36 protein-coding genes and 4 pseudogenes (1 of these 40 only partly in view) are annotated in these 49,004 nt (G+C 71.4%); 13 read left to right on the forward strand and 27 right to left on the reverse strand.

The features are described 5' to 3' along the window. The 4 genes from ACIHCM_RS29755 to ACIHCM_RS29770 all read right to left on the reverse strand — a co-directional run. A protein-coding gene (locus ACIHCM_RS29755) for an alpha/beta hydrolase (protein ID WP_399902405.1) crosses the window boundary here: on the reverse strand, positions 1-396 show its start. It extends 399 nt beyond the left edge of the window; 396 of the gene's 795 nt are visible here — the first part of the coding sequence; the start codon lies at positions 394-396; the stop codon falls past the left edge of the window. A gap of 408 nt (positions 397-804) precedes the next feature. Continuing rightward, positions 805-2,376, reverse strand: a complete 1,572-nt coding sequence (locus ACIHCM_RS29760; RefSeq protein ID WP_399902408.1) for an alkaline phosphatase D family protein — start codon at positions 2,374-2,376, stop codon at positions 805-807. Further along, entirely contained in the window at positions 2,373-2,945 is a 573-nt protein-coding gene (locus ACIHCM_RS29765) for a phosphoesterase (RefSeq protein ID WP_399902411.1), read from the reverse strand. The genes ACIHCM_RS29760 and ACIHCM_RS29765 overlap by 4 nt, the downstream gene beginning before the upstream one ends. A gap of 243 nt (positions 2,946-3,188) precedes the next feature. Beyond that, complete coding sequence (locus ACIHCM_RS29770) at positions 3,189-4,004, reverse strand: DUF899 family protein (RefSeq protein ID WP_399902414.1); 816 nt, start codon at positions 4,002-4,004, stop codon at positions 3,189-3,191. 117 nt (positions 4,005-4,121) lie between these two features. Here ACIHCM_RS29770 and ACIHCM_RS29775 point away from each other — a divergent pair. The 4 genes and pseudogenes from ACIHCM_RS29775 to ACIHCM_RS29790 all read left to right on the forward strand — a co-directional run. After that, positions 4,122-4,316 (forward strand): annotated as a pseudogene (locus ACIHCM_RS29775) (TetR/AcrR family transcriptional regulator); the annotation flags it as partial. A gap of 133 nt (positions 4,317-4,449) precedes the next feature. After that, the gene (locus tag ACIHCM_RS29780; protein WP_399902417.1) at positions 4,450-5,274 is read left to right on the forward strand and encodes a class I SAM-dependent methyltransferase; all 825 of its coding nucleotides are present in this window, start codon (positions 4,450-4,452) and stop codon (positions 5,272-5,274) included. A 191-nt stretch (positions 5,275-5,465) separates the two neighbouring features. Beyond that, entirely contained in the window at positions 5,466-5,924 is a 459-nt protein-coding gene (locus ACIHCM_RS29785) for a DinB family protein (RefSeq protein ID WP_399902517.1), read from the forward strand. Between the two features lie 143 nt (positions 5,925-6,067). Next, positions 6,068-6,937, forward strand: coding sequence for a helix-turn-helix domain-containing protein (locus tag ACIHCM_RS29790; RefSeq protein WP_399902420.1), 870 nt, complete (start codon positions 6,068-6,070; stop codon positions 6,935-6,937). Positions 6,938-7,095: 158 nt separating this feature from the next. Here ACIHCM_RS29790 and ACIHCM_RS29795 read toward each other — a convergent pair whose 3' ends face one another. From ACIHCM_RS29795 to ACIHCM_RS29820, 6 genes are all read right to left on the reverse strand, one after another. After that, entirely contained in the window at positions 7,096-8,286 is a 1,191-nt protein-coding gene (locus ACIHCM_RS29795; RefSeq protein WP_399902423.1) for a thiolase family protein, read from the reverse strand. Beyond that, a complete protein-coding gene (locus ACIHCM_RS29800) occupies positions 8,283-8,924 on the reverse strand; it encodes a CoA transferase subunit B (RefSeq protein ID WP_399902426.1) in 642 nt (213 codons plus the stop codon). Before ACIHCM_RS29800 ends, ACIHCM_RS29795 begins: the two co-directional genes overlap by 4 nt. Then, entirely contained in the window at positions 8,921-9,679 is a 759-nt protein-coding gene (locus ACIHCM_RS29805) for a CoA transferase subunit A (protein WP_399902428.1), read from the reverse strand. The genes ACIHCM_RS29800 and ACIHCM_RS29805 overlap by 4 nt, the downstream gene beginning before the upstream one ends. Positions 9,680-9,681: 2 nt before the next feature. After that, on the reverse strand, positions 9,682-11,445 hold the full coding sequence (locus ACIHCM_RS29810) for an FAD-dependent oxidoreductase (RefSeq protein WP_399902431.1): 1,764 nt from the start codon (positions 11,443-11,445) through the stop codon (positions 9,682-9,684). A gap of 19 nt (positions 11,446-11,464) precedes the next feature. Next, positions 11,465-13,393, reverse strand: coding sequence for a maleylacetate reductase and hydroxyquinol 1,2-dioxygenase domain-containing protein (locus ACIHCM_RS29815; protein ID WP_399902434.1), 1,929 nt, complete (start codon positions 13,391-13,393; stop codon positions 11,465-11,467). A 648-nt stretch (positions 13,394-14,041) separates the two neighbouring features. Continuing rightward, positions 14,042-15,148 carry a hypothetical protein gene (locus tag ACIHCM_RS29820; RefSeq protein ID WP_399902437.1) on the reverse strand — a complete coding sequence of 369 codons (1,107 nt, stop codon included), beginning with the start codon at positions 15,146-15,148 and terminating at the stop codon, positions 14,042-14,044. Positions 15,149-15,709: 561 nt separating this feature from the next. Here ACIHCM_RS29820 and sigK point away from each other — a divergent pair. Continuing rightward, positions 15,710-16,333, forward strand: a complete 624-nt coding sequence (gene sigK, locus ACIHCM_RS29825; protein ID WP_399902440.1) for an ECF RNA polymerase sigma factor SigK — start codon at positions 15,710-15,712, stop codon at positions 16,331-16,333. Further along, complete coding sequence (locus ACIHCM_RS29830; RefSeq protein ID WP_399902443.1) at positions 16,317-17,060, forward strand: anti-sigma factor domain-containing protein; 744 nt, start codon at positions 16,317-16,319, stop codon at positions 17,058-17,060. Before sigK ends, ACIHCM_RS29830 begins: the two co-directional genes overlap by 17 nt. 88 nt (positions 17,061-17,148) lie before the next feature. Here the strand turns inward: ACIHCM_RS29830 and sbnA are convergent, their stop codons facing one another. The 6 genes from sbnA to ACIHCM_RS29860 all read right to left on the reverse strand — a co-directional run bounded on the left by sbnA (position 17,149) and on the right by ACIHCM_RS29860 (position 27,629). Beyond that, on the reverse strand, positions 17,149-18,147 hold the full coding sequence (gene sbnA, locus ACIHCM_RS29835; protein ID WP_399902446.1) for a 2,3-diaminopropionate biosynthesis protein SbnA: 999 nt from the start codon (positions 18,145-18,147) through the stop codon (positions 17,149-17,151). Positions 18,148-18,183: 36 nt separating this feature from the next. Next, positions 18,184-19,254, reverse strand: a complete 1,071-nt coding sequence (sbnB, locus tag ACIHCM_RS29840; protein WP_399902449.1) for a 2,3-diaminopropionate biosynthesis protein SbnB — start codon at positions 19,252-19,254, stop codon at positions 18,184-18,186. Next, positions 19,251-20,288 carry a TauD/TfdA family dioxygenase gene (locus ACIHCM_RS29845; RefSeq protein WP_399902452.1) on the reverse strand — a complete coding sequence of 346 codons (1,038 nt, stop codon included), beginning with the start codon at positions 20,286-20,288 and terminating at the stop codon, positions 19,251-19,253. Before ACIHCM_RS29845 ends, sbnB begins: the two co-directional genes overlap by 4 nt. 26 nt (positions 20,289-20,314) lie before the next feature. Next, positions 20,315-23,131, reverse strand: coding sequence for an amino acid adenylation domain-containing protein (locus ACIHCM_RS29850; RefSeq protein WP_399902455.1), 2,817 nt, complete (start codon positions 23,129-23,131; stop codon positions 20,315-20,317). Then, positions 23,131-25,656, reverse strand: coding sequence for a Pls/PosA family non-ribosomal peptide synthetase (locus ACIHCM_RS29855; RefSeq protein WP_399902458.1), 2,526 nt, complete (start codon positions 25,654-25,656; stop codon positions 23,131-23,133). Before ACIHCM_RS29855 ends, ACIHCM_RS29850 begins: the two co-directional genes overlap by 1 nt. Positions 25,657-25,814: 158 nt before the next feature. Continuing rightward, positions 25,815-27,629, reverse strand: coding sequence for an ABC transporter ATP-binding protein (locus tag ACIHCM_RS29860; protein WP_399902460.1), 1,815 nt, complete (start codon positions 27,627-27,629; stop codon positions 25,815-25,817). A 308-nt stretch (positions 27,630-27,937) separates the two neighbouring features. On the opposite strand from ACIHCM_RS29860, the gene ACIHCM_RS29865 reads away from it, so the two are divergent. Next, a complete protein-coding gene (locus ACIHCM_RS29865) occupies positions 27,938-28,111 on the forward strand; it encodes a hypothetical protein (RefSeq protein WP_399902463.1) in 174 nt (57 codons plus the stop codon). 133 nt (positions 28,112-28,244) lie between these two features. Then, the gene (locus tag ACIHCM_RS29870; RefSeq protein WP_399902520.1) at positions 28,245-28,667 is read left to right on the forward strand and encodes a hypothetical protein; all 423 of its coding nucleotides are present in this window, start codon (positions 28,245-28,247) and stop codon (positions 28,665-28,667) included. A 240-nt stretch (positions 28,668-28,907) separates the two neighbouring features. On the opposite strand, the gene ACIHCM_RS29875 is transcribed toward ACIHCM_RS29870, so the two are convergent. The 5 genes from ACIHCM_RS29875 to ACIHCM_RS29895 all read right to left on the reverse strand — a co-directional run bounded on the left by ACIHCM_RS29875 (position 28,908) and on the right by ACIHCM_RS29895 (position 35,970). Beyond that, on the reverse strand, positions 28,908-31,838 hold the full coding sequence (locus ACIHCM_RS29875) for a hypothetical protein (protein ID WP_399902466.1): 2,931 nt from the start codon (positions 31,836-31,838) through the stop codon (positions 28,908-28,910). A 2-nt stretch (positions 31,839-31,840) separates the two neighbouring features. After that, entirely contained in the window at positions 31,841-33,724 is a 1,884-nt protein-coding gene (locus ACIHCM_RS29880; RefSeq protein WP_399902469.1) for an HSP90 family protein, read from the reverse strand. A gap of 309 nt (positions 33,725-34,033) precedes the next feature. Continuing rightward, complete coding sequence (locus ACIHCM_RS29885; RefSeq protein WP_399902472.1) at positions 34,034-35,020, reverse strand: hypothetical protein; 987 nt, start codon at positions 35,018-35,020, stop codon at positions 34,034-34,036. A gap of 486 nt (positions 35,021-35,506) precedes the next feature. Continuing rightward, positions 35,507-35,701 carry a hypothetical protein gene (locus ACIHCM_RS29890; protein ID WP_399902475.1) on the reverse strand — a complete coding sequence of 65 codons (195 nt, stop codon included), beginning with the start codon at positions 35,699-35,701 and terminating at the stop codon, positions 35,507-35,509. Continuing rightward, the gene (locus tag ACIHCM_RS29895; RefSeq protein ID WP_399902478.1) at positions 35,698-35,970 is read right to left on the reverse strand and encodes a hypothetical protein; all 273 of its coding nucleotides are present in this window, start codon (positions 35,968-35,970) and stop codon (positions 35,698-35,700) included. Before ACIHCM_RS29895 ends, ACIHCM_RS29890 begins: the two co-directional genes overlap by 4 nt. Positions 35,971-35,973: 3 nt before the next feature. Here ACIHCM_RS29895 and ACIHCM_RS29900 point away from each other — a divergent pair, with 3 nt between their 5' ends. Continuing rightward, a complete protein-coding gene (locus tag ACIHCM_RS29900) occupies positions 35,974-36,387 on the forward strand; it encodes an FCD domain-containing protein (RefSeq protein WP_399902481.1) in 414 nt (137 codons plus the stop codon). 255 nt (positions 36,388-36,642) lie between these two features. On the opposite strand, the gene ACIHCM_RS29905 is transcribed toward ACIHCM_RS29900, so the two are convergent. Both ACIHCM_RS29905 and ACIHCM_RS29910 read right to left on the reverse strand, forming a co-directional pair. After that, a complete protein-coding gene (locus ACIHCM_RS29905; protein WP_399902484.1) occupies positions 36,643-38,118 on the reverse strand; it encodes a short-chain fatty acid transporter in 1,476 nt (491 codons plus the stop codon). A 577-nt stretch (positions 38,119-38,695) separates the two neighbouring features. After that, positions 38,696-39,717, reverse strand: a pseudogene (locus ACIHCM_RS29910) (ABC transporter ATP-binding protein); the annotation flags it as partial. 71 nt (positions 39,718-39,788) lie between these two features. On the opposite strand from ACIHCM_RS29910, the gene ACIHCM_RS29915 reads away from it, so the two are divergent. The 4 genes and pseudogenes from ACIHCM_RS29915 (at position 39,789) to ACIHCM_RS29930 (ending at position 43,217) form a co-directional block, all read left to right on the forward strand. Next, on the forward strand, positions 39,789-39,896 hold the full coding sequence (locus ACIHCM_RS29915; protein ID WP_399902487.1) for a hypothetical protein: 108 nt from the start codon (positions 39,789-39,791) through the stop codon (positions 39,894-39,896). A gap of 353 nt (positions 39,897-40,249) precedes the next feature. Then, positions 40,250-40,555, forward strand: a complete 306-nt coding sequence (locus ACIHCM_RS29920) for a hypothetical protein (RefSeq protein ID WP_399902491.1) — start codon at positions 40,250-40,252, stop codon at positions 40,553-40,555. A 387-nt stretch (positions 40,556-40,942) separates the two neighbouring features. Then, positions 40,943-42,227, forward strand: a pseudogene (locus tag ACIHCM_RS29925) (DUF5685 family protein). Positions 42,228-42,560: 333 nt separating this feature from the next. Then, the gene (locus tag ACIHCM_RS29930) at positions 42,561-43,217 is read left to right on the forward strand and encodes a hypothetical protein (protein ID WP_399902493.1); all 657 of its coding nucleotides are present in this window, start codon (positions 42,561-42,563) and stop codon (positions 43,215-43,217) included. A 698-nt stretch (positions 43,218-43,915) separates the two neighbouring features. Here ACIHCM_RS29930 and ACIHCM_RS29935 read toward each other — a convergent pair. The 4 genes and pseudogenes from ACIHCM_RS29935 to ACIHCM_RS29950 all read right to left on the reverse strand — a co-directional run. Next, on the reverse strand, positions 43,916-47,290 hold the full coding sequence (locus tag ACIHCM_RS29935) for a pyruvate carboxylase (RefSeq protein ID WP_399902496.1): 3,375 nt from the start codon (positions 47,288-47,290) through the stop codon (positions 43,916-43,918). A 436-nt stretch (positions 47,291-47,726) separates the two neighbouring features. Beyond that, complete coding sequence (locus ACIHCM_RS29940) at positions 47,727-48,044, reverse strand: SCO0607 family lipoprotein (RefSeq protein WP_399902499.1); 318 nt, start codon at positions 48,042-48,044, stop codon at positions 47,727-47,729. Between the two features lie 107 nt (positions 48,045-48,151). Further along, complete coding sequence (locus tag ACIHCM_RS29945; protein WP_399902502.1) at positions 48,152-48,694, reverse strand: GNAT family N-acetyltransferase; 543 nt, start codon at positions 48,692-48,694, stop codon at positions 48,152-48,154. Positions 48,695-48,904: 210 nt separating this feature from the next. Beyond that, a pseudogene (locus tag ACIHCM_RS29950) lies at positions 48,905-49,004 on the reverse strand (ABC transporter permease); the annotation flags it as partial.

The raw sequence follows: 49,004 nt of genomic DNA on the forward strand, positions 1-49,004 counted from the left end.
CGCGGGGTTCTTCAGGACGGGGAAGAGGGAGCGGACCTGGGACATCGGTACGACCGGCACGCCTTCGGTGGGCGCGGAGTTGATCACCACTCCGGCGGCGGCGAGGCCGCGGTCCAGGAGGATCTGGGTGAAAGCGCCGCCGGCGGAGTGACCCATCACTATGGGCGGCCGGTCCAGCCCGGTGATCAGCTTCTCGAGGCTGGAGATGATGGCCGGGACGGTCACCGTCTCGATCGGGGCCGGGTTGCCGCTGAGGGCCTCGACCTCCACCTCGAATCCGGGGTACGGGGGCGCGATGACACGGAAGCCCTTGTCCTCGTAGTGGGCGATCCAGCCCTCCCAGGCCCGCGGCGTCACCCAGAAGCCGTGGACGAGGACGATGGTGTCGGGTTGCATCAGTGTGTGCTCCTAGCAGGGGGCCGAGGGCCGACCATGATCTGTCGAGGGTCGGCCCTCGGCCGGACTCTCTCTGCGGCGTCGGGCGGGGACATCGGCGGGCCCCCGCAGCAGGAAGGGCCGACAGGCACGAATTCGGGCCCTCGCCTGCTGGACGCAGGCGTCGGCTCCCCTGCCGCCACGAGGTCCGCCACCTGTCCGTCCCGGCACGCCGATTCCGTACGCTAAGACCGGGACGTCCCCGTGCATGTGACACCGGCTGGAGGAAATTGCCTCATTGGCAAATCCCGCCGGCCTGCGACGGCGTACCGCCCGCCGCGGCCGAGCCGCCGAACCGCCCGTCGGCACGACGTGTCAGCACCGCGGTCCGCCGGGCATCACACGGTGCCCGGCGGACCGTTCGGCGGCTCAGTCGCGGCGGTACTGCGCCGGGGAGTTCCTCGTCGCGGGATCCTCGTACGAACCGGCCCGGCCGCGGTCCACATGGAAGGTGGTCAGCGTGGTGACCCCGGAGGCCGGGTCGCGGCGGTCGCCGATCACCCGCATGTGGGTACTGAAGCGCTCCGGGGTGACCTCGTGGACGTCGTAGCCGTAGCGGTTGCCCTCGAAGTACTTCAGGTGCGGGTTGGCCGCGCCCATGACGGGGCCGTTCTGCGCGTTCCAGTCGGCCGAGTAGGCACCCGAGGTCACCGAGTGCGCGGTGAACTCCGTACCGATCACCGGCGAGGAGACGTCGTCGAAATCGGGCCGGATGTCGTCGACGAAGGCCGAGTGCCAGTCCCCCGTGAGGACGACGAGGTCCTCCATGCCGGCGCGGTGCACATGCCCGAGGACCTCCTTGCGCTCGGCGAGGAAGCCGTCCCACTGGTCGGTGAACATGTACGAACCGCCGGGACGGCCGCGCAGCTGGCTGAGCATGATCGAGTTGGCCCAGACGTGCCAGGAGTCCGGTGCCCGGTCGACGTTCTGCTTCAGCCACGCCTTCTGCGCGGCACCGAGAATCGTGCCGTCGGCCAGGTTCTGCGCCGAGCGGTACGAGCGCAGGTCGAGCACGGTCAGCTCCAGCAGGTCGCCCCAGCGGCGCACCCGGTGGATCTCGGGGTCGGGAAGCGCAGAGGCGGCACCGGCCCCGTCGCGGTGCGGCATGTTCTCGTACCACGCCTGGTACGCGGCGGCCCGGCGCTGCATGAAGGGCGCTCCCCCGCCGGTGCCGGAGTAGTCGTTGACGACCTCGTGGTCGTCCCAGGTCAGGAACCAGGGGTGGGCGGCGTGCGCCTCGCGCAGGGAGGGATCGCCCTTGTAGAGCGCATGGCGGCGACGGTAGTCGGCGACCGTGAAGACCGACGGCCCCTCGTGGTCGCGGACGTGGTCGGCGGGGACGCCCCCGACCTGCCCGTGCTCGTAGATGTAGTCGCCGAGGTGGATGACGAAGTCGACGTTCTCGCGCGCGATGCCGCGCTGCGCGGCGTAGAAGCCGTCGTGGAACGCCTGGCAGTTGGCGGTGGCGAAGCGGACGGAGGCGACCCGGCCGGCCGGTGCGGTCCGGGTGCGGCCGATCCGGCTGCGTCTGCCCAGCGCCTTGAAGGCGTACCAGTAGCGGGTGCCGGGGCGCAGCCCGTGGACGGGGACGTGGACGCTGTGGCCGAGCGTGGCGGAGGCCGTGGTGGTGCCGCGTGCGACCACGGACCGGAGCCCGGGGTCGGTCGCCACGACCCAGTCGACCTCGACGATCTCGGGCAGCTTCTGCTCGGCGGCCAGCGGCTCTGGCGCCAGCCGGGTCCACAGCAGCACGCCGGAGGCCTGCGGGTCGCCGGAGGCCACGCCCAGGGTGAACGGCGCCGGGTCGTACTCCGCGCCCAGCGCCCGGGCGGCCTCCAGGGCCTGGGCGGGCGACAGACCGGCGGCCAGCGGCCAGGCGACGCCCAGGGCCCCGGCGGCGCCCGCCGCCTTGAGCAGTCCGCGTCGGTCGAGCCGGGTCATGTGCGTCCTCCAGTGGCCAGGGTGAGCGAGACGGCGTCGGCGTAGCCGTCGTTGGAAGTCCCGCCGGTACGGGTGAAGACGAGCAGCACGCGCGCGGAGCGCGCACCGGGCGGAACGGTGGCGGTCGCGGTGCGTTCCACGAGCGCGGTGCGCGACAGCCGCTCGGCCGCCGTCACCGGGCCGAGCACGGAGAGGGCGACCGGCGTCCCCAGGGCGTCCCTGAACTCGACGGACAGCCGGGCGCCGTCCTCCTGCGCGGCGTACCCGCCCAGCCATGCCGCCAGCGTGTACCGCACTCGCCCGGCGTCGACGGCGCGGTGTCCGGCGCGTCCGTGCGCGGGCAGCGCGATGTCCTGGACGAGCGCGGTGCGGGCGCTGTTGCCGCCGGAGAAGAAGCGGCTGCCCCGGTCCGCCGGTCCGGGGTCGTCGGGCCCGGGGTAGCCACCCGCGAGGGTGTAGGGGATGAGCGCGGGCGCCCCTTCCCGCACCTCCCAGCCAGCCACCTCGGCGACGGGCTCGGCGGACCCGCCGGGCCCGCTCTCGGCGTCGCCGTTGACTACGAGATTCACTCAGGTCTCCTCGATCGAGGGTGATGGGGAACCACCTGTGCATCGCAGCAGGCGGGAGTGAACCACGGGAAGCGGGACGGGAAACGAAGGCGGCAAGTTGTTCAGACAAGTTCGGGCGCTGCGGCTCTCGTTTCCCTTTCGTGCGTGGCACCGACCGGCTCCGCGTCCATGGACCTGTCGACTCGGAGCCGCGTCCTGTGGTCCACGCCGGGGACCCGAGAGGCCCGGCACGCGCCAGGCGCGTCAGTGGTGGTCGCCGTGCCGGCCGAGGGTCTCCACCGGGGTCGCGCCGGGGCGGGTCCACTGCGGCACGGGGCGGCTGGTGGGACCCCAGGTGGCCTTTCCGCAGGCGTCCGTGCGCCAGTACCAGCAGGCCTGGCGGCCCTCGGCCGGATACCCCTCGCGGACATCGCCGATCACGGGCCGGCCCTCGGGGTTGTCCTCCCACGCCTCGCCGCGGCCGTAGGGCGTCATGTCGAGCAGGCTCAAGGACCCGTTGACCGGCTCGTTGCCGCGCCCCGTCGTGGAGTAGGTGAGGAACACACGGTCGCCGTGGCGCAGGAAGCAGGTGAGGTGCCCCATGTCGCCGCCGACGGGCGCGTCCACGCCACGCACCGAGTACCAGGGCTGGGTGTAGCCCATGAACTCGACGTAAGCGGCCACCTCGTCCCACCGGCCCGTGGTCAGGACGGCGAACGAGACTCCGCGGGCGTTGAGATAGACGGCGTCCTTCACGTGCCAGGCCGTGGTGGTGCAGCCCTCGCACTGTCCCTGGTGCGGCGCGCCGTCGTACCACATGTGCTTGTAGACCAGGAGTTCGTCGCGGCCCTGGAACAGGTCCAGGAACAGGACCGGGCCGTCGGCTCCGACGACCTCGACCGTCCCGTCGAACTCCACCATCGGCAGCCGCCGGCGGGCCGCGGCGAGGGCGTCGCCCTCGCGGGTGTGGGCCTTCTCGCGGACCAGCAGCTCGTCACGGGCGCTCTGCCAGGTGGCCAGGTCGACGACGGGCGGGCGGCCGGGCAGCGCGGGCGTCGGATCGTCCGGTGTGGTCGTCATGATGTCCTCCGTGGTGTCTCGTACCGCCGCCTGGTACGTCGTCCTGCGACGGTCACCAGGACAGACTCCCGGCCCGGCCGGAACTCATCGCGGCCCACGGGGTCCCGGCGGCCGGCGGAGACCGCGCGACGGGCGGAGGACGACGTGTGGCGGGCGACCTAGGCGCGGCTCCCCGCCGGCACCCGTCCGCACATCGCCGCCACGGCCCGCCACCTCGTCACGGACATGCGGCGCAGTTCCTGCCCGGCGGCCCTGGACCTGCTCCTCACCGCGGCGGCCGAGGGCCTGGCCGAGGCCACATCGCGGCAGTAGTGCCGTGCCCGGGGGCCCACCGCGCCGGAGGGCGTACGGCCTGGGAAACGCATACCATTTCATAGGGTGTCAAGGAGAGCCACAGCACCCGCGTCGCGACGCGGTGCCGCCCCACGACGGGAACAGGCCGGCCATGGAACACCTCGATGAACCGCTGACCCAGCGCGGTGGCCGTTACGGCGAGGCCGTCTTCCGGCCCGAACAGGCGGGCGAGGGCGAGCGCATCGACTTCGGCGCCCTCGCCTACGACGACGTCACCCTGGCACGACTGCGTGCGCTCGGGGCAGGCCCGGGATGGCGCTGCCTCGACGTAGGCGCCGGCACCGGCACGGTCTCCCGGCGGCTGCTGGACGAAGCCGGGGTCACGAGCGTGCTCGCCGTGGACCGCGACGTACGGTTCCTCACCGAGCGGCCCGCACCCGGGCTCGACGTGCTGGAGGCCGACCTCACGGCCCCGGACTTCGCCCCCGGGCATTTCCGGCTCGTCCACGCGCGCTTCGTGCTGATGCACCTGCCCCAACGGGACCGCCTGATCACGGCACTGGCCGAACTCGTCGCGCCCGGCGGCGTGCTGGTGCTCAGCGACGCGGTCGACCTGACGAGCGACCGGGCACCCGGCACGCCGTACACCACGGTGATGCGGGCGATGTGGCAAGGCCTGCGCGCCACCATCGGCACCGATGTCTCCTGGGTGCCGTCGTACCCGCAACTGCTGCGCGGGACGGGGCTCGCACACGTCGCCGCCGAGATCCATGTGCCGCCGCTGTTGCCGGGCAGCCCCATCAGCCGCTTCTGGGCGGACACATGGGAGCGGAGCAGAGCGGCGATGCTCGCCACCGGCCTCGTCGACGACGCGGCAGTCGACGCGGCGGTGCGGTACCTGGACTCCGACGCCTGCGCGGCACTGTCGGCCGGCATGCTCACCGTGTGGGGATGGAAGCCCGGGAAGCCCGCCTGAGCCGCTTCCGGTGGTCACGCGCTCACCTCGACGCGGCCCTCCGGATCAGTTCCCCACGGCGTGGTCGGCCCGCGTCCGGGATCGGTCGGCGGGGCTGGATACTTGGTCCTCGACGTCGGCTCGGACGAGGAGTAGGACCAGTGGTCAGCGACCGCCGTATCGGCCCGCCCCATTTCGCCAGTGAACGCGACATGCTGCGGGCCTTCCTCGACTACCACCGCGCGACCCTCGCCATGAAGTGCGAAGGGCTTACCGACGAGGAGCTACGGCGGCAGTCGATGCCGCCGTCCACGCTTTCGCTGCTCGGTCTGGTACGGCACATGGCGGAGGTCGAACGCGCCTGGTTCCGCCGGGTGTTCGAGGACAACGAGGCACCCATGGTCTGGTCCGACAAGATCGACTTCCAGGCGGCGTACGACGCCGGCACGTCGACCAGGGAGGAGGCGTTCGCGGCGTGGGAGACAGAGGTGGAACACTCGCGTCGCATCGAGCGGGCCGCCGCATCCCTGGACCTTGCCGGGTACCAGCCCCGGTGGGGCGAGGAGGTGTCGCTGCGGATGGTGATGGTGCACGTGCTCCTGGAGTACGGCCGCCACAACGGGCACGCCGACTTCCTGCGGGAGGGCGTCGACGGGACCGTGGGCGCCTGAGGTCTGCGGCGAGAAGGTCGCCCGCTCCATGCCACCCGGCTATCACACAGAGTGACGTACACCCCGGCGCCGCACCCCGCTCCACACCCGAGCGCTATAATTGAGCATTAAACTAGCGTGAGGGTGCCCGAGGAGGTCGCACCGTGGCAGAGCTCGGACTGACCGACACGGTGGGGATGCTGCGCCTGCCCGGTGTGCGGCCCAGGTACACCAGCGCGGGGCTCGGGTGGGAGCACCTCTACCTCTCCGCCCAGCTGGAGCAGTCCTACCGGGCGACGTTCGGCCCCGCCCCCACCCACCTGCTCATCCTGCATCTCAGCGGACCGGTCACCGTGCGCCGTGGTGTGGGTGCCGCGGCGCGGTCGAGGACCGTCCCGGCCGGCGGCCTGTTCCTGCAGCCGGTGGGCCGGGAACTCAGCGTGGAGCTGGGCGCCCCGCTGGACACCGTGCACGCCTACCTCTCCGACCAGGCGCTGCGCGAGGCCAATGAGGGGCGGCCCGTCGAACTGTCCGAGGAACTGGGCGCCACCGATCCGCTCGCCGAACAGCTCATGATCGCGCTGGACGTCGCGGTGCGCCGCTGGGAGCCGTCGGCCCGCACGTACGTGGACCACCTGACCGGCATGCTCGCCGCGCAGCTCGCCCGGCGGCACGCGGCTCGCCCCGGCGGGCCGGCGCCTGTCCGTTCCGGTCTCTCCGACCGGCAGCTCGCCGCCGTGCGGGACCTCATGGGGGATCGTCTGGCCGAGCCGCTGCCGATCGCGGACCTGGCCGCTGCCGCCTCGCTCAGTGTCAGTCAGTTCACGCGCCAGTTCCGCGCCAGCACGGGCCAGTCACCGCACCAGTACCTGCTGGGCCTGCGTCTGGAACACGCCTGCCGGCTGCTGCGGACCGGGGCCGCGCCGATCGGGCAGGTGGCCGTGGAGTGCGGGTTCTCCCATCAGGAGCACCTGACCCGGGTGATGCGGGCCCGTCTGGGCACCACCCCGGCCGTCGTGCGCCGCGAGGGGTGAGGACCGCGGGCCGCCCTCCCGGGCCGGCGGTCCGGGAGGGCGGCCGGCCCGGGAGCCGGCGGTCCGGCACCGTCGCCGTCCGCCGTTCCCGGCTTCTCCCCGCCCGGCGATCCGAACCGCACTCCCCTTCCCGCTCAGCGTTCCGGCCCCTCCCCTGCTCAGCGTTCGAGCACCAGAGCCAGCGCCTGGCCCACTCCGATGCAGAGCGCGGCCAGACCCGTGCCCGAGCCCGCCGCGGCCAGCTGGTGGGCGACGGCGCCCGTGACGCGCGCGCCGGAGGCGCCCAGCGGGTGCCCGATGGCGATGGCGCCGCCGCGCGGATTGACGCGGGACCGGTCGAGTTCCGGGAGCGCCGCCAGACAGGCCAGCACCTGGGCGGCGTAGGCCTCGTTGAGCTCGATCGTGTGCAGGTCGGCCGCGTCGACCCGTGCCTTGGTCAGGACCTTGCGGATGGCGTCCACCGGGCCCAGTCCGAAGTACTGCGGCTCGATGCCCGTGACCGCCGCCGCCCGCACCCGTGCCAGCGGTTCGCGGCCGATCGCGGCGAGCCCCGCCTCGTCGGCGAGGAGGAGCGCGGAGGCTCCGTCGTTCAGCGGGGAGGCGTTGCCGGCCGTGATGGTGCCGTCGGGCAGGAACGCCGGCTTCAGTTTCGCCAGGGCCTCCAGGGAGGTGGAGTCGCGGATGTTCTCGTCGCGCGGCAGGTCCACGCCGTCGACGTCGACGACCTCGCCGCCGTACAGGCCGTCCCGCCAGGCCGCGGCGGCGTTGCGGTGGCTGGACAGGGCGAAGGCGTCCTGCTCCTGCCGCGTGACGCCGTACTTGGCGCCCACCAGCTCCGCGCTCTCGCCGAGGGGGATGGTCCACTCCTGCGGCATCCTCGGGTTGACCATCCGCCAGCCCAGGGTGGTCGAGTGGAGCTGCTGGTCCTTGGCGGGGAAGGCCCGGTCCGGTTTCGGCAGCACCCAGGGGGCGCGGCTCATGGACTCCACGCCGCCGGCGACGGCGACGGAGGCGTCGCCGAGTGCGATGGCGCGGGCCGCCTGAATGACGGCCTCCATGCCGGAACCGCAGAGCCGGTTGACGGTGGCGCCGGGCACGTTCACGGGCAGTCCGGCGAGCAGGACGGCCATGCGTGCCACGTCCCGGTTGTCCTCCCCGGCTCCGTTGGCGTTGCCGAACAGCACGTCGTCGATGCGGGCCGGGTCGAGGCCGGGACTGCGCTGCACCAGGGCGCGCAGCACGCCGGCGGCCAGGTCGTCAGGGCGTACGCCGGACAGCGCCCCGCCGTAGCGGCCGAAGGGGGTGCGCACGGCGTCCACGATGTACACGTCACGCGGTTGTTCGATCATCGGGGGCTCCTGACGATAAGAGATACGGGCGTGTGGGCGACCACCTGCTCCGTCGTCACGCCCGGCGCCGTCTCGACGAGGGCGAGGCCCTCGGGGGTGATGTCCAGCACGCAGAGGTCGGTGATGATCCGATCGACGCAGGCCCGGCCCGTCAGCGGAAGCGTGCACTCCTCGACGATCTTGGAGCTGCCGTCCTTGGCGGTGTGCTCCATCAGGACGACGACCCGTCCCACGCCGTGCACGAGATCCATGGCGCCGCCCATGCCCTTGATCATCTTTCCGGGGACGGCCCAGTTGGCCAGGTCGCCGCGCGCCGAGACCTGCAGCGCACCGAGGACGGCGGTGTCGATGTGGCCACCTCGGATCATGCCGAAGGACAGCGCGGAGTCGAAGAACGACGCTCCCGGCCGTACCGTCACCGTCTCCTTGCCCGCGTTGATGAGGTCGGCGTCGACCTCGTCCGGCTCCGGGTACGGGCCGACGCCGAGCAGGCCGTTCTCGGAGTGCAGCACGACGTCCACGCCCGCCGGCAGGAAGTCCGCCACCAGCGTGGGCAGCCCGATGCCGAGGTTGACGTAGTCGCCGTCGCGCAGTTCGTGGGCGGCGCGTGCCGCCATCTCCTGTCTGCTCCAGCTCATCGCTCGCGTACCGTCCTCTTCTCGATGCCCTTGTCGGCCGCCTGCTCCGGGGTCAGTGCCACGACCCGCTGGACGAACACGCCCGGCAGATGCACCTCGTCCGGGTCGAGGGCGCCCGGCTCGACCAGCTCCTCCACCTCGGCCACGGTGATGCGGCCGGCCATGGCGGCGAGCGGGTTGAAGTTGCGCGCCGCGCGGTGGAAGACGAGGTTGCCGTGCCGGTCGCCGCGGGCGGCCCGGACGAGGGCGTAGTCCGTGGTGACCGCGTGCTCCAGGGCGTACTCCACTCCGTTGAACACGCGGATCTCCTTGGGCGGCGAGGCCACCGCGACGGAGCCGTCGGCGGCGTACCGCCACGGCAGGCCTCCGTCCGCCACCGGGGTGCCGACACCGGCCGGTGTGAAGAACGCGGGGATGCCGCTGCCGCCCGCCCGCAGCCGCTCGGCGAGCGTGCCCTGGGGAATCAGCTCGACCTCCAGTTCACCTGCGAGGTACTGGCGGGCGAACTCCTTGTTGTCCCCGATGTAGGAGCCGGTGACCCGGCTGATGCGGCCCGCCGCCAGCAGCACGCCGAGCCCGCGTCCGTCGACGCCGCAGTTGTTCGACACGACGGTGAGGTCTCCCGCGCCGGACTCGTACAGCGCGCCGATGAGTACCTCAGGCACCCCGCTCAGTCCGAACCCGCCGACGGCGAAGGACCGACCGTCCGTGACGTCCGCCAGTGCCTCCGCGGCCGTGGCCACCTGCTTGTCCATGGTCACCGCCCCAGGACCCGGCGCAGTGCGCCGAGCAGCTCGTCGCGTGCGTCGAGCGCGGTCTCGGGTGCGGAGCCGCGGCGCCAGGACACGTAGCCGTCCGGGCGCACCAGCAGCACGCCGTCCTCGGCGGTCCCGCTCACCCTGCTCCACTCGCCGTAGGCGTCACGGGAGTCGTCGTCGCCGATGCGCACGCAGCGCAGTGATATGCCGAGTTCGTCGCGGCAGGCGGCCGCCGCCGCGTCCCACACCTCGCCCGAGAGCCCGGTCAGCACGGTGAACACACCCTTGCCGACCACGTCGAGCGTGGAGACCCGCTCACCCTCGCGGTCCACGAGCCACGCGTGGGGCAGCTTGGCGCCCGGCCGGGTCGTCGGGCGGGCCACCAGCTCCGGATCGTCCTCCCAGTGCTCGGCGGGAGCGTCGTCGGCGAGCACCGCGCCGGAGACATAACGCTGGTTCATCTCGACGCCGTGCGCGTTGAACTCGTAGTTCTTGAGCTGGATCGCGTCCTCCAGCTGCCGGCGTCGCTTGGCACCCTCGGCGGTACCGGCGCGCAGTGCCGCGATCCCCTCGGCGATGGTCCGCTCGTCGCTGTCGGCACCGACGCCGAGCGTCTCGAAGATCGGCCCGAACTGGTCCCGGCTGAGGTTCGCGCGTTCGACGATCTGCCGCCCCACGGGGGCGCGTTCGGCCGAGTAGCTGTCCAGCAGTGCCGGTCCGGCCTCACCACGGATCACCATGGCGAGTTTCCAGGCGAGGTTGTACGCGTCCTGGACCGAGGTGTTGGAGCCGAGCCCGTTGGACGGCGGGTGGCGGTGCACGGCGTCGCCCATGCAGAACACCCGCCCGGCCGAATAGGCCGACGCGTAGGTGTGGTTGACGGTCCACAGGGAGGTGGACGTGATCTCCACCGGCAGGTCCGGATCGCCGATGAGATCGCGTACGATCCGGCGCGCCTCCTCCTCGTCGACCGAGGGCGGCGGCTGCTCGATGTCGTAGCCCCACACCAGCAGCCACTCGTTCCACGGCCGCACCATGCGGACCAGGCCCATGCCGATGCCGCCGGTCGCCGCGCCGGGCCGCAGCACCCAGTACAGGACGCTGGGACGGTGGGCGCAGTGGGGGGCGAGGTCGGCCTTGAAGACGATGTTCATGCTGCCGGCCTTGCCCATGCGTCCGTCCATGGGCAGGCCGATCTGCTCGGCGACGGTGCTGCGTCCGCCGTCGGCGCCGATCAGATAGCGGGCCCGTACGGTGAACTCGTCGCCGCGGACCCGGTCGCGCAGCACGGCCGTGACGCCGTCCTCGTCCTGTGTGAGGCTCAGGAACTCGGTGTCGAAGCGGACCTTGGCGCCGCGCGCCGCCGCGTTGGTGGTGAGGATCGGCTCCAGGTACGTCTGCGGCAGGTCGATCATCTGGCAGGGGCTGGTCGACGTGTACTCGGTCAGGGAGCCGGGCCCTGTGCCCCAGCTGCGGATCCGGCCGATCTCCTCGCCCATGAGCGCGGTGCACAGCACCGTGTCTCCCATGAGGTGGGACGGGCTGCCCTGCGCCATCGCCTCGGCTTCGACACCGAGGTCGCGCAGCACCTCCATCGTGCGCTGATTGGTGATGTGCGCCCGGGGGGTGTTGGCGAGCCAGCCGTACTTGGTCACGAGGAGGGTGCGGATGCCGTAGGTGGCCAGCAGCAGGGCGGCGGAGCCCCCGGCGGGGCCGCTGCCGACGACGAGGACGTCGGTGTCGTAGCTGTCCGTGCGGGTCATGAGGGGCCTTCTCCTCGGTTCAGTCGGTCAGGGGGGCGATGCGGAAGGAGTGGTCCAGACGGCGCCACGGCCCGTCGACGCTCCGGCCGTCGGGGGTGGGACCGGTCTGCGGGGCGAATTCGACGATGAGCGGGTCCTTCACGCCGAAGACGGTGTCGCTGTCGAGGTATGCGCCGCCGGCCACGAACAGCTGCGTGACGAGCCGGCGGTGGCCGGGCGCGTCGATCATGAAGTGCACGTGCGGCGCCCGGTAGGGATGGCGGCCGACCGCGTCGAGCATCTGTCCCACGGGGCCGTCGTCCGGGATCGGGTACTCCGAGGGCAGGATCGACCAGAACGTGACCCGCCCCTCGGCGTCGCTGCGCAGCCGGGCCCGCAGGACGGGTCCCTCCAGCTCCGGCAGCTGGACGTCGTAGAAGCCGTCCTCGTTGGACTGCCATACGTCCACGACCGCGTCCTTCAGCGGTGCGCCTGCCGTGTCGGTGACGCGTACGTCCACCCACAGCGGGGTGCCGGGCAGGCCGCCGGAGATGTCGCTGCCATGCGCGGTCTCGGGCGGTCCCTCGACGTAGAAGGGGCCGAGGACGGCGGACGGGGTGGTGTCCGGGGTACGGGAGTTGGTCAGCAGGTCCACGACGCTGGAGACGCCCAGCACGTCCGAGAGCAGCACGAACTCCTGCCGGGTCGGGCTGCACACCTGCCCCGTCCGGGTGAGGAAGTCGATCGCGTACTGCCACTCCGCTTCGGTGACGTCCTGCTCCACCACGTAGGAGTGCAGGTGCCGTACGAGGGCGGTCAGGAGGGTCCGGACGCGGGCGTCGGGCGCCTGTGCGAAGCTCGCCACCACCTGCTCGGTGAGCCGGGCCGGCGAGGACTTCGTGACGGCGGTCGTCCGGGGGCGGCGGCCGTGCCAGGCGTCGGCCAGCAGGGCCTCGATGCCCTCGGAGGTCAGCTCCCGGGGGTTCGGGTACGGCGTCGCCACGGCCAGCCCCGCCGCGCGGCCCAGCTCGGACTCGGGCATGCCCAGACCGCTCAGCGAGGTCGGCCCGCCGAGCGTGGCGATCAGGTCGTACACGCCGCTCGGCGCGTCGGGCACGTCCAGCGCCTCGGCGATACGGCGCATGGCGTCGGGGGCGGCGGGCGCGTTGTACGCCATCGCGTGCGGCAGGATCACGGTGTGTGTCTCGGCGTGCGGCAGGGCGAAGCTGCCGCCGAGGGTGTGGCAGAGCTTGTGGTGCAGGCCCATGCCCACCGTGGCCAGGCAGGTACCGGCGAGCCACGCGGCCTGCAGCAGGTCGGCCCGGGCGCCCCGGTCGGCGGGGTCGGCGGCCAGCCGGGGCAGCGCCCGCCCGATGAGGGAGATCGCGTCGAGGGCCCGGCGGTCGGTGACCGGGTCGGCGTCGGCGGAGTACAGCGCCTCCACGGCGTGCGCCATGGCGTTCACCCCGCTGGTGATCGACATGGGCAGGGGCAGGGAGAGGGTGAAGTCGACGTCGTAGACGACTGTCTCGGGCAGGACCGCGGCCGAGGACCGGGTGACCTTCTGGCCGTCCCGCGTCTCTCCCAGCACGGGCGTCACCTCGGATCCCGCGTACGTGGTCGGTACGACCACCTGGGGCAGGTCCGTGCGCACGGCGAGCGCCTTGGACAGCCCCGTGGTGGAGCCACCGCCCACGGACACCAGGCAGTCGGCGCCCGCCTCCTTCAGTACGGCGAGCGCCGCCTCCGTCACCTCGGTCGGGGTGTGCATGGCGGCACCGTCGAACTCCGCCGCCAGCAGTCCGCCCAGGGCGTCCCGGACCCGCGCGGAGGCCTCCGCGAGCGGCGGGCTGGACAGCAGCAGCACCCGGGTACCGCCGAGCCGTCGCACCTCCTCGGCGAGGTCGCCGACGGTGCCGGAGCCGAAGAGCACCCGCGCCGGATGAGAAGTGTGCACGAACGTCCGCATGGTCCATCGCCTCCATGTGTCGGCCTCGTCGCCGTTGTGCCTGGCCACCGAGTGTGCGGGTTACGGGCGGGTTAACTCCTGCACGATCGGGGCGTGCCGCTGCACGAAACACGCGGGGGCGTGGGGGCGTCGGGGCGCTCGGTGGGGCGTTCGGACCTGTGGCGTGCCGGGTGGTGGCCGGTCAGGCGCGGGCCGGCGGCCGAGCCGGAGGGTGGCCGGTCGAGCGCTCAGGTCTGCCGCCGGAGCGGAGAACCTGCCGAAGAGGAAGTTCCCTCAGCCACCTCGTGGCCGCTGTCACCGGCGGGCGGCCCAGCGGGTGGGCATGTCGAGGGAGGCGGCACGGTCTGCGGGGCGAGATCAGGCGTCCGTGGCATCGGCGTCGCGCCGACCGTGCTGCGGCGATCCGCCGAGCCGGGTCGCGAGGCGGTAGGCAACGGTGACGTCGTGGTAGTCCTGACCAGGGACGATCCTGTCGGGAAGGTGGCTACGGTCACAGCGGCTCGTCGACTCCCGCTCACCGGTTCCGGGGAAGCGGACGGTGGTCCGGGGCTCTTCCGTGAAGCGGAGTCGTGCGGCGTGGACCGTCGACCCGAAGGAGATGTCCCACTTCGGGTCCCACGGCGGGCTCTCCTCTCCCGCACCGGTCGTTCAGGGCGGCTCCTCCCGTTCCTCGGTGGTGCGGCGGCGGCTGGGCCGGGGTGGCAGCTTCCCCTCCTCGTCCCGTACTCGGCGCGCGCGAGTGCCGGTCTCGGTGCGGGCGGTCCGGCCCCGGCTCCCGGCCGCGGTTCTGCGGGAGCCGCTCCGTTCGGCCGACGCGGTGCGGCGCGCGGTGCGCGGTGGCGCATCCGGTGAGCCCGGGAGTTCCTCGCCGCCCTCGCCGACGGTCCGGCCCGCCGCTTCGGTGATGTCCGGAGCCTTTTCGGCTACGGCCTCGGCGGTGTCGCCGACCTCCTGTGCCACCTCGCCGACAGCCTGGCCGGCTTCGCCGCCGATGTCCTCCACCGCCCGCCCGGCGCCCCTGCCCACGCCCTGAACGGCCCCTCCGGCTCCCTGCCCGACATCCTTCGCCGCCGCACCGGCGCCGCGGCCCACATCCTGTACGGCACCCCCGGCACCCTGACCGACGTCCTGCACTGCCTGACCTGCGCCTCGACCGACGTCCTGGACAGCCCTTCCCGCACCCTGACCGACGTCCTCGACAGCTCTCCCGGCGCCCGAACCCAGCTCACCTACGGCTTGGCGGGCGCCGCCGCCGACGTCCCGCACCGCGGACCCGACCCCTCGCGCGAGCTCATGCAGGATCTCCGGGTTGCGATCGAGTGTGGTGAGCACCCGGTTGATGATCGTTGCGACGTTGTCGAGACGCACCCTGAGCTGGGCCTGGGCCTCGACGCCGGAGATGCCCAGGTGTACCCGGCCGAGCGTGACGTCGGCGCCCACGTTCAGCTTCAGCAGATCCAGCACCTCGGCCTGCAACGAGACACGCGCTCGCAGGTCCTCGACGTCCAGGTCGATCTCGTCGACCTTCAGCGCGGGAACATCGAGGAAGACGTCGGGGTCCGCATCCGCCCCTGCACCCCTGGGTGCGACGCCGGCCCGCCGGGCGGAGGCCGCGTCCTCCGCCTCGTAGGCGCCGGGCTCTTCGTCGTACGGCCCGGACCCGGCGTACTCGTCGGTGCCCTCACCCTCGAGTTCACCGTCGTACCGGTCACGCTCCTCGACGGATCCCTCGTCGTTCTCGGCGTTGCCCTGCATCGCCACGCCTCCGCAGAATTGCCGTATGTTCCGTCCATTTTGTGCCAGTACGCGGCTCAATGCGCGGTCAGCGCCACCCCGGGGGCGACCCGCCCCAGGGCTGCCCGGCCCCTGGGTGTGCAGGCGTCTTCTTCAGGTCGGCCGGTCCTCGTCCAGTCCGCTCGTGCGCAACGTCCCGTAGGACTCCCCGAAGCGCGCCCTGAACCGCCTCTCCGTCCGGCAACCCGCGTACCCGACGGGGACATTGACGTGGAGCCTGATGTCCACCGCCGACAGCGCCCAGGTGGTGCGGTTCGACGGCGACGGCACCGCCCGCAACCTCTGGCGGCTGCGCTGAGCTGCTTCCGGCAGGACCGCCGTGAGGCCGGCCCCGTCGAGACAGGGCAAATGATCTTCGTCCGTTCGGGGTGGCGGCTACGAACAATGGTCAGGGAACCTCCCCTGCTCCGCCGACGGCCCGTCCGTCAGTCTCTGGGAGGCGCCTGTCAGGCGGACGGCTCTGGATCAAGTGCGCTCTCCGCTCGTACGGGCCAGTCTGGAGCAGAGCTGAGGAGAGGCCCGATGAATCGAGGAACCGGAGAGGAAGCGCAGGGCGACGCTCAGGCGCGCTCGAAGCGGTCCTCGCACGACGCTCGGGTCGACGAACTGCTCATTCGCACAGCCGGCGGCGACAAGGAGGCGTTCACGGGAGTCTACGACGCCCTGGCGAAGCCGGTGATGGGACTGGCGTACCGGGTGCTGAGAGACGAGGCCCAGGCGGAGGAGGTGACCCAGGAAGTGATGGTGGAGGTGTGGCGTACGGCTGACCGCTATCGTCCGGAGCGCGGAGCCGCCCGGAACTGGGTGCTCACTCTCGCGCACCGCCGGGCGGTGGACAGGGTGCGATCCGTCGCCGCGGGCCGGGCTCGCGAGCTGCGCGCCGGAGCCCTGAGGCAGGAACGGCCCTTCGACGCGGTGGTGGAAGAGGTCGAGGAGCGCGAGGAACAGCGAGTGGTCTTCCGCTGCCTAGCCCAGCTGGCCGAGCAGCTGCGGTTGCCTCTGGTACTGGCCTACTACGAAGGGCTGACGTATGCAGAGGTGGCCGATTCCCTCTCCACCCCGAGAGGCACCATCAAGTCGCGGATGCGCCAGGGTCTGCAGCGCCTGCATGAGTGTCTGGAGGCCGCTCATGAACCGCCTCGATGACCCGCATCTCGACGTCGGCGCGTTCGTGCTGCACGCCCTGCCGGCCGATGAGGAAGCAGCGTTCGAGAACCACTTGGCGAGCTGCGACTCCTGCCGCAGTGAGGCCGACCAGTTGTTCTGGACAGTCGGCCACCTGGCCGAGGCCGAGAGCCGCACCCCGTCCGCGGATGTGCGCCGGCGAGTCCTGGACCAGATCGGCACCGTACGGCAGGACCGTCCCGCCGTGGCCGTCGCGCGGCGTCATCGCCGTCGGCAGCGGATTCTCGGAATCGCTGTCGCGGCATCCGTGGCAGCGGCGGCGGCACTTGGCGGCGTCGCCTGGTGGCAGCACTCCGAGGCCGGCACCGCTCGTGGTCAGGTGGCCGAGGCCCGCGCCGGGACCACGGAGCTCGCCAAGATCCTGGCCGCCCCGGACGTCACGATCACCACCGGGGACCTCGCTCGCGGCGGCACGGCGAGCGTGATCGCATCCCGCTCTCAGGACCAGGCCGTGTTCGTCGTGTCGGGCCTGCCGCCGCTCACGGGCGACCAGGTCTACGAACTCTGGTACGCCGAGGGCGAGCGGATCTGGTCCGCCGGAGTGATGTCCGCCGCCGGCGGCAGCCAGACCTGCATCATGGAGGGCGCGCTCGCCGGAGCGACCAGCGTCGGCATCACCGTGGAACCCACCGGCGGCTCCCCCCGGCCCACCACCGATCCTCTGGGCGTCATCCGCGTCCCCGCCTGACAAGCGGGCCTGACAGCGGTCCCCATGGGTGGTCGGTTCAGCAACTCCCGCCCGACGGCGATCCCCCGCGTGGGCGTGACGGCAGGGGTCAGGGCGCCGTGCCCCGCGCGGAGCCCGCCTCGCTGCCGGCCGGTGCGGCGAGGGCGTCGTCGCCGTAGAGCGCCTGCACCCAGTTGGTCTGGTAGATGGTGTCGAGGTAGCGCTCGCCGAGGTCCGGTGCGATCGCGACCGGCGTGAGGCCGTCCGTGTCGTGCCGGGCGAGCCAGCTCATCGCTCCGCTGACGACGGTCCCGGTGGACCCGCCGAACAGGAAGCCGCGCTTGGCCAGGTGGCGGCAGGTGCGGATGGTGTCGGCCTCGACGACACGAACGGCCTCGTCGACGTAGGTCTCGTCGAGCAGGGGTGGCCGCATGCTCATGCCCAGGCCCGGGATCATCCGGCGGCCCGGCGGGTCGCCGAAGATGGCGGAGCCGACGCTGTCCACGGCGACGATCCGCACCGGCCGGTGCCAGCCGCGGAACCAGCGGGCGCAGCCCATCAGGGTTCCGGTGGTGCCGACGCCGATGAACAGGACGTCCAGCTGCGGGAAGGAGTGGGCGATGGCGGGGGCCGTTCTGAAGTAGTGAGCCCGCCAGTTGTCGGCGTTGGTGTACTGGCTCAGCCACACGTAACGGTCGTCGCTGGCGCACAGGCCGCGCAGGTAGTCCAGCCTGGCGCCCAGGAGGCCGCCGGCGCCCTTCTCCTCGGAGACGACGTGAACCTGGCTGCCCAGGGCCTCCATCATCAGCCGGGTGGAAAGGTTGCAGCGGGAGTCGGTCACACAGATGAAGGGGTAGCCCTTGCTCGCCGCGATCATGCTCAGGGCCACACCGAGGTTGCCCGAGGAGGATTCCACCAGGATGGAGTCACGTGTCAGGGTCCCGCTCCGTTCGGCGGACTCCACCATCTCGGTCGCGGCCTTCAACTTGATGGAACCGGCGAAGTTGAAGCCCTCACACTTGAGGAAGAGCCGGTGCCCGAACATCGGCTCCAGGTCGACGTACAGGTCCTCCTCGTTGAACTCCTGGGGAACGGTGATGACTGGCACGATGGTCTCCTCGTGTCCGACCGGGCGCGGCCGACCTCAGCCGTGCCGGCTCAGTTCGTGGAAGAAGTCGTCGATGATCTGTAGTTCGCCGGAGCGGGCCACCTCGTCGTAGACGTACTTGCCGACCGCCAGGTCCAGCACGCCGAGGCCGAAAGGCGAGAACACCACGGGCCGTTCGGCCGGAATCGTCACCCGCCCGGCCATCACGTCGGCGAGCGTGCCGTGCACGAAGTCGCGGTTCCCGGTCAGGCTCTCGGTGAGGTGCGGTGAGGTGGAGGCCCTGAGGCAGTGGTCGACGTCGTCGACGACGTTGGTGGCGCCGAGCAGCACCTCGGGTGCGAGGTCGCGCAGCGACACGTGCAGGACCACCGGGTCGTGGCGGAACCACGACGGGTCGCCGATGTGTGGCTTGTCGGCGACGGTGGCGAAGACGACCAGGTCGCTGCCGCGGATCAGGTCCTGCGCGCTGCGGTGCACGGTGACGCGGTCGACGTCCTGGGATTGCTCCAGGTAGGTCCGGAAGCCGGCCGCGCTCTCGGCGGACACGTCGTGCACTCCGACGGCGTCGAACGTCCAGCCGGTGCCCTCCAGGTAGGTGTGGATGTAGCGGGCGATGAGACCGGCACCGACGAACCCCACGCGGGTGGGGCGCGCTCGCCCTCTGCTGAGCCAGTCCGCGGCGGACGCGGCGGACGCTGCGGTCCTCGCGGCGCTGATGATCGAGCTCTCCATGCAGGCGAAGGGGTAGCCGGTGGCGTAGTCGTTGAGGATGAGCACGGCCGACGCCCGGGGAATGCCCGATGCCACGTTGGTGGGGAAGCTGGAGATCCACTTCAGGCCGTCCACCCGCGTCTCGCCGCCGAGGGAGGCGGGAAGCGCGATGATCCGCGAAGTCGGCCGGTCGGGGAAGCGCAGGAAGGAGGACGGCGGGTTGACCGAGCGCCCGGCGCCGTGCTGACGGTAGGTCTCCTCGACCACCTCCACCACGGACTTCTCGCGGCCTCGGAGTACGTCCTTGACCTGCTTCCCGGAGATGACGGCGAAGGGGGGTACGGGCGGAGGGCCGTTGTGCAGACCCTCCTCGGGGACGCGGCTGGTGTCGGTCACGCGGCTGCCCTCCTGTTCACCGGTGCGAGATGGTCGGCACGCACGGGATCGGCCATCGCCACCACCACCTCCCGCGGCCCCTCGTACGCCTCCCGGCTGTGGGCGGTGCGGATGTTGTCGACGATCATCAGGTCCCCGGCCTGCCAGGGCCGGCGTACCGTGTGTGCCTGGTACACCTGGTTGATCTGTTCGACCACGTCCTGGGAGAGGGGATCGCCGTTGCCGTAGCGGGTGTTGAACGGGAGGCCCTCGGGTCCGTACTCCTCGACCAGGAACTCCCGCACTTCCGGTGCCATGGTCCACTCGTTGAGGAACGCGATCTGGTTGAACCAGCACGGCAGGCCGGAGACGGGGTGGCGTACCACGGCGTTGCGGTGCTGGCGGGTGCGCAGCGACCCGTCGGGTTGCCAGGAACAGTCGATCGCGTGCGCGCGGCAGTACGCCTCGACCGCGTCGCGGTCCTCCGTGCCGAACGACTGGGTCAGCGTGGCACCGATCTCGTCGTTGTAGCTGCGGGTGAGCAGCCAGCCCTCCCGCGCGAAGCGGTCGGCCAGCTCGGTGGGCAGTGCCCGCAGCACGGCGGTCGAGTCGGCCACGGCGGTGGCGCCGCCCTCGTCCGGCGGCTGGAGGCAGGCGAACAGCAGCACGGCGGGGCACTCCGTCGCGTAACTCAGCTCGTGGTGCATGCACATGGGCTGGTTGGGCGGCCAGGCCGAGGAGGAGTAGACGCCCTCCGCGTGGAGCTCGCGTGCGGCGAACGCCTCCCGCTCGGTCGCGGGACGATCCGTCAGCCCGCGCAGGACCGACTCGACGTCGGCCGGTGCGCGCAGTCCCAGGCCGCGGATGGTGACCGCGCCGTGGTCGGTGACGATGTCGCGCAGGGTCTCGCGCTGTTCGGCCGCCCAGGCAGGCGCGTCCGAGACGCCCTGTGCCTCGATGAGCGGCGGAGCTTGGGGAGTCGGTGGCGGGGCGGCCACGGTGTGCGGCGCCGGCGCGGCGGGTGCCGTGTGCTTGCGGAACAGTCCAGAGAGCATGGGGCCTCTCCTCGCGATGCGTTGCCTCAGGGTTCGGGCGGTGGCGCCGTGGCACGGAGCACGGCTTCGGCGACCTCGTCCCAGGACTCGGCGCGCAGCAGGCGGAGCGGTACGCCGCCTGCGGCTGCCCCGTGCTGCCGCAGGGTGCGCGCCGTCTCGTCGGCAGCAGTCGCGCCGGCGCCGTACCCCCACAACAGGAGGCGTGTCACGGCCAGTCGGCCGATCTCGGAGGCGACGCGTGCCGGGTCCTGCTGCGCGGCCACGTGGACCGCGAGGCCGTCGGCGTGCTGCCTCAGGGCTTCGGCCAGGGGCCTGAGGTCCGTCTCCGGCTCTGCGGTGCCGGAGTTTTCGGGGAAGCAGATCAGAGCCGTGTGCGGGGGCCCGTCCGGGACCAGCAGGGGCCGCAGGGTCTCGTCTCCCGCGCCGGTCCGGGTGTCGATCACAGCGGCCAGGTCGGCCAGTACCGGGTGGTGCCTGAGGTCGCGCAGGGAAACCACACGGTCCAGCAGGACGGCGAGCCGTACGGCTGCCAGCGAGGTGCCTCCGAGGTCGAAGAAGCTGTCGCCCCGGCCGATCGTGTCGGGGGTCGTGCCGAGTACCGTCGCCCACGCCGCGGCGAGCCGCCGTTCGGTCGGTGTCCGTGGCGGCCGGCGGACGTCCTCGGTGGTGGCGAGTTCCTCGGCGAGCGAGGCCAGCGCCTTCTTGTCGGTCTTGCCGTTGGCGGTGAGCGGCAGTGTCTCCAATTGGTGGAAGGCCGCCGGGACCATGTACTCGGGCAGTGCGTCACCGAGCCGCTCGCGCAGATACTCCGCGCTCAGCGAGCTCCCGCCGGAGCAGAAGGCGGTCAGTTGACGGCTCTGTTCCGGGCCGGTCACCACGACCGCGCCGTCACGGACGCCGGGCACCCGCAGCAGCGTGTTCTCGATCTCGCCGATCTCGATACGGAACCCGCGCACCTTCACCTGTGCGTCCCGGCGGCCGAGGAACTCCAGCTTTCCGTCGGGCAGCCAGCGGCCGAAGTCGCCGCCGCGGTAGAGGCGTTGGCCCGGGCGGTAGGGGTCGGGCAGGTAGGAGTGCCGGGTGCGCTCGGGGTCGTTGACGTAGCCGCGGCCGACGCAGATCCCGGAGAAGACGATGGCGCCGGGGGCGCCGAGCGGAACCGGCACGAGGTCGTCGTCCACGACGTAGACGCGCACGTTGTTCACGGGGCGGCCGAGCGGCACCCGGTCGGTGGGTGCCTCGTCCATCACCTCGTGGTTGGTGTCGTCGGACGTCTCGGTGAGGCCATAGGCGTTGACCAGGCGGACGCCGGGTCCGGTGGTGAACCACCGCTGGACGAGTTCGCTCTTCAGCGCCTCGCCGGTGACCGAGACGCACCGCAGGTCCGGCAGATCGCGGCGGCCGCGTTCGAGCGTGGTCTGCAGGACGTCGAGGTACGAGGGCACGACCTGCAGGACGCTGACCCGGCCTTCGACGATCGTGTCCAGGAACCGGTCGGCGTCGAGGATCGCCTCCTGTTCGACGAGCAGGGTCCGCCCGCCCGCGAGCAGGGCGGCCAGCAGTTGCCACAGGGAGATGTCGAAGCACTGGGACGCGGTCTGCGCCACTACGGCGTTCTCGTCGATGCCCAGGTCGTCGATCTTGGCGTAGAGGTGGTTGAGCATGCCCGCGTGCTCGCACATGGCGCCCTTGGGCTCGCCGGTGGACCCGGAAGTGAAGAACACGTAGGCGAGCTGGTCGGCCCGCACCGCGACAGCGGGAGCGGTGGCGTCGCCGGCACGGTCGGTGAGGTCCGGCACGAGCAGCTTCCGGGTGCGCGGAAGCGAGGCGAGCGCCCGGTCCAGGTTCGCGGTGCTCTCCGGTTCGGTGAGCACATGGGCGCAGTCGGCGCGGGTGAGCATGGTGGTCATGCGAGCGGGCGGATAGTGCGGGTCGACGGGCAGATACGCGCCGCCCGCCTTGAACACGGCGAGTACGGCGGCCGCCCAGTTCAGGTCGCGTTCGGTCACGACGGCGACGACGTCCTCGGGGCGCAGGCCGTCCGCGAGGAGGGCACGTGCGACTCGGTTGGCCCGGACGTCGAGTTCCCGGTAGGTCCACGCCTGGTCGCGGTGGACGACCGCCACGGCGTCCGGGTGCCTGTGCACGCGTTCCGCGAACAGTTCGTGGAAGCGGCGGTCCGGCAGCGCGCGATGCGGCCCGGCGAGTCCGTCGAGCTGGAGGCGGATCTCGGCCTCGGACAGCAGGCAGCGCCGGTCGTGCGGGGTGTCCGGATCGGCGGCGATCTGTTCGAGCGCGGCGAGGTGGTATCCGCCGATCCGGGCGGCGCAGTCGGCGTCCAGCACGTCGGTGCGGTACCGCAGTCGCAGCAGGGGTGTGCCGTCCTTCGTCCCCGCCGTGACGGCGAGCACGACGCCCTCCGCAGGGACGCCGGTGTCGTTGCCCGTCGCGTCGAACACGACCTCGGCCCCGGAAGGCACGGTGCCGCCGGGTGAGGATGCCCTGGCCTCCGACCGCCTCACCTCCGACACCAGTTGACGCCATGGTCCCGGGCCGACCGTCAGGTCCAGGGTCGATGTCCCGCCGGCGTCCGGGGGCAGGTATCCGGTGCGGACGTGCGGGTCGCCGGAGAGCAGCGCGAGCACCTTGGCATGGGCGGCCAGGAGGAGCGTGGTGAGCGGCACGCCGAGCTCGCCGGCTCGCCTGTGCAGATCAGCCGCCACTGTGCCGGGCACGGGCGTGGTGTGCTCCGCCGTGCCGGGAACCGGGGAGCGCACCCATCGCGGCACGGTGGTGAAGCCGCCCTCGACCGGTGTGTGGGTCTCGGCAGTTGCCGTTGCCATCACACGTCACCTCCGCCCACTTCGGGTGCCGGGCGGGCCGGATTCCCCGCCCAGCGGGCGCCCTCGGGGACCGTCTCGCCCTTCATCAGGAAGGCGTCCGCCGCCAGCGTGGCTCCGTCGCCGATCGTCACGCCGTAGTGCATGAACGCTCCGACGCCGAGGGTGCAGCCGGAGCCGATGACGCAGCGGTCCGACTTGAACGTGCCGTCCTCCTGCGAGTGGCACTGCACCACGCTCCCCGCGTTGAGGGTGCAGCCGTCCCCGATCGTGACCATGGGGCGCTCGGTCAGGCTGCAGCCGTCGTCGAAGACCCGGGCACCGATGCGGACGCCCAGCAGCCGCCAGAGGAGGCTCTTGAACGGCGTGCCGTTGAGGACCTGCACATACGTCTCGGACGGCACCTTCCAGTACCGCTCACGACGCCAGAAGCGGGAGTCGTAGATCGAGCAGAACAGCGGCTCCGGCGGGTGCAGCAGCGTGACGGCTCGCTCGACCAGAACGAAGTACACCATGGTGAACGGCAGCGCCACGATGTTGGCCGCGGCGATCGCCGCCGTGCCCCACTGGGCGTAGAAGCTTGCCGCGCCGGCGTAGAGCACGGTGACACAGAAGAAGTACAGCCACCCGGCGAGCAGGTAGCACAGCATGGTCACGGCGTTGTGCCGGTTCTTGGCAGCGAGGCGGTCGCGCAGGCCGTGCCCTTGCCTGAGTTCGTCGAAGGCGGTGTCGCGCAGCACCGTCCGCGGGATCTCGAAGCACGGTGAGCCGAGAAGGCCCACGTCGTGCCGGACCGGCCCGTCGACGGGGATCATCACCTTGGTCGCCAGCAGGCAGTTGTCGCCGGTCCTGCCGCCCGGCGGGTAGGCGATGCGGTTGCCGAGGAAGTTGTGTGCTCCGATCGCGGTCCGTGACAGGCGGAAGGAGGTGCTGGAGTAGTCCGCGTTCATCAGGGAGAGACCGTCCGCGACCATGGTGCCGGTGCCCACCGTGCTCACGAAGGGGCTCTCGTGCTTCACCTGGGTGCCGAAGTTCGATCCGGTCTGCTCCACCTGGGAGAGGTCGTATCCGATCCAGCGCAGGTAGTGCACGACGGCTGCACTGTCGCCGAACAGTCGGATGAGGAACCTCCGGTTGGTGATCAGAGTGATCGCCCGGTGCAGGCCGTGGTGGAATCCGTACAGCGGGTACGTCCGGCCCACGGTGACGAACCTGCTGAGCAGCCGGGGGACGGTGCCCACGAAGGCGAGGGAGAGCAGCACGGCGCCGAAGAAGAGGACGGCCGTGATCAGCAGCGCGTCTCCGTAGAACACCCAGCCGGACCGAGCCGACTCCTGCCCCAGCAGCGAGGATCCCGCCAGGAGCCGGGAGAGCAGCACGTCCAGACAGCCCACCGCCAGCGGCACGATCACCAGCAGGGCCGTGAGCAGCACGAGCAGTCCGCTTGCCGCTCGCCGTGCGGTGCCGCACCGGGCGGGTGGCACCGTCTGGAAGTCGGCGTCCGTGCGCTGTCCCGGGGAGCCGTGCCAGTGTTCGCCGTCCGGGACCGCCTGGCCGGTGTGCAGGCTGGACGCGTGCCCGAGCTGGGACGCGTCGCCGAGTGAGGTGCCGATGTCCAGCACGGTCGCCTCGCTGACGACCGCGTTGCGGCCCAGGGTGACCGGGCCAGTCTCGATCACTCCGTCGTGGGCGCGATAGCAACTGAGCAGTACGTCCTTGCGGACGACCGTGCCGTCGCCGATCGCCAGCAGGTCGGTGCAGACGGGCACACTGCGGGAGAGGATGGTCACTCCCCGTCCGATGCGCGCGCCGAGCGCCCTGAGATACAGCGGGATGATGGGCGATCCGACGAACATGACCATGGGGCTCGACCGGATGAGCGCCTTGACCAGCCAGAATCGGACGTAGGCGAGGCTCCAGACGCGAAACCTCTGGGGTTTCCACCGGCCGATGAGCAGCCACTTGGCGATCACGGGCAGGGAGCATGTGATCAGCAGGAGCGCGCCGCCGAACACGACGGACCGCAGGTAGGCGCCGAGCAGTCCGGGGGCTGCGGAGATCCAGTCGTAGCCGCGCGCGGTGGCGAAAGCGAGGAGGAAGGCGTAGCCGAGGAAGCTCAGCAGCTGCAGCATGCCGCACAGGACGTAGCGGGGCCGGCCCGTCGGTGCCGCCGGTGGCTGCGCCGGCACTTCGGGCCGGGCGGACGCCTCGCGTGCCTCGGGCGCCGTCGCCGCGGCCTCCGCGAGCGACGCCGCCAGGCCTCTGATGGTCGGATGCCGGTAGATGTCGCGCATCGACACCGACGGCAGGTCCGGCCTCTTACGGACCTGGGCGCAGAAGTGCGCCATGATCAGGGAGTCGGCGCCCAGGTCGTTGAAGAAGTGACAGTCGAGGGGCACCTCGTCCACGTGCGCGACGTCCGCGAGCAACCGGGCTAGCGTCTCGTCGGTGCCGGGAACCAGCCCTTCACGTCGCTGGGTGGCGGCCGCGTGGCCGGTGTCCATCACCTCGATCTGCTCTCCCGTCATAAGAACTCCCCTGGGTTCTTCGGATCGAACGTCCTGCTGTGCTGCCAGGTATTCGTCGCCGGGATGGAGAGGTATGAGACAGTTCTGGAATTTCTTGCATTGTGGGAGCTTGTCTCACCAAATGACACCTTTACGCGCGAAGTCGCGCTCTGTGCGCGTCAGGTCACCTCGGCGCGCGCGGGGCTGTCGTCGAGGAAGCCGCCCGACTGGCGCTGCCAGAGCTTGGCATAGGTGCCGTCCAAGGAGAGCAGTTCGTCGTGGGCGCCCTGTTCGACGACCCGCCCCTGGTCGATGACGACGAGCCTGTCCATCCCGGCGACCGTGCTCAGCCGGTGCGCCACCACGAGCGCGGTGCGGCCCTCCATGAGCCTCCACAGCGCCTCCTGGACCAGCATCTCGCTCTCCGAGTCCAGGGCACTCGTCGCCTCGTCGAGCAGCAGGATCGGCGCGTCACGCAGGATCGCCCTGGCGAGGGCGACCCGCTGACGCTGACCGCCGGACAGCTTGATCCCGCGCTCGCCCACCATGGTGTCGAAGCCGTCGGGCAGGGCGTCGGCGAACTCCGTGACGTGCGCCGCCTCGGCCGCGCGGCGGATCTCGGCGTCACTCGCGCCGGGCCGGGCGAAGGCGATGTTGTCCCGCAGCGTGCGGTGGAACATCGCCGGGTCCTGCGGCACATAGGCGATCAGTCCGCGCAGGTCGGCCTGGCGCAGCCTGCTGATGTCCTGCCCACCGATCAGGATCCGGCCGGCGTCGACGTCGGTCATCCGCAACAGCAGCCGGGTCAGCGTGGTCTTGCCGCCACCGGACCGGCCCACCAGTCCGACCCGTGTCCCGGCGGGCACGTCCAGATCGAGGCCCTCGAACAGCGGCCGGCCCCCGGCGTGGGCGAAGGTGACCTGCTCGAAGCGGATGCCTGCCGCGCCACCCGGCAAGGGTTCCGGCAGCGGTGGATCGAGCACGGTCGGCGGCGTCAGCAGCAGTTCGGTGAACTGCGCGGCCTCTGTCATCGAGCTCTCCAGCCGCCGGTAGATCTGGTTGAACTCGAACATGATCCGCGTCGCGTTGGTGTAGTAGGTGAAGGCGACGACGATCGCCTCCACGCCGTGCGCGCCGCCACCGAGCGTGACCGCGAGCAGCAGGCCGAGCGCACTGGTCAGCACCGACATCGGCGCGACCAGGGTGTCGATGCGCAGATTGCCGTAGTCCCACGACCGCAGCGTGAGGCGCCGCGACGCGGCCACCCGCGAGCGGTGCTCGGCGGCCTCGCGCTCCTCGGCGGCGAACGCCCGCACCGTGTCCATGTTCATCAGGCTGTCGGCGACATGCCCCGACACCCGGGCGATCGCCTCCTCGCGCTGGTCGACGAGCGCCTGGCGGCGCCGGATGAGCGGCACCACGCAGACCGCCGTCAGCGCGATCATCGCCAGCAGCCCCACGACGAGCAGCGGCTCGTAGCGCCACAGCACCACCGCACCGAATGCCAGCGGCACGAAACTGCCCACGACCTGAAATGTCAGCGTGTCGACGAACTGCTCGAAGCGGGCGGCGAAGCTCACGACCCGTTTGGTCAGCGACCCCGCGAAGTTGTCGTGGAAGAACGCGGCGTCCTTGGCGAACAACTCGTCCATCCCGATTACGTACAGGTGTTCGATGCCGAGGGCGTCCAGGCGGTTCAGACAGTGCAGGGCGACGCGCCACAGCGTCTCCGCGAGCAGGAGGACCCCGGTGAAGCCCAGGACGTACGGCAGTGTCGAGGCGACGGTGACGTCCGTGGCCCCCGCGATGTCGCCGACGAGCTTGGCGACGATCAGCGGCGCGACGTAGCTGATCCCGATGTTGCCCAGGGCCGACAGCAGCATCGCCGGCACGGTCAGCCACCGTAGCCGGGCCAACTCCCTTCCGTAGTACCGGAGCGCGAGAAGCACCGAGCGCTTGCCCGGCAGAACCCTGCGTGGTTCAGGCGTACCCATTCCACCCCTGTGATGTCATGCGACAGCCCGCCGCGCGCCACCGAGGGGCAGGGGGCATGGCCGCGATGTTGATTACATGGAGTAACGACTCGAATACGCAGTGTGCCGCGCGGGGGACTGCCGTGTCCAAGTGTTTTCCGGCCGGGGGCGGCGGATGAGGAACGTGCGGCAGGAGCGGGAACTCGGCTTCCCACTACCCTAAGTAACATGATCAACTTTTCCCCCGGGCGCACCGCACGGGCACAACGGCCGGTCGCACAGGCGCTCGTTCTGCCGCCACCCTTCCTTCGTCAACTCCGAGGACATCGATGTCGACTTCTGGTGATGCCCTGCAGCAGGCGCGCGCCGACCACGAGCACCACACGCGGACCTGCCGGCAGTGCCATGTGGACACGGTGCCGTGCCCCGTCGCGAAGCATCTGCTGCGCCTGTACAACAACGCCCGAAGGAGCGCCGCCCGGCCCGGCGTCCAGGGTGGCTGACCGTCCACCCTCACCGACCCCGGTGCGTCGAGCACCGGGGTCGCACGGTATGCAAGGGGTGTCCGAGGCTCAACTCCCCTGAACCGTGGAGGACTTCGTGCGACTCCTGCCCCGCTCCCCGTCCGGCTGGACCATGGCCGTGTTCGGCGTCCTCGCCGCCCTCATGGGTGTGGTGGGGCTCGTCGCCCCGGACGCGTTGCTCGAGGTCATGGGCTTCACGCCGGTGGCGGGCTCTCGGCGAGCGGACGAAGACCACACCCTCGTCTTCGTGACCGCCTCCTCGATGGCGGCGCTCAACGTGGGTGTGTACTACGTCCTCGCCGCGCTCTCCGACTGGAAGGCCTTCTTCCGCTGGACCGTCCCGTTCCGTCTGCTGACCTGCGCGGTCTTCACGCTCGCGGTGATCGGTGGCCGCGCCCCGGCCGGTTTCCTCGGCGTGGGTGTGTGGGAGGGGGTCGGCGCGGTCGTCACGGGCGCCGCGCTCCGCCACGAGCGGGGGCGCATGCCCCCGGGCGCGGACGAGGCGCTTCGACCGCGCGGCAGTGGAGGAAGCTGACAGAACGGCAGGTGACCTGGGCAGGCCGCCGCCTGCTGCGACAGCGATGTGCCGCAGATGCCCGGCCCCTCCCCCGCCGCCGAGAGGCCGGAGGACGGCTCGGGCGATCGGCGCCCGGCACCGCAGCGGACCGCACTGCCGGGACACCGCTCCGCACGACGTCCGCACCGGCCCCACGGGCCGGCGCAGGCGGCGCCGGTGGCCGGGACGGATGTCGCCCCGGCACCGCGCCTGCCCCTTTCACTCCTCGTCGCGCAGCCGGGCCGCCAAGGCGGTCAGCTGCTCGGTCTCCTCGGTGTGGCCGAGCGCGGTCAGGCGGGCGACCGCCGCGTCCAGGCGGGCCAGGGACGGGGCCGGGCGCTCCAGGTAGATGCCCTCCACGGCGCCTGCGAGGCGGACGCACTCGGCCCACTCGCCCGCGCCCTCCTGATCCGGTCCCGGTTCGCCGATCAGAGCGATGGCCTTCTCCAGAGCGGCCAGGGCATCCTCGTACTCCCCCGCGTAGGCGTTGACCCTCCCGTGTTCATAGGCCAGGGCGGTGTCCAGGGAGCGGCCGCGGGCCTCGTACTCGGCGGCGCGGGCCTCGTCGGCGATCCGGCCGGCGTCGGCGAGGTAGGTGCGGGCGTCGGCCAGGCCGGCCTGCCCCTGTTGCTGGGCCTGGAGGCGCGCGAGTTCGCGCAGGCAGTTGCTGAGCTGCTCGTAGCGCGGGGCCTTCGCGTGGGCGGCGAGTGCCTGGTCCGCCGCCTGGCGGGCCCGGCCGAACTCGCCGGACTCGCCGAGGAGTACGGCGGTCTCCGCGGCGATCATGGAGTGGCTCCCCGGGTCGTCGTCCCAGGCCGCCGACTCGGCGGCGAGGGCGACGAACTCGGCCGTGGCGGCCTTGAGATCCTCCCCCGCGTGCAGCGCTCGGGCGCGGGTCAGGCGCAGTTGGGCGACGAGCCGGTCGTCCTGCTCGCCGGCGGCGATGTCGGGTTCGGTCAGCAGGGAGTCGAGCAGCGCGATGCAGTCCTCGACGCGACCGAGGTCGAGAGTGAGCTGGGCCGCGTTGCTGTAGGCGCAGAAGGCGTCCAGCCGGCTGCCGCGGCGAAGGTCCTGCTCCGCGGAGCGGGTCAGGTGCCGCAGTGCCTCGTCGGGGCGGCCCAGGTGCATGCACGCCTCGGCCAGGTCGCCGTGGAGGCGGGCGGTGTCGACCGCGTCCACCGGCCAGTCGGCGGCCAGGCGCAGGCCCTCGGCGAGGTCGCGGTGCGCGGCCTGCGGGTCGCGCAGGCCGAGCTGGAGGCGGCCCCGCAGCCCGAGGGTGCGGGGCAGGTGCCAGGCGGGGCCGTGCGCCCTGAGCCGGTCGATGAGGGCGTCGATCTCGGTGACGGCGGCGGGCAGGTCGCCGGAGAGGGCGTGGGTGCTGGCCCGCAGCAGCAGGGCGCCGGAGATCTGCCCGGCGAGGTCGTGCCGGGTGGCGAAGGCATGGAGCAGGTCCACCTCGGCGAAGACCGGCGCGACGTGCTCCTCGTTCCCGGACGTCTGCAGGCGCAGACCGAGCGCGGTCGCCCGCAGCCGCAGCAGGCGGGCCTCCTGGTACGGGGCGAGACCGGGCGTCCGCTCGTGCAGGCCGACCATGGTCTCGTGGGCGGCGGTCAGCGCGGCCGTCTTCGCCTCGGTGGTGTCGCCGCCCTCGGCGGGAAGCTCGGCGGCGGCGAGCACGGCGCAGGCGCGGGCGAGCGCCGCGTGGGCCGGTGCCCCCGCGTCCTCGTAGAGGCCGGCGGCCTCCTCGTGCAGCTCTGCGGCGACGGCGTGGTCGTCCTTGTCACTGGCCCTGCTCGCCTCGTCGGCCAGCAGGTCCGCGCGCAGCTGTACGAGGGGGCCCACGGCGGGGTCGGCGGGGTGGGTGTAGTCGCGGGCGGCGGCGAGGGTGCGCAGCCGGGCCCAGCAGGCGGGCGCGTCCGGGTGCCCCTGCTCGTCCAGCTCCCGTGCCCGCAGGATGAGTTCGGGAAGGGAATCGGGAACGGGGGCGGTGGGCGCGGCGACCGGGGCGGTCCGGCCGGCCGGGGTCACGTCGTCGAGACCGTGGGTGCGCAGGGTGAGTTCCAGCGCTTCCATGAGCGGGGCACGGCCGAGGCGGTCCCTGCGGCGGTCGGTGTGGGCCGTGGTGCCGTTGCGGGAGTCGAAGCGGGCGGCGAGGTCGTCGGCGCGGCCGCGCACCTCGGCGCGCAGTCCGGCCACCGTCCAGGTGCGGCCCGCGTATCCGGCGGCGGGCAGTTCGCCGTGGCCGAGGAACTCGACGCGCTGGAGGAGAACCTCCACGCCGGTGAGGAAGTCGAGCAGGTCCAGGGGCGAGTCGACGTCGTCGAACAGGGTCCGGTTCTCCGCGAGCAGTTCGAGGCCGCGTGCCTCGTTGCCGGTCAGCGCGCAGAACTCCAGGTGCCGGCCGACCTCCCGGGACATCGACGGGTTGCGGCGGCAGGCGCGGTAGCCGGCGAGGTGCAGTTCGCGGGCCCGGTCGGTGCGGCCGGTACGCAGCAGGGGCAGCAGCGCGTACGAGATGGAGCGAGCCGGCTCCTCCTGGCAGGAGTCCTTCCCGGTCAGCACCGGCTCCCAGACGCCGAGCGCCCGCTCGTCGTCGCCCGCCGCGAGGTGGTACAGGGCACGCTCGCAGATCTCGCAGGCCTCGCAGTCGCTGAGCCGGGTGCGGGTACGGCCCGCCCACAACTCGTAGGCGAGCGTGGTGTCCTCACCGACGTGGGCGGCGAGCTGGTACGCCTGTCCGTAGTACGGCTGGAGGCCGAGGCCTGCCTTCTCGTACCGGTCACGCATCTCCGTCAGCCACTGGCGCAGGCTGGCCAGCGGCATCTCGGGCAGCGCGCGCAGGGCGTTGGCCACCCACTTGAACCGCCAGAACAGCGTGTGGCGCATCCGCTCGTCGAAGACGTCGGGCTGCTCGTCGAAGAGGGCGAGCACGCGGGCGAAGACGACGGGCGACTTCCGGGGCTCGGAGCCGTACGTGTACGCCTCCTGGAGTTCGAGGAGCGCGTGGACCAGCGCGACGGGCTCGCCGAACTGCTCGGCGGCGTCGACAAGTTCCTCCGCGGTGACGGTGCGGGTGCGGCCGTAGGGGCGCCGGTCGTTCTCCTTGAGCGCCTGGTACAGCTCGTCGGTGGTCTGGGGTGCGGTCGGCATCGTCAGCTGTCCTTGCGGAGGGCGTGGGCGAGAAGGTCGAGGAAGGAGCGGTTGATGAGGCTCGATTCGGCGGGCCTGAGCGGGCGCCGCGACAGCATCGCGGCCTGCCCGTAGAGGGCTTCGACGCTGGTGCGGGCCAGTTCCGGCTCGTCGATGGCGACGGCGGTGCGGACCAGAGGGTTCAGCTGGTTGAGGATCAGCTGGGCCCGCGGTGCCTCCTGGCGCAGGGCGCCGAGGATGTCGCCCCACAGGCCACCCTCCTGCTCACGGGCGAGCTGGGAGCGGGTGCGCTCGTGCCGGGCCTCACGGCTGTCGACGAGGAGGGCGGGGGCGGAGGCGGGCTGGAAGGTGCGCAGCGCCACGTCGCAGTCGAAGACGGCCAGGGCGTCACGGGCCAGGGCCAGGTAGGCCGCGGCGGCCAGTTCCGTCTCCCGGTCCACCGGGTCGAGGTGGGCGGTGAGGGTCGCCGGGTCGAGGTCGGCCACGGTGGCCTCGGGCCTGATCTCGGGCAGCCGGTGGACCAGTTCGCGGTCGTAGGTGTAGCCGCCGTTGACGACGCCGAGTCCGGCGGCCGAGGCGATCGCCGCGACCTGCCGGAACTCCTCCACGCTCGACGTCACCAGCACGGTGCGGTGGGTGCGCGCGAACTCGTCGAGAGTGGTGTGCCCGTCGGTGGTCTCGAACGGCAGCCAGGGCAGCAGCATGCGCAGGATCTCGTCGTCGTGCACCGCGAGCGACTTCACGGCCAGGTGGTGTGCCTGGAGGAAGCGGCCGAGCAGGTCGGGGTCGCTGGCGGCGGCCCGTGCGATCCACGCGCGCAGTCGCTCGGCGAGGGCGTCGCGGACGGCGGCGAGGGTGTCGTCCTCGTACAGGGACTCGCGGGACGCCGTCGGGCGCAGGCTCTCGGCGTCGATGACACAGCGGACGAAGAACGCCCACTCGGGCAGGATCTCCTCGGCCTGCTCGGACAGCAGCATGCCCTTGACGTGCACGCGGTGACCGTGGCGGCGCCCGGCCGGCACCGCCTCGGGCAGCACACAGGCGATGCCCCTCAGGCCCACGGCGGGCAGGTCCAGCTCGATGGTGTCCAGCGGCGTGAACCCGAAGACCTCCTCGCCGTACGCCGCCAGCGCGCGGGAGCGGGCGCCCGGCGTGGGATACGTACGCGCCCAGGGTGCGGGCTCGGGGTTGACCAAGGCGCCCTGGCCGCCCGTGCCGTCGTCGAAGGTCACCGGATGGCGCAGCAGGGAACCGAAGTGCCGGGCGAGCGCGTGCACCTGGGCCGGCCGGGTCCACTCGCCCGCGTCGGTGCGCGGGGTCAGCGTGACCGTGGTGCCGGGCCGGGGGCGGGCGGAGGCGGGCAGGCTGCGGACGGTGTAGCTGCCGTCGCCGCGTCCCCGCCACTCCACGGCAGGGGCGTCGGGGGTACGGGCGGAGCGGCTCAGGACGTGGATCTCGTCCGCGACCAGGAAGCAGGAGAGCAGGCCGATGCCGAACTGGCCGATGAAGTCGCCGCGTTGCTCGGCGATCCTCCCCCAGCCTCGGATGGGCTCGTCCGAGGGGAGCCCCGTGGCCCGCTTGCTGCTGCGGCCGATCGTGGCGAGGAAGGTGTGCACGTCGGCCTCGGTGAGGCCGACGCCGTCGTCCTCCACGCGTACCACCGAACCGTCGGCGTACAGCCGGATACCGAAGGCGCCGGCGGCGGCGGCCGGTCCCAGTCCGTGCCGGGCGGTCAGCGCGTCCACCGCGTTCTGGAGGAGTTCGCGCAGGTAGACGCGGGGGCTGGAGTAGAGGTGATGGGAGAGGAGGTCGACGAGGCCGCGCAGATCCACCTGGAAGGTGCGGTCGGCGCCGGCCGGGTTCGCGGCGGTGTCGGGCAGAGTCATCGGGCAGTCCGGAGTAGGAGTGGCGACGGGTGGCGGGCTGGGCCGGGAGCTGTGTGTGCTCGGGCACGGCGTTGGTGGCGCGCGACGGGTGGCGTGCGCCTCGGAAGTGGCGGCGACGGTGTGCGAGCGGGCCGCCCGGGGACTTGCGTACGAGCGCGGCCGACGTGGCGGGCGACGCTCGTGGGCGGGGCCGGGGGACCTGCGTACGGGCGCGGGCGACGCCGCTCGTGGGCCGGACCGAGGACCTGCTTGCGGGCGCGGACCGACGTGGTGGACGACGCTCGTGGGAGGGGCCGGGGCCCGATGCGCTCAGGCGCGGCGGTGGCGGCGGGCGAACTGCTTCTCGGGGTCCGCGAAGTAGTCCCACGGCCAGCTGGTGTAGGCGCCGTCGAGCGTCTGGAAGACACGGCGAACCGTGTGGCGCTCTCCGGCCAGCGACAGGGCCATGGCGAACGTGTTGAAGTCGTGCTGCCAGCCCGGGCGCCACACGTAGTCGGGATGGAGGATGCTGTGGTCGGCTGCCGCGCGCAACTCGGCCTGCACGTCAGGCCTTTCGAGGTGGTCGCCATCCTCCGACTCGACCCAGTCCTCGATGTGCGCCATGGCGATGACGCATCCGAGGCGGTGCCCCTGCGGGGCACGGGCGAGCGCGTCACGTGCGAACGCCATCGCCTCGCCGGCCTCGCCGCCCCAGCGGGGCTGCAACTGCGACACCCACTCCAGGTGGGTCTCCAGGTCCAGCGGGTCGCGCCGCAGGGCGGCGTCGCGCCGGGTCTCGTTGACGGCGGGGCCCAGCGACATGCCGCGGCCGGAGGTGAGCAGCCGGCGCCACGGGGCGATCCACTCGGGCCGCAACTCGGCGGCCTCCAGCAGCTGCTCCTCGGCTATGTGGAGCCGGTCGTGGAAGATCCGCCACTGCTCCTGCGTGACGTCCACGGCCCGCGCCGCGGTGCGCGCCTCCCAGCCCCACCTGATGTGGCGCGCGCCCGATATGAGCAGGGCAGTGGCCCGGTGCTCCTTGTCCTCCTCGACGGCACGGCCTGCCCAGTCCTGCACACCGTCCATCTTGGCCAGCTCACCGAGTACCTGGTGGTCGCGGCCGAGGTCGAAGGGGACCAGCGCCGCCTTGACCGCCTCCCAGTCACCCGCGTCGGCCGCCTCCACCAGCGCGAGGACCCGTGTGTCGCCGAGCGCGCGCAGCTTGTACATCCCGTTCTTCTGTCTGCGCGTGACAGGAAGGACGTGCGGATCCCCCGCCGGTCTCTCCGCACCCCTGCCGAACAGCTTGCCGAACATGCCGCGCCCTCCCCTGGTGCCCTTGATCGTTCGGTGCAGCATAAGCGGTCCCACCGGCACTGCTTCCACAGGGTTTTCACCGGTGCTTCACGGGCCGTAACTGCCGGCACTCACGCCCCTTGCCTCAGGGGTCCTCCTGCTGCAAATGACCTGCGGACACGCCCCTCGACGCGAGGGGCATGGGGAGGCCCCGGCGCCCAAGCCCGCCCCCCGGTCGGCGCGTTCGGCATGTCCACCTGGTCGTGGACGACTTCCACTCCTGCGCCGATCCTTTTCCGCCACTGCCCTACCCGGAGGGCGACCAGACCTTCCGCGAGGCCGCGGCGGTGATCAGCCGACGCACGACGAAGTACGTCTTCCGCAGCCGGCCGCTGCATGCGTTCTGTTCACGAGTTCCGGAGCATGTACCCACGAGCACAGGCGACGTCGTATTCGCGCGGGCGATCTCCCAGGAGTCGGGTCCGCGGGGCGAGCGGCGCGACAGACTCAGACCGATTCGGCGAGGGCAGAGGGCTCTTCCTCGAAGGTGAGTTCCGGCGGAGGGTTGCGGAAGCCTCGGGTCAGGTAGGCCAGGTAGCAGATACCGAGAGCGAGCCAGGTGGTGCCGAGAATGAGGGCCTTGCCGTCGAGGTTGGCCAGGAGCCACAGGTCCACTGCGGCGCCGATCGCGGGGGCGATCACGTAGCCCAGCAGGCCGGGGCGGCGGCCCGCGGGCGCTCGCGCAGGTAGGTGGCGATGACGGCGAGGTTGACGAAGGTGAAGGCGATGAAGGCGCCGAAGTTGATGAAGGAGGTGGACGTCGCGACGCTGAGTTGCAGAGCGATCAGTCCGACGGCCCCGGTGAGGAGGATGTTGACAGCCGGGGTGCGGTAACGCGGGTGGACGTGACCGAAGATGCGGCGTGGGTGGAGGCGACGGACGCCTACCGCGCGCAGAACACCGAGGTGCACGCATTGATCGACCAGCGACTCGTCCTGGAGTGCGGCCTCGCCCACCTGGCGGCCCGCAACGCCGACGAGGCCGCCATGACGCACCTCCAGCAGCTGGCCGATGAGATGGACCGGACTCCGACCTGGGCGGAGTTCCACGGCTGCGACGAGCGGTTCCACCTCGCCGTCGCAGCCGCCACCGGCGTCCCCGCAGCCGCCGAGGCTTACCGCGGCGTGCTCCACCAGCTGTACCGCTACTACCTGCCCTACCCGATGGACGCTCTGCGGCAGTCCAACCGTGAGCACCACGCCCTGATCGACGCCCTGCGCGACGGCGACACCGCAGCAGCGGCGGACGTCGCGCGCGCACATGTAGAGGTGCTCCACCAAACCATGTTCGTCGGCCTGCTGGAGGCGGCTGACAGCCAGGGTGGGTGAACCCGTCCTGCCTGTTCCTCTCCCGGATGTCGAGAGCCACGAGGGCGCCGGGCCGCGCGGCGGGCCTGGTGGCTGCCGGCCGGGCTGAAGAAGCGGCTGCCGCCTGGCGCACGGCCTCGGAGGCGGGAACTGTCGGCGGCCACGGAAAGCGAGGCCGCCGCCATGAACTGACGGCTCGCCGGGGGCGCTTCGGGGACTGACGCGCAGGTCAGGCACCCGAAGCGGTGGAAGCAGGCGGTAGGCAGCCGGCAGGCCTCAGGGGAACGGCAGGGTGCGGGCGAGCAGGGTGACGAGAACGAGGACGAGCGGGAAGCAGACCAGGAACATGGCGAAGGTGTAGCCCATGATGTCGCGGGCCTTGAGCCCGAGGATCGTCAGCGTGGGCAGCATCCAGAAAGGCTGGAGCAGATTGGCGCTGGCCTCGCCGAGGTCGTAGACCACGACCATCCAGCCCTGGTTGACATGGAGTTGGTTGGCCGCGTCCAGGACGTACGGCGCCTCGATCACCCACTTGCTGCCCCCGCTGGGGACGAAGACACCGAGTACGCAGCTGTAGACGGCGATGAAGGCCGGGTAGAGGAACTCGTTCGACACCGACACCAGCCAGCCCGCGATGGTCTTGCTGAGCCCGGTGAAGGCGATCATCCCGAAAATGCCGCCGTACAAGGGGAACTGGAGCAGGACGCCGGAGGCCGCGGGTGTGCCGTCCTTGACTGCCTGGGCCAGCCGTACCGGACGCCAGTGCAGGATGAGCGCGAGCAGGATCAGGATCAGGTTGACGGTGTTCAGGTCGAGGGCGTTGAGGGCGCTGCCCTCCGCGTTGGCGAAGTGCCGGGCCAGGTACCACACGCCGAGAGCGAAGAGGAGGATCGCGAAGACCGGGCTGTACTCGATCCACTCCCCCGGCCTGCCGCGGCGCAGCGGCGTGCGTTCCTCATCGACGGCGGGGCCCAGTTCGATGCCCAGCTGCTCGGCGGTCTTCGCCCGCTCGGGAGACGGGGACAGCAGCCAGGCCGTGCCGACCGCGACGACGAAGACGATCGCCGTGGCCAGGAGTCCCTGCCACAGGAAGATGGTCTCCGTCAGGGGGATGAGGCCGCTCCCGCGCCCCTCCGCGATGACCTCCTGCACGGCGGGAGGACTCGATGCGGCACTGGCGACCTGCAGAGCCGCCGACCCGGACAGGCCCTGGGCCCATACGGTGCCGAGGCCGAGGAAGGCCATCGCGCCGAGCGCCCGGTAGTCCACGCCTGCTATCCGGCGCGCGATCTCCTTGGCCAGGATCGCCGTGAAGATGAGGCTGAAGGCCCAGTTCAGGTAGGAGCTCACCATGGCGACGGCCGCGGTGAACGCGATGGCGCCACGGGGGGTGCGCGGCACCAGCGCGATCCGGCCGATGAGCCGGCCGACCGGCGGTGAGACCGCGACCGCGTACCCGGCGATAATGATCATCGCCATCTGGAGGGTGAAGGTGATCAGGGACCAGAAGCCCTGCCCCCATGCGTCAACGAGTCCGTAGCCGCTGGTCGCCGCCGGGTCGGACGGGGCGCCCCACAGCTTCTCGCCGGTCACGAGGCCGAGCGCGAATACCGCGAACGTCCCCACCAGCACAAAGCCCAGGGCATCGGGCAGCCACTTCTCGGTGAAGGCCGTGAAGCGCAACGCCATGCGCGCGAGCCAGTTGTCCCGGCTCACGGCCATGTCCGGCTCCTGTGAGGGTGCCGTGGTCATGGAGGATCCTCCTGTGGTGGTGCAGGTCGTTCTGGGGGAGCATGTGGGGTACGTGGGAACTGCTGGAACACGAGGCGCTTGAGGGGGCAGGTTCCAGAAGTGTGGTGGCGAGGATCCTGGGTGCGTATGGGGCCGAGAAGCAATGGTGGTGCGCCACATAGCATTGAGTCGGTAGATGTGGCATTGCCTCGATGCTGAGGCGGAGCACGCGAGGAGAATCAACGGCGTGACCGCCTGCGTGATCGCGCGATTGCGGGCAGACCGATTCCGCTTTCCGAATTGCTCAGGACGGTCACATGAGATGCGGCTTTCGCATACGCCGTCAATCCCTTGAGGAACCAGCCCCTGCGGTTGATCACCTCGCGGACTCAGGCGGCTGTCGACGCGTCGACCTCGCCCGGGTGTTGAGGACCCGAGAGACGGTCGTCCTGCTCGCACCGGCCGCCTGAGCCACATCGGCGTGATCGCCGCGCGTGGAGCCCGCCGTCAGCAAGACGTCAGGCTCGTGAGGTCCACCGCGTCGGCCATCGCCTGCATTCCCTTGTCATTGGGGTGCAGCTGATCGCCGCCGTCGAAGAACCAGGATCAGACGGTGGGCGACCACGAGGGCCGTACGTCCGTCCATCAACCGCCACAGGGCGTCCTGGACGAGGAGCTCGCTCTCCGAGTCCAGCGCGCTGGTCGCCTCGTCGAGCAGGAGGATCGGGGCGTCGCGCAGGATGGCCCTGGCGAGGGCGACGCGCTGGCGCTGGCCGCCCCAGAGTTTCACTCCCCGCTCCCCCACCAGAGTGCCGAAGCCGTCGGGGAGTTGCTCGGCGAACTCCGTGACGTGCGCGGCCACGGCCGCGGCGTGGATCTCCTCGTCGGTGGCGCTGGGCCGGGCGAAGGCGATGTTGTCCCGCAGGCTGCGGTGGAACATGGCGGGTTCCTGCGGGACGTAGGCGACCAGTGAGCGCAGGTCGGTCTGGCGCAGCCGGCTGATGTCCTGACCACCGATCAGGATGCGTCCCTCGTCGATGTCCGACATCCGCAGCAGGAGCCGGGTGAGTGTGGTCTTGCCGCCGCCGGACCTGCCGACCAGACCGATCCGTGCGCCTGCGGGCACGTCCAGGTCGAGTGCCTGGAAAATCGGCTTCGCGCCCGCGTGGGCGAAGGTCACCGCCTCGAAGCGGACGCCTGTGTCCCGCGGTGCGAGCGGTTCGGGTTCCGTCGGGTCGAGCACGGTGGGCGGATCCAGCAGCAGCTCCGTGAACTGCGCCGCCTCGGTCATCGAGCTTTCCAGACGCCGGTAGATCTGGTTGAACTCGAACATGATCTGGGTCGCGTTGGAGTAGTAGGTGAAAGCGACGACGACCTCCTCCACTCCCTGGCCCGGGCCACCGAAGGCGACGGCGACCAACAGGCCCAGCACGTTGGTCAGTACGGACACAGGGCGATCAGCGTGTCGACGCGCAGATTGCCGTAGTCCCACGACCTCAGTGTCAGGCGCCGGGAGTCCGCGACACGGCTGCGGTGTTCGTCGGCCTCCCGCCGCTCGGCCGCGAACGCCCGGATGGTCTCCATGTTCATGAGGCTGTCGGCGACGTGGCCGGAGACCCGAGGAGCACTTCGAACTCCGCGACGTCGCGGAGATCAAGCTGTTCTTCAACGAGCTGGCGGGACCGGAGGACGTGGCACGGCTCGCGCGGGAGCAGGTCGAGCAGCACGAACGCCGCATCGCGGAGTACGAGGAGATGCACGCCGCTACGGACAGATCGAAGAGGTCGCCGGACGCATGATCACCCTCGAACTGGGCCTGGGCATGGAGTACGCCGCGCTGGAGTTCTGGCGCAAGGTCCGGGCGCGAGCCGACGACGGCGAATTCTCCGCGAGGCCCGACTCGGCACAGTGGTAGGGCCCGCTTCAGATTGCAGCGCCGTCAGGCCGACGCTGCCGTACACACGGCCTGTGACGTCGTCGGAACGGCACCACCACACAGCCACCAGCACACACCGAGTTCAGGAACTGCTCTCAGCAGAGTCTGAGTCCTGGAATCCGGCGCCCCCGTGCGGTCACCGGATGCGGAAGACGCAAGTGGTCGAGCGCCCGGCCGACGGTCTGCGTCACCATCTCGTCGAGCGAGGCGGGCCGGGTGGAGAAGGTCGGCACCGGCGACGGTGACCGCTCCTGGATACGCGACTGGCCGCTCCTCGACGGCTGGAAGCGCTGGATCAACGTCACCGGAGCGGAACACCTCACCTTCACTGACGTGCCCGTCCTCGGTGAGCAACTCGGCCTCCTGCCGCAGGAGGAGCCCCTGTCGCGCAAGCGGTCGCAGGAAATCACCCGCGCATACGTGACAGCGTTCTTCGACCTGCACCTGAAGGGCGTGGACCGGAAGCTGCTGGACGGGCCGACCGCCGAGTACCCGGAGGTGGTCTTCCACACGGAAGGTTGACCAGGCAAGGGTCGCCCTGTGCAAGAACTCGATCGCCCTCGCCTGCTCGGCGGACGGCTTCCGCAGCCGCTTCTGCTCCTCGGCCCATCGCCGGCGGCCTGCCCCGTCCGCCCGGCACCCGGTCCCGATCCGGCGTCCTGGGCGGCGCGGGCCTTCTTCTGGCCTGGGTGACGACATTTCCGCACGTCAGAGCCTCGAACCGCTCGCGAAGTCAGCGGTGTTGGGTCTAGGATGTCGGCCGCGCGTAGAGGTCACATGCGGTCGTGCGTCCGTGAGCCGTTCATCTGGCCTTGTTTCGGTAGCTGTATCTGCGGGGGAGAACTTTCGGTGTTCGGAATCATCAGGCCGTGCCGTCATCGCCTGGGCGAGGCCATGCGTACCGAGTGGATGGCGCATCTGTGTGGGCTGTGCCTGGCGCTGCGCGGCGAGTACGGGCAGTTCGCGCGCGTGGCCACCAACTACGACGGCCTAATCGTCTCGGTGCTGACCGAGGCGCAGTCGGAGCGTAACGGCGACTGGCGGCGAGGCGCCGGTCCGTGCCCGCTGCGCGGCGGACGTGGCGCAGGGCGAGGGCGCGCGGCTGGCGGCGACGGTGTCGCTGGTGCTGGCCGCGGCGAAGATACGTGACCATGTGGCCGACGGCGACGGCCTGTTGGGGCGCCGCCCGGTGACGCTGGCGGCACGCCGGATCGCCCAAGGCTGGAACCATGCGGGCGCCGCAGGCGGCGAACGGCTCGGCTTCGACACCGCGGTGCTGCTCGGCGCGGTCGAACGCCAGCCGGGAATCGAGCGGTTGACCGGCCCCGGCGGCTCGCTGCTGACGGTCACGGAGCCCACGGAGACGGCAACCGCCGCCGCCTTCGCGCACACCGCGGTGCTCGCCGACCGCCCGGGCAACGCCGAACCCCTGGCGGAGGCCGGCCGTCTGTTCGGTCGGCTGGCGCATCTGCTGGACGCGGTGGAGGACCTGGATGCGGACGAGGCGTCCGGCGCGTGGAATCCGATCGCCGTGACCGGCACGGACCGGGCCGAAGTGCGCCGGCTCTGTGACGGCGCCGTCCACGGAATCCGACTCGCCCTGTCCGACGCCGAGTTCGTCGACGGGCGGCTGGTACGAGCGCTCCTGGGCGACGAGTTGGAGCGTGCCGTCCACCGCATCTTCGACCCCCGGCATCGTCATCACCAGCACCGCCACAAGGCGCGGGGCTCACGCATGCTGCCCTGGCTGGGACGCCGTACGGCGACGGAAATACCTTCGGAGACCGGCACGGCCTGCGGCATAGGGGCGCTTACTGGCGCGGCCCCGGAGGGCGGCTCGATGGCGTCGGGCCGGCCGTCGGAGGGGCAGTGCCGGCGGTGTGGCCAGTGGCGCCGGTTGTGCCGTGGCTGCGGGGTGTGCTCCAACTGCTGCCTCTGCATCGAGGACGACGCAGAGCCCTGGCAGTTCGGCGACGGCAACCGCAACGACGGCTCGGGCCAGGGCGGTTCAGGGGGCGACGGCTGGTTCGGCGGCCGGGGCGGCGGCAACTCGGGCGGGTCAGCCGGAGGTTCGGGCGGCGGGGATCGGGGATCCGGTGGCTCTGGTGGTTCCGGCGGTGGCTCGGGTGACGGCTGCTGCGGTGGTGGTGGTTGCTGCAACCCGTGCAAGTGTTGTTGCGACTGCTGCGACTGAACGACGTATGAGCCGGGCCCCCGGGAAGGGAACTGGGAGCGGCTGCGGTGCGCTGTCCACGGACGGCTCCACCCCGGCATGACGACCAGGAGTTCATCACTCCTGGTCAGGCTACGTGGCAGCGCCGATCGAGGACCTGGGCCGACGTGGACCGGCCGTGATGTCATCGGTGAGCACGATACGGTCGGTGGCGCACACATCCGGCCCGGCGAGCACCGCCACCACGGCGGGGAGCACTCGCGTGGATGTCTGGGTAGACGGCTACCCGGCTCAGCATGCTCCTCACTCCACCCTGCTCCGGACGCCGAGATGACGAGAACAGGGGGATGTCCGATGGACGAGGGGCGCCGGGAAGGGCTGGAGCGGATTCGCGCCAAGCTCGAGCTGATCACGCAGGTGGAGGCCGAGCACGGATTCGGGGTGATCATCGAGGGGGCGAGGAACCCGGAGCCCGTTCCGGAACTGCCGCAGGGGGTCACCGAGGTGTTCGGCCTCTTCTCGCGGCTGGGCGCCGACCACTTCCGCTTCTTTCAGCCCGACGAGGTCCAGGGCCCAGCCGCGTGGGCGGCCCGGGCGACCGTTCCGGACTGCCCACTGGGCAGTCCCCTGGCCATCGGCTGCGAGCGCCACCGCGCCCCGGAGGACATCGAGTGCGGCTCCCGCATATGGCTGGACCTGGACGACGGGGACGTCTACTACTACGACATCGACGACTACATCCACCTGTACAAGCACCCGGACGAAACGATCGACGTCCTGGTGTTCGCGAACGACATCGTCACGTTCTTCGACCGCTTCGTCCTCGGGCCGGCCTACCCCCAGCTTGTCGCAGCCATGATCGGACCGGGCATTGTCACGGACCGTGTCCGGCGCGGCCGATACCGGGACAGATGGTTGCGGCTGCTTGTGGAGAGCGGCCTGGCCAGGGCCGACGATAAGGAGGCGATCCGGGAGATGCCCGATGTGACCCGGTTGACTCTGAGTGATTAGAAGCAGTTGTCTTTTCGATCTTGAGCGGTGTTCGTCGAACGGGAGTCTCGATTGGGTGATCGCGGCCGGTGCTGGGCATGGGAGCAGGGCCTCTTGGTAGCTCGGTGGGTGTCTCATCAATCGTTCCGGTCTTCCGGAAGCCGACGTCAGATTCTGCTCCGGTCACAGGCGACTGAAGCCGCATCGCCCAGACCGACGCGACGGAAACAACAGGGCCTCCTGGCACTTGAGTTGACGTATGCGGCTGCTCCGAGCAGGTGACGCCGTTTCAGTCCGGCGGCTCACCGCGCCGACCGCGACACCTCCGGACCCTGGCAGGTGCCCGAAGGAACGGCGGCGATCAGCCGTGGCCCCGTTCGACGGGCTGCCCGCCGTGAGATTCCTCCACGGGCGGGATCGCGACTCGTATCGGGTGCGCAGGCAGAGACCGCTACACACCCAACGGCAAGTACTCGTGGTTCCAGGCCCGCCCGCAAGCAGGGGGCCCCTTCCCGACGTCGGCAAATTGCACGAAGAGCGGCCTGCTGATCAGCAAACTCACAACTGCGGGCCACCGGCCAACACCGTTGCCGCCAGCAACTCGTCCGCACCACTTGCCGAGCACGCTCGGGGCGTCCGATCAGACCCCGTCCGCCCCGCGCAGGTACCTTCGTGCGCGGGGCGGACGCGATGCGACGACGACGTACCCGGCAGGCGGCTCAGGCGAGCTCGACGAGCAGATCGCCGCCCTCGACCTGCTGGATGGGGTTGATGGCCAGTCGCGACACCCTGCCGGACCTGGCGGCCGTGATCGACGCCTCCATCTTCATCGCCTCGATCGTGGCCACCGTGGCACCGGCCGCGACCTCGTCCCCCTCGGCGACCGTGAGGGTGACCACGCCGGCGAACGGCGCCGCCACATGACCGGGGTTGGTCCGGTCGGCCTTCTCCGTGGCCGGGACGTCCGAGGCGGCCGCCCTGTCGCGCACCTGGATCGGCCGCAATTGGCCGTTCAGGGAGGACATGACGGTGCGCATGCCACGCTCGTCCGCGTCACCGACGGCCTGCAACTCGATCAGCAGCCGCACACCGCGCTCGAGATCGACCGCGTACTCCTTGCCCGGGCGCAGCCCGTAGAAGAAGGCCTTGCTGTCCAGCACGCTGGTGTCGCCGAACGAGTCGCGGTGCGTCTCGAACTCGCGCGTGGGTCCCGGGAACAGCAGGCGGTTGAGCGTCGCCCGCCGGTCCTTCGCGAGCCCCTCACGATCGTCGGCGTTCAGTTCCTGCACGGGCTTGGCCTCGGCCCGGCCCCGCAGCGCCTTGCTGCGGAACGGCTCGGGCCAGCCGCCGGGCGGGGTGCCCAGCTCGCCGCGCAGGAAGCCGATGACGGAGTCGGGAATGTCGAACCGGTCCGGCTCAGCCTCGAAGTCCCCCGGGGACACGCCGGCACCCACCAGGTGCAGCGCCAGGTCGCCGACCACCTTGGAGGACGGGGTCACCTTCACCAGGCGGCCGAGCATCCGGTCGGCGGCGGCGTACATCGCCTCGATCTCCTCGAAACGGTCGCCCAGCCCCAGCGCGACCGCCTGGGTGCGCAGGTTCGACAGCTGCCCGCCGGGAATCTCGTGGTCGTAGACGCGACCGGTCGGTGAGGCGAGCCCCGCCTCGAAGGGGGCGTACACCTTGCGGACGCTCTCCCAGTACGGTTCGAGGTCGCCGACGGCCTGGAGGTCCAGGCCCGTGGGCCGCTCGGAGTGGTCGGTCGCCGCCACGATCGCGGACAGCGACGGCTGCGAGGTCGTACCGGCCATGGACGCCACCGCCCCGTCCACCGCGTCCGCGCCGGCCTGGACGGCGGCGAGATAGGTGGCGAGCTGGCCGCCGGCGGTGTCGTGGGTGTGGATGTGGACGGGCAGGTCGAACTCCCGGCGCAGGGCGGACACCAGCGTCGCCGCGGCCGGTGCCCGCAGCAGTCCGGCCATGTCCTTGACGGCCAGCACGTGGGCGCCCGCGTCGACGATCTGCTCGGCCAGGCGCAGGTAGTAGTCCAGGGTGTACAGGCGCTCGGACGGGTCGGAGAGGTCGGAGGTGTAGCACAGGGCCACCTCCGCGACGGCCGTGCCGGTCTCGCGTACGGCGTCGATGGCGGGCCGCATCTGGGCGACGTCGTTGAGGGCGTCGAAGATGCGGAAGATGTCGATGCCGGTGGCCGCCGCCTCCTGCACGAACGCGTCGGTCACCTCGGTGGGATACGGCGTGTAGCCCACGGTGTTGCGGCCGCGCAGCAGCATCTGGAGGCAGATGTTCGGCGCGGCCTCCCGCAGCGCCGCCAGGCGCTCCCACGGGTCCTCCGCGAGGAAGCGCAGGGCGACGTCGTAGGTGGCGCCGCCCCAGCACTCCAGGGAGAGCAACTGGGGCAGGGTGCGCGCGACCACCGGGGCGACGGCGAGCATGTCCTTGGTGCGCACCCGGGTGGCGAGCAGCGACTGGTGGGCGTCGCGGAACGTGGTGTCGGTGACGCCGAGGGTCGGTGACGCGCGCAGCCAGCGGGCGAAGCCCTCCGGGCCGAGTTCGGCAAGCCGCTGCCGGGACCCGGCCGGCGGCTCACCGGCAGGGAGCGCGGGCACCTTGGTCAACGGATCGATGAGGTCCGGCCGTTCACCGTGCGGCTTGTTGACCGTGACGTCGGCGAGGTAGGTGAGCAGTTTCGTGCCACGGTCGGCGGAGTGGCGGGCGGTGAGCAGGTGCGGGCGCTGCTCGATGAACGAGGTGGTGACCCGGCCGGCCCGGAAGTCGGGGTCGTCCAGCACGGCCTGCAGGAAGGGGATGTTGGTGGCCACGCCGCGGATGCGGAACTCGGCCACGGCACGCCGGGCCCGCCCCACGGCGGTGGTGAAGTCCCGTCCCCGGCAGGTGAGTTTGACCAGCATGGAGTCGAAGTGCGCGCTGATCTCCGTACCCGCGTGCGTGGTGCCGCCGTCCAGGCGGATGCCCGACCCGCCCGGCGAGCGGTAGGCGCTGATCTGGCCGGTGTCCGGGCGGAATCCGTTGGCCGGGTCCTCGGTGGTGATCCGGCACTGCAACGCGGCACCGCGCAGCGTGACGGTCTCCTGCGCGAGGCCGAGGTCGGTGAGCGTCTCGCCTGCGGCGATGCGCATCTGCGCCTGCACCAGGTCGACGTCGGTCACCTCTTCCGTCACCGTGTGCTCGACCTGGATGCGCGGGTTCATCTCGATGAAGACGTGATTGCCGTCGCGGTCGAGGAGGAACTCCACGGTGCCGGCGTTGCGGTAGCCGATCTGGCGGGCGAAACGCACGGCGTCGGCGCAGATGCGGTCGCGCAGCTCCGGGTCGAGGTTGGGTGCGGGCGCCAGCTCGATCACCTTCTGGTGGCGGCGCTGCACCGAACAGTCCCGTTCGAACAGGTGGATGACGTTGCCCTGGCCGTCGGCGAGGATCTGCACCTCGATGTGCCGGGGTTCCACGACGGCCTTCTCCAGGAAGACCGTGGCGTCGCCGAACGCGGACGCCGCCTCGCGGGACGCCGCCTCGATGGCCTCGCGCAACTGGGCGGGATCCTCGACGCGGCGCATACCGCGCCCGCCGCCGCCCGCGACCGCCTTGACGAACACGGGAAAGCCGACGTCCTCGGCGGCACGGACCAGTGTGTCCACGTCGGTCGACGGTTCCGAGGAGCCGAGCACCGGCACACCGGCCTCCCGCGCGGCGGCCACCGCGCGCGCCTTGTTCCCGGTCAGCTCCAGGATCTCCGCGCTGGGTCCGACGAAGGTGATGCCCGCGTCCTCGCACGCCCTGGCCAGGTCCGGGTTCTCGGAGAGGAATCCGTACCCCGGGTAGACGGCGTCCGCTCCCGCACGGCGCGCGGCGCGGACGATCTCCTCCACGGACAGGTACGCCCGCACCGGATGGCCGGGCTGCCCGATCTCGTAGGCCTCGTCGGCTTTCAGCCGGTGCAGGGAGTTGCGGTCCTCGTGCGGGAACACGGCGACGGTGCGTGCGCCCAGCTCGTAGCCCGCGCGGAACGCACGAATGGCGATCTCACCGCGGTTGGCTACCAGCACCTTGCGGAACATTCTCGATCCCTTCAGCCTGCCGGTGACGGATCACCCATGGTGTCGGCGACGCCGGTGTCACGCCATGTGAGCCGGGCCACTCGCGGATCCGTACGCCCCCGTGGTCAGGGCGCGCTCCCGCACGTCGCCTGATGCCGACGCGTGACCGGCACGGCGGCCGGCCCGGGCGCCGCACTCACCGTACTCGTGCGACGTCCGCCTCGGCTCGTGCCGGAAACACCCCGCCGTGGAGCTCGGCGGCTCACCCGAAGGAGGTCACGACTCGGTCGGCGTAGGGGGCGCAGTACACGGGAAGCCACTCGCCCAGGGAGTCGTCGTGGCGACGGGTGAGGCCCACCATCAGCAGGAAGGTCGCTGCCGGGCCGCAGGCGACGATCGTCTGCCGCGGGTGGCGCGCACAGGCGGCGAGGGCCCCGGCTCCTGCGGAAGGGTCCCGTCAGCCGGCTTCCGGCGCGTCGATGATGTCGCCGTCCTTGTCGAGGGTGTGGGTGCGCCAGTACACATCCCACTTGTCGTCGACCTGCTGGGGCACCTTGCCCTCCGGGTACCGCACGTATCCCGCCGGGGGCTGCTCCCCCTTCGAGACGCACGCCGAACCGGTGCCGTTCACGGTCAGGACGGGATACTCGTCGCTCATGCAGATGTCCTCCCGGTACTCCAGGGAGCAGCCGGTCAGCGCCACGAGAGTTGCGGCGCCGGCGAGGGGGGCGGCGACGGCGGTGGTGAGGCGGCTGACCCAGCGGGACATGAACATGATCGTCTCCAGATGTTCGGTGTGCCCCTACTCTTGCCGCGACAGCCCGTCGGGACCTGAGTACACCTACTCACCCCGCACACGCGCACCTGCTCAATTGCGGCAGCCTAGGCCTTCGCGCCCGGCTTCCAGTCCTCAGCGAGGAGCCCGAGCAGCACCTCGTCGAGGAACTCCCCCATCACCCAGGCCGAGGAGCGCAGCACGCCCTCGCGGACGAAGCCGTTGCGCTCGGCGGAGCGCAGCATCGCGGCGTTGTCCGCCAGCGTCTCGATCTGCAGTCGCTGCAGGCCGCGCACGACGAAGCCGTAGTGACACAGCACCGCGACCACGTCGGTGCCGTAGCCCTTGCCCCGGGAGGACGGCAGCAGCCCCAGCCCGATGTGTGCGGACCGGTTGTGGTTGTCGATGCCCCACAGCGTCGCGGTACCGACCAGCGTGCCGCCGCCCAGCTCCACGACGGAGAACGGGACGTGCCCCTGCTCCTTGTCGTCCACCACGAGCCGCGGATCCTTCGCATCGGGCGTGATCGGCCGCCACGGCCCGCTGCCGGCTCGCGAGGCGTTGACCACGTCGTCGTAGAGCTCCGCCCGCAGGACCGGGATGTCGTCCTCGTACCGAGCGCGGAGCCCGACCTTGCTGCCTTTTAGCATGCGAGCTTCCTATCCGGCCGGGCTCTGCGGCGGCAATCCATTTACCGACCGTCGTGCGCACCGGCATCGATCGCCGTGGCTCGCGCCGTCCGGCCGATCCGGCACCAGTCGCCGGGGAACGCCAACGGGGCGGCGCAGGCCGACGGGTGTCGGTGTACGCCGCCCTGGAGTGGGCGTGCCTCGGGTCGCGACCCGGTGCGTTCCCGGCCGCTACTTGGGGTCGGTGTTGAACTTCGAGGTGGACCAGAGGTAGCCCAGGACCGCCAGGCCCAGGCACCAGGCCACGGCGAGCCAGCCGTTGTGGCCGATC

It is taken from the genome of Streptomyces sp. NPDC052023 (genome assembly GCF_044548465.1).
Taxonomy (GTDB): Bacteria; Actinomycetota; Actinomycetes; order Streptomycetales; family Streptomycetaceae; genus Streptomyces.

Coding starts and splice junctions, on each gene's coding strand:
- ACIHCM_RS29770 (WP_399902414.1), bottom strand. CDS start 4,004: ATGACGACCACACCGGACGATCCGACGCCCGCGCTGCCCGGCCGCCCG.
- ACIHCM_RS29930 (WP_399902493.1), top strand. CDS start 42,561: ATGGACGAGGGGCGCCGGGAAGGGCTGGAGCGGATTCGCGCCAAGCTC.
- ACIHCM_RS29785 (WP_399902517.1), top strand. CDS start 5,466: ATGCTGCGGGCCTTCCTCGACTACCACCGCGCGACCCTCGCCATGAAG.
- ACIHCM_RS29845 (WP_399902452.1), bottom strand. CDS start 20,288: ATGCTCTCTGGACTGTTCCGCAAGCACACGGCACCCGCCGCGCCGGCG.
- ACIHCM_RS29855 (WP_399902458.1), bottom strand. CDS start 25,656: ATGACGGGAGAGCAGATCGAGGTGATGGACACCGGCCACGCGGCCGCC.
- ACIHCM_RS29795 (WP_399902423.1), bottom strand. CDS start 8,286: ATGATCGAACAACCGCGTGACGTGTACATCGTGGACGCCGTGCGCACC.
- ACIHCM_RS29905 (WP_399902484.1), bottom strand. CDS start 38,118: ATGACCACGGCACCCTCACAGGAGCCGGACATGGCCGTGAGCCGGGAC.
- sigK (WP_399902440.1), top strand. CDS start 15,710: ATGAATCGAGGAACCGGAGAGGAAGCGCAGGGCGACGCTCAGGCGCGC.
- ACIHCM_RS29815 (WP_399902434.1), bottom strand. CDS start 13,393: ATGCGGACGTTCGTGCACACTTCTCATCCGGCGCGGGTGCTCTTCGGC.
- ACIHCM_RS29780 (WP_399902417.1), top strand. CDS start 4,450: ATGGAACACCTCGATGAACCGCTGACCCAGCGCGGTGGCCGTTACGGC.
- ACIHCM_RS29810 (WP_399902431.1), bottom strand. CDS start 11,445: ATGACCCGCACGGACAGCTACGACACCGACGTCCTCGTCGTCGGCAGC.
- ACIHCM_RS29860 (WP_399902460.1), bottom strand. CDS start 27,629: ATGGGTACGCCTGAACCACGCAGGGTTCTGCCGGGCAAGCGCTCGGTG.
- ACIHCM_RS29820 (WP_399902437.1), bottom strand. CDS start 15,148: ATGCAGGGCAACGCCGAGAACGACGAGGGATCCGTCGAGGAGCGTGAC.
- ACIHCM_RS29940 (WP_399902499.1), bottom strand. CDS start 48,044: ATGTTCATGTCCCGCTGGGTCAGCCGCCTCACCACCGCCGTCGCCGCC.
- ACIHCM_RS29875 (WP_399902466.1), bottom strand. CDS start 31,838: ATGCCGACCGCACCCCAGACCACCGACGAGCTGTACCAGGCGCTCAAG.
- ACIHCM_RS29885 (WP_399902472.1), bottom strand. CDS start 35,020: ATGTTCGGCAAGCTGTTCGGCAGGGGTGCGGAGAGACCGGCGGGGGAT.
- ACIHCM_RS29830 (WP_399902443.1), top strand. CDS start 16,317: ATGAACCGCCTCGATGACCCGCATCTCGACGTCGGCGCGTTCGTGCTG.
- ACIHCM_RS29850 (WP_399902455.1), bottom strand. CDS start 23,131: ATGGCAACGGCAACTGCCGAGACCCACACACCGGTCGAGGGCGGCTTC.
- ACIHCM_RS29880 (WP_399902469.1), bottom strand. CDS start 33,724: ATGACTCTGCCCGACACCGCCGCGAACCCGGCCGGCGCCGACCGCACC.
- ACIHCM_RS29945 (WP_399902502.1), bottom strand. CDS start 48,694: ATGCTAAAAGGCAGCAAGGTCGGGCTCCGCGCTCGGTACGAGGACGAC.
- ACIHCM_RS29870 (WP_399902520.1), top strand. CDS start 28,245: ATGGCCGTGTTCGGCGTCCTCGCCGCCCTCATGGGTGTGGTGGGGCTC.
- ACIHCM_RS29865 (WP_399902463.1), top strand. CDS start 27,938: ATGTCGACTTCTGGTGATGCCCTGCAGCAGGCGCGCGCCGACCACGAG.
- ACIHCM_RS29805 (WP_399902428.1), bottom strand. CDS start 9,679: ATGGACAAGCAGGTGGCCACGGCCGCGGAGGCACTGGCGGACGTCACG.
- ACIHCM_RS29760 (WP_399902408.1), bottom strand. CDS start 2,376: ATGACCCGGCTCGACCGACGCGGACTGCTCAAGGCGGCGGGCGCCGCC.
- ACIHCM_RS29800 (WP_399902426.1), bottom strand. CDS start 8,924: ATGAGCTGGAGCAGACAGGAGATGGCGGCACGCGCCGCCCACGAACTG.
- ACIHCM_RS29935 (WP_399902496.1), bottom strand. CDS start 47,290: ATGTTCCGCAAGGTGCTGGTAGCCAACCGCGGTGAGATCGCCATTCGT.